Annotated in this window: 54 protein-coding genes and 1 pseudogene (1 of these 55 running past the window's edge); 22 read left to right on the plus strand and 33 right to left on the minus strand. The window is 72.7% G+C overall.

All coding sequences use genetic code 11. The features are described from left to right. Positions 1-275: 275 nt before the first annotated feature. Positions 276-1,031, minus strand: coding sequence for an SDR family oxidoreductase (locus IH45_RS0124220; RefSeq protein ID WP_030672189.1), 756 nt, complete (start codon positions 1,029-1,031; stop codon positions 276-278). A gap of 80 nt (positions 1,032-1,111) precedes the next feature. Between IH45_RS0124220 and IH45_RS0124225 the strand changes: the two genes are divergently transcribed. Together IH45_RS0124225 and IH45_RS0124230 are read left to right on the plus strand one after the other, a co-directional pair. Further along, a complete protein-coding gene (locus tag IH45_RS0124225; RefSeq protein WP_030672193.1) occupies positions 1,112-1,729 on the plus strand; it encodes a TetR/AcrR family transcriptional regulator in 618 nt (205 codons plus the stop codon). A 372-nt stretch (positions 1,730-2,101) separates the two neighbouring features. Then, positions 2,102-3,571, plus strand: coding sequence for a sensor histidine kinase (locus IH45_RS0124230; protein WP_030672196.1), 1,470 nt, complete (start codon positions 2,102-2,104; stop codon positions 3,569-3,571). Between the two features lie 413 nt (positions 3,572-3,984). Here IH45_RS0124230 and IH45_RS0124235 read toward each other — a convergent pair whose 3' ends face one another. Together IH45_RS0124235 and IH45_RS0124240 are read right to left on the minus strand one after the other, a co-directional pair. Further along, entirely contained in the window at positions 3,985-4,242 is a 258-nt protein-coding gene (locus tag IH45_RS0124235; RefSeq protein WP_003983230.1) for a WhiB family transcriptional regulator, read from the minus strand. A gap of 320 nt (positions 4,243-4,562) precedes the next feature. Further along, positions 4,563-5,531, minus strand: a complete 969-nt coding sequence (locus tag IH45_RS0124240) for a diacylglycerol/lipid kinase family protein (protein WP_030672198.1) — start codon at positions 5,529-5,531, stop codon at positions 4,563-4,565. 83 nt (positions 5,532-5,614) lie between these two features. Here IH45_RS0124240 and IH45_RS1000000145880 point away from each other — a divergent pair, with 83 nt between their 5' ends. Next, on the plus strand, positions 5,615-6,214 hold the full coding sequence (locus IH45_RS1000000145880) for a hypothetical protein (RefSeq protein WP_078897754.1): 600 nt from the start codon (positions 5,615-5,617) through the stop codon (positions 6,212-6,214). 183 nt (positions 6,215-6,397) lie between these two features. Here the strand turns inward: IH45_RS1000000145880 and IH45_RS0124250 are convergent, their stop codons facing one another. From IH45_RS0124250 to IH45_RS0124265, 4 genes are all read right to left on the minus strand, one after another. Further along, positions 6,398-7,333, minus strand: coding sequence for an RNA polymerase sigma factor SigF (locus IH45_RS0124250; RefSeq protein ID WP_003985354.1), 936 nt, complete (start codon positions 7,331-7,333; stop codon positions 6,398-6,400). Positions 7,334-7,376: 43 nt separating this feature from the next. After that, positions 7,377-7,790, minus strand: coding sequence for an ATP-binding protein (locus tag IH45_RS0124255; protein ID WP_003985353.1), 414 nt, complete (start codon positions 7,788-7,790; stop codon positions 7,377-7,379). Between the two features lie 269 nt (positions 7,791-8,059). Beyond that, positions 8,060-8,548 carry a GNAT family N-acetyltransferase gene (locus tag IH45_RS0124260; protein ID WP_030672203.1) on the minus strand — a complete coding sequence of 163 codons (489 nt, stop codon included), beginning with the start codon at positions 8,546-8,548 and terminating at the stop codon, positions 8,060-8,062. Between the two features lie 159 nt (positions 8,549-8,707). Next, on the minus strand, positions 8,708-8,968 hold the full coding sequence (locus IH45_RS0124265; protein ID WP_030672206.1) for a UBP-type zinc finger domain-containing protein: 261 nt from the start codon (positions 8,966-8,968) through the stop codon (positions 8,708-8,710). 104 nt (positions 8,969-9,072) lie between these two features. Between IH45_RS0124265 and IH45_RS0124270 the strand changes: the two genes are divergently transcribed. Beyond that, entirely contained in the window at positions 9,073-10,677 is a 1,605-nt protein-coding gene (locus IH45_RS0124270) for a Na+/H+ antiporter (RefSeq protein ID WP_030672210.1), read from the plus strand. Between the two features lie 65 nt (positions 10,678-10,742). Here IH45_RS0124270 and IH45_RS0124275 read toward each other — a convergent pair whose 3' ends face one another. The 3 genes from IH45_RS0124275 to IH45_RS0124285 form a co-directional block, all read right to left on the minus strand. Next, positions 10,743-11,663, minus strand: a complete 921-nt coding sequence (locus IH45_RS0124275; RefSeq protein ID WP_030672213.1) for a 1-aminocyclopropane-1-carboxylate deaminase/D-cysteine desulfhydrase — start codon at positions 11,661-11,663, stop codon at positions 10,743-10,745. 19 nt (positions 11,664-11,682) lie between these two features. Then, complete coding sequence (locus IH45_RS0124280) at positions 11,683-12,276, minus strand: peptidoglycan recognition protein family protein (protein ID WP_078897755.1); 594 nt, start codon at positions 12,274-12,276, stop codon at positions 11,683-11,685. A gap of 156 nt (positions 12,277-12,432) precedes the next feature. After that, positions 12,433-12,666 (minus strand): hypothetical protein, encoded by a 234-nt coding sequence (locus IH45_RS0124285; RefSeq protein ID WP_030672219.1) that lies wholly within the window; start codon positions 12,664-12,666, stop codon positions 12,433-12,435. A 105-nt stretch (positions 12,667-12,771) separates the two neighbouring features. Here IH45_RS0124285 and IH45_RS0124290 point away from each other — a divergent pair, with 105 nt between their 5' ends. The 3 genes from IH45_RS0124290 to IH45_RS0124300 all read left to right on the plus strand — a co-directional run bounded on the left by IH45_RS0124290 (position 12,772) and on the right by IH45_RS0124300 (position 14,739). Beyond that, positions 12,772-13,527, plus strand: a complete 756-nt coding sequence (locus IH45_RS0124290; protein WP_234440649.1) for a helix-turn-helix domain-containing protein — start codon at positions 12,772-12,774, stop codon at positions 13,525-13,527. Between the two features lie 10 nt (positions 13,528-13,537). Beyond that, complete coding sequence (locus IH45_RS0124295; protein ID WP_030672225.1) at positions 13,538-14,449, plus strand: glutaminase; 912 nt, start codon at positions 13,538-13,540, stop codon at positions 14,447-14,449. A gap of 65 nt (positions 14,450-14,514) precedes the next feature. Then, entirely contained in the window at positions 14,515-14,739 is a 225-nt protein-coding gene (locus IH45_RS0124300; RefSeq protein ID WP_030672228.1) for a hypothetical protein, read from the plus strand. 107 nt (positions 14,740-14,846) lie between these two features. On the opposite strand, the gene IH45_RS0124305 is transcribed toward IH45_RS0124300, so the two are convergent. From IH45_RS0124305 to IH45_RS0124320, 4 genes are all read right to left on the minus strand, one after another. Further along, positions 14,847-15,272 carry a VOC family protein gene (locus tag IH45_RS0124305; RefSeq protein ID WP_030672231.1) on the minus strand — a complete coding sequence of 142 codons (426 nt, stop codon included), beginning with the start codon at positions 15,270-15,272 and terminating at the stop codon, positions 14,847-14,849. An 88-nt stretch (positions 15,273-15,360) separates the two neighbouring features. After that, entirely contained in the window at positions 15,361-16,299 is a 939-nt protein-coding gene (locus IH45_RS0124310) for a beta-ketoacyl-ACP synthase III (RefSeq protein WP_030672234.1), read from the minus strand. 302 nt (positions 16,300-16,601) lie between these two features. Next, positions 16,602-18,881, minus strand: coding sequence for a heavy metal translocating P-type ATPase (locus tag IH45_RS0124315; protein ID WP_030672237.1), 2,280 nt, complete (start codon positions 18,879-18,881; stop codon positions 16,602-16,604). Between the two features lie 83 nt (positions 18,882-18,964). Further along, positions 18,965-19,963 carry a helix-turn-helix transcriptional regulator gene (locus tag IH45_RS0124320; RefSeq protein WP_030672240.1) on the minus strand — a complete coding sequence of 333 codons (999 nt, stop codon included), beginning with the start codon at positions 19,961-19,963 and terminating at the stop codon, positions 18,965-18,967. 172 nt (positions 19,964-20,135) lie between these two features. Between IH45_RS0124320 and IH45_RS0124325 the strand changes: the two genes are divergently transcribed. Then, on the plus strand, positions 20,136-21,653 hold the full coding sequence (locus tag IH45_RS0124325) for an MFS transporter (protein ID WP_032918222.1): 1,518 nt from the start codon (positions 20,136-20,138) through the stop codon (positions 21,651-21,653). A gap of 31 nt (positions 21,654-21,684) precedes the next feature. Here the strand turns inward: IH45_RS0124325 and IH45_RS0124330 are convergent, their stop codons facing one another. After that, entirely contained in the window at positions 21,685-22,269 is a 585-nt protein-coding gene (locus tag IH45_RS0124330; RefSeq protein WP_030672245.1) for a TetR/AcrR family transcriptional regulator, read from the minus strand. A gap of 90 nt (positions 22,270-22,359) precedes the next feature. Between IH45_RS0124330 and IH45_RS0124335 the strand changes: the two genes are divergently transcribed. Next, positions 22,360-23,733 carry an FAD-dependent monooxygenase gene (locus tag IH45_RS0124335; protein WP_030672248.1) on the plus strand — a complete coding sequence of 458 codons (1,374 nt, stop codon included), beginning with the start codon at positions 22,360-22,362 and terminating at the stop codon, positions 23,731-23,733. A 21-nt stretch (positions 23,734-23,754) separates the two neighbouring features. On the opposite strand, the gene IH45_RS0124340 is transcribed toward IH45_RS0124335, so the two are convergent. The 3 genes from IH45_RS0124340 to IH45_RS0124350 all read right to left on the minus strand — a co-directional run bounded on the left by IH45_RS0124340 (position 23,755) and on the right by IH45_RS0124350 (position 27,088). After that, on the minus strand, positions 23,755-24,885 hold the full coding sequence (locus IH45_RS0124340; protein ID WP_078897759.1) for a magnesium and cobalt transport protein CorA: 1,131 nt from the start codon (positions 24,883-24,885) through the stop codon (positions 23,755-23,757). Positions 24,886-25,011: 126 nt separating this feature from the next. After that, entirely contained in the window at positions 25,012-26,301 is a 1,290-nt protein-coding gene (locus IH45_RS0124345) for a CynX/NimT family MFS transporter (RefSeq protein WP_030672254.1), read from the minus strand. Positions 26,302-26,350: 49 nt separating this feature from the next. Continuing rightward, entirely contained in the window at positions 26,351-27,088 is a 738-nt protein-coding gene (locus IH45_RS0124350) for a FadR/GntR family transcriptional regulator (protein WP_030672257.1), read from the minus strand. Positions 27,089-27,304: 216 nt separating this feature from the next. Between IH45_RS0124350 and crcB the strand changes: the two genes are divergently transcribed. The 6 genes from crcB (at position 27,305) to IH45_RS0124380 (ending at position 30,594) form a co-directional block, all read left to right on the plus strand. Beyond that, positions 27,305-27,826 (plus strand): fluoride efflux transporter CrcB, encoded by a 522-nt coding sequence (gene crcB / locus IH45_RS0124355; protein ID WP_030672260.1) that lies wholly within the window; start codon positions 27,305-27,307, stop codon positions 27,824-27,826. Next, positions 27,823-28,203 carry a DUF190 domain-containing protein gene (locus tag IH45_RS0124360; RefSeq protein WP_030672263.1) on the plus strand — a complete coding sequence of 127 codons (381 nt, stop codon included), beginning with the start codon at positions 27,823-27,825 and terminating at the stop codon, positions 28,201-28,203. The genes crcB and IH45_RS0124360 overlap by 4 nt, the downstream gene beginning before the upstream one ends. Beyond that, positions 28,200-28,574 carry a fluoride efflux transporter FluC gene (locus IH45_RS0124365; RefSeq protein WP_030672265.1) on the plus strand — a complete coding sequence of 125 codons (375 nt, stop codon included), beginning with the start codon at positions 28,200-28,202 and terminating at the stop codon, positions 28,572-28,574. Before IH45_RS0124360 ends, IH45_RS0124365 begins: the two co-directional genes overlap by 4 nt. Positions 28,575-28,786: 212 nt before the next feature. Further along, entirely contained in the window at positions 28,787-29,161 is a 375-nt protein-coding gene (locus IH45_RS1000000145425; RefSeq protein ID WP_050515146.1) for an STAS domain-containing protein, read from the plus strand. Positions 29,162-29,281: 120 nt separating this feature from the next. Next, positions 29,282-30,022: a GAF and ANTAR domain-containing protein gene (locus IH45_RS0124375; protein WP_234440650.1), complete on the plus strand. Its 741-nt coding sequence runs from the start codon at positions 29,282-29,284 to the stop codon at positions 30,020-30,022. Between the two features lie 26 nt (positions 30,023-30,048). Beyond that, complete coding sequence (locus IH45_RS0124380) at positions 30,049-30,594, plus strand: GNAT family N-acetyltransferase (protein WP_050515147.1); 546 nt, start codon at positions 30,049-30,051, stop codon at positions 30,592-30,594. Positions 30,595-30,775: 181 nt separating this feature from the next. On the opposite strand, the gene snpA is transcribed toward IH45_RS0124380, so the two are convergent. Further along, on the minus strand, positions 30,776-31,417 hold the full coding sequence (snpA, locus tag IH45_RS0124385) for a snapalysin (RefSeq protein ID WP_030672275.1): 642 nt from the start codon (positions 31,415-31,417) through the stop codon (positions 30,776-30,778). 235 nt (positions 31,418-31,652) lie between these two features. On the opposite strand from snpA, the gene IH45_RS0124390 reads away from it, so the two are divergent. Beyond that, positions 31,653-32,597: a LysR family transcriptional regulator gene (locus IH45_RS0124390; protein ID WP_030672278.1), complete on the plus strand. Its 945-nt coding sequence runs from the start codon at positions 31,653-31,655 to the stop codon at positions 32,595-32,597. A gap of 31 nt (positions 32,598-32,628) precedes the next feature. Here IH45_RS0124390 and IH45_RS1000000148915 read toward each other — a convergent pair whose 3' ends face one another. Further along, positions 32,629-32,820 (minus strand): hypothetical protein, encoded by a 192-nt coding sequence (locus tag IH45_RS1000000148915; RefSeq protein WP_158813251.1) that lies wholly within the window; start codon positions 32,818-32,820, stop codon positions 32,629-32,631. Between the two features lie 113 nt (positions 32,821-32,933). Then, a complete protein-coding gene (locus tag IH45_RS0124400) occupies positions 32,934-36,098 on the minus strand; it encodes an AfsR/SARP family transcriptional regulator (RefSeq protein WP_030672281.1) in 3,165 nt (1,054 codons plus the stop codon). A gap of 162 nt (positions 36,099-36,260) precedes the next feature. Between IH45_RS0124400 and IH45_RS0124405 the strand changes: the two genes are divergently transcribed. Continuing rightward, entirely contained in the window at positions 36,261-38,774 is a 2,514-nt protein-coding gene (locus IH45_RS0124405; RefSeq protein WP_234440651.1) for an ATP-binding protein, read from the plus strand. On the opposite strand, the gene IH45_RS0124410 is transcribed toward IH45_RS0124405, so the two are convergent. From IH45_RS0124410 to sodN, 7 genes are all read right to left on the minus strand, one after another. Then, positions 38,693-39,277: a hypothetical protein gene (locus IH45_RS0124410; RefSeq protein WP_030672287.1), complete on the minus strand. Its 585-nt coding sequence runs from the start codon at positions 39,275-39,277 to the stop codon at positions 38,693-38,695. The two genes, IH45_RS0124405 and IH45_RS0124410, sit on opposite strands and share 82 nt — an antisense overlap. Then, a complete protein-coding gene (locus tag IH45_RS0124415) occupies positions 39,274-40,617 on the minus strand; it encodes a hypothetical protein (protein ID WP_030672291.1) in 1,344 nt (447 codons plus the stop codon). The genes IH45_RS0124410 and IH45_RS0124415 overlap by 4 nt, the downstream gene beginning before the upstream one ends. Positions 40,618-40,748: 131 nt before the next feature. Then, positions 40,749-41,480, minus strand: a complete 732-nt coding sequence (locus tag IH45_RS0124420; RefSeq protein WP_030672294.1) for an ANTAR domain-containing protein — start codon at positions 41,478-41,480, stop codon at positions 40,749-40,751. Positions 41,481-41,502: 22 nt separating this feature from the next. Continuing rightward, positions 41,503-42,360 carry a GAF and ANTAR domain-containing protein gene (locus IH45_RS0124425; RefSeq protein ID WP_030672297.1) on the minus strand — a complete coding sequence of 286 codons (858 nt, stop codon included), beginning with the start codon at positions 42,358-42,360 and terminating at the stop codon, positions 41,503-41,505. Between the two features lie 27 nt (positions 42,361-42,387). Beyond that, positions 42,388-44,256, minus strand: coding sequence for a CheR family methyltransferase (locus tag IH45_RS0124430; RefSeq protein WP_030672300.1), 1,869 nt, complete (start codon positions 44,254-44,256; stop codon positions 42,388-42,390). Further along, on the minus strand, positions 44,256-44,855 hold the full coding sequence (locus tag IH45_RS0124435; protein ID WP_030672303.1) for a chemotaxis protein CheB: 600 nt from the start codon (positions 44,853-44,855) through the stop codon (positions 44,256-44,258). The genes IH45_RS0124430 and IH45_RS0124435 overlap by 1 nt, the downstream gene beginning before the upstream one ends. A 196-nt stretch (positions 44,856-45,051) precedes the next feature. Next, positions 45,052-45,447, minus strand: a complete 396-nt coding sequence (gene sodN, locus IH45_RS0124440) for a superoxide dismutase, Ni (RefSeq protein ID WP_030650303.1) — start codon at positions 45,445-45,447, stop codon at positions 45,052-45,054. A 185-nt stretch (positions 45,448-45,632) separates the two neighbouring features. On the opposite strand from sodN, the gene sodX reads away from it, so the two are divergent. Then, on the plus strand, positions 45,633-46,097 hold the full coding sequence (gene sodX / locus IH45_RS0124445) for a nickel-type superoxide dismutase maturation protease (protein ID WP_030672306.1): 465 nt from the start codon (positions 45,633-45,635) through the stop codon (positions 46,095-46,097). Here the strand turns inward: sodX and IH45_RS0124450 are convergent. After that, positions 46,001-46,630 carry a CGNR zinc finger domain-containing protein gene (locus IH45_RS0124450; RefSeq protein WP_030672308.1) on the minus strand — a complete coding sequence of 210 codons (630 nt, stop codon included), beginning with the start codon at positions 46,628-46,630 and terminating at the stop codon, positions 46,001-46,003. The two genes, sodX and IH45_RS0124450, sit on opposite strands and share 97 nt — an antisense overlap. A gap of 79 nt (positions 46,631-46,709) precedes the next feature. On the opposite strand from IH45_RS0124450, the gene IH45_RS0124455 reads away from it, so the two are divergent. Next, a complete protein-coding gene (locus IH45_RS0124455) occupies positions 46,710-47,471 on the plus strand; it encodes a class I SAM-dependent methyltransferase (RefSeq protein ID WP_030672311.1) in 762 nt (253 codons plus the stop codon). Positions 47,472-47,578: 107 nt separating this feature from the next. Here IH45_RS0124455 and IH45_RS0124460 read toward each other — a convergent pair whose 3' ends face one another. The 3 genes from IH45_RS0124460 to IH45_RS0124470 form a co-directional block, all read right to left on the minus strand. Then, positions 47,579-48,331: an amino acid ABC transporter ATP-binding protein gene (locus IH45_RS0124460; protein ID WP_078897761.1), complete on the minus strand. Its 753-nt coding sequence runs from the start codon at positions 48,329-48,331 to the stop codon at positions 47,579-47,581. 17 nt (positions 48,332-48,348) lie between these two features. Then, a complete protein-coding gene (locus IH45_RS0124465; RefSeq protein ID WP_030672317.1) occupies positions 48,349-49,293 on the minus strand; it encodes an amino acid ABC transporter permease in 945 nt (314 codons plus the stop codon). 83 nt (positions 49,294-49,376) lie between these two features. After that, positions 49,377-50,348, minus strand: coding sequence for an ABC transporter substrate-binding protein (locus IH45_RS0124470; protein ID WP_030672320.1), 972 nt, complete (start codon positions 50,346-50,348; stop codon positions 49,377-49,379). A 643-nt stretch (positions 50,349-50,991) separates the two neighbouring features. Between IH45_RS0124470 and IH45_RS0124475 the strand changes: the two are divergent. The 3 genes and pseudogenes from IH45_RS0124475 to IH45_RS0124485 all read left to right on the plus strand — a co-directional run. Beyond that, positions 50,992-52,143, plus strand: a pseudogene (locus tag IH45_RS0124475) (NAD(P)-dependent malic enzyme); the annotation flags it as partial. 145 nt (positions 52,144-52,288) lie between these two features. Further along, positions 52,289-53,251: a zinc-binding dehydrogenase gene (locus IH45_RS0124480; RefSeq protein ID WP_030672327.1), complete on the plus strand. Its 963-nt coding sequence runs from the start codon at positions 52,289-52,291 to the stop codon at positions 53,249-53,251. A 27-nt stretch (positions 53,252-53,278) separates the two neighbouring features. Then, the gene (locus IH45_RS0124485; RefSeq protein WP_032918239.1) at positions 53,279-53,899 is read left to right on the plus strand and encodes a HutD/Ves family protein; all 621 of its coding nucleotides are present in this window, start codon (positions 53,279-53,281) and stop codon (positions 53,897-53,899) included. Here IH45_RS0124485 and IH45_RS0124490 read toward each other — a convergent pair. Further along, on the minus strand, positions 53,825-54,671 hold the 3' portion of the coding sequence (locus IH45_RS0124490; RefSeq protein ID WP_050515148.1) for a LysR family transcriptional regulator. It continues 128 nt past the right edge of the window; the window shows 847 of its 975 coding nt (coding positions 129-975); its start codon lies off the right edge, out of view — the gene reads right to left on this strand; it ends in the stop codon at positions 53,825-53,827. The two genes, IH45_RS0124485 and IH45_RS0124490, sit on opposite strands and share 75 nt — an antisense overlap.

Genomic DNA, 54,671 nt, shown 5'->3' on the forward strand with positions numbered 1-54,671 from the left:
TCACCTCGCAGCGACCCCCGCTCATGTCGCAGCAACGCCCCCTCACCTCGCAGCGCCCGCCGCTCAACCTCGCAGCGACGCCCCCACCTCGCAGCGCCCTCGGCTCAACCCCGCGGCAACGCCCTCACCTCGCAGCGCCCTCAGCTCAACCTCGCAGCGACGCCCCCACCCCGCAGTGCCCTCGGCTCAACCTCGCAGCGACGCCCGCTCACCTCGCAGCGCCCCCGGCTCAACCCCGCAGCAGCGCCCCCCACCCCTCAGCCACACCCCTCACCTCAAAGCAGCGCACCCCCGGTCGCATCAACCCACTGCCCCGTAACCCAGCGGCTGTCGTCCGAGGCCAGGAAGGCGGCGATGTCGCTGATGTCGCGGGGCTCGCCCACGCGGCCGAAGGGGGATATGTCCGAGGACGCCTGCCAGGCTTCGGAGTCGTTGCGGAGCCAGCTTGCGTTCATGTCGGTGTCGACCACGCCGGGGGCGACCGCGTTGACGGTGATGCCGCGGGGGGCCAGGGCCTTGGCGAGCGTTGAGGTGAAGGCGTCGATGGCGCCCTTGGTCATCGCGTAGGCGATCAGTTCGGGCATGGCGGCGCCGTGGGTGAGGCCCGTCGAGACGTTGATGACGCGGCCGCCGTCGCGCAGCCGCTCCAGGCCCAGCTGGGTGATGAAGAACGGGGCCTTCGTGTTGACCGCGAAGACGTGGTCGAAGTCTTCCTCCGTCGCGTGCTGGAGCGGTTCGCGCCGACCGGTCACGCCGGCGTTGTTCACCAGGATGTCCAGGCCGTCGGCCTGGGTGTCGAACGCCGACCACAGTGCGGCGGCGTCGCCCGGGACGCCCAGTTCGGCCTGGAGGGCGAAGGCCCGGCCGCCGGCCTCCTCGATCGCCGCCACCGTCTCCTTCGCGGCGGTCTCGTCGCGTCCGTAATGCACCGCGACCCGCGCGCCGTCCCGGCCCAGCCGCTCGGCGATCGCCCGGCCGATGCCCCTGCTGCCGCCCGTGACCAGCGCCGTCCTGCCCGTGAGCACGTCCATGACCGCGCCCCCCTTTCTGTATCGGTTGCTACAGAAAGACCGTAGCAGGCTTTCCGTAGCGGGCGCTATAGAATTCGAGGATGGCGACGAAACAGCGTGGGCGGCCCCGGTCCTTCGACCGGGAGACGGCTCTGGAGCAGGCGATGCGGGCCTTCTGGGAGCACGGCTACGAGGCGGTCTCCATCGCGGACCTGACCGATGCCATGGGCATCAGGGCGCCGAGCCTGTACGCGGCGTTCGGCGACAAGCGGACGCTCTTCGAGGAGGCGATCGAGGCGTATGTCCGGGACTTCGGCGCCTTCTCCGGCCGGGCCCTCGCCGAGGAGCCGACGGCGCGCCGGGCCGTGGCGCGGATGCTGCGCGAGGCGGCGGCCTTCCACACCCTGCCGGGCTATCCGCGTGGCTGCATGGTCATCACGGCCGCCACCAACTGCACGGCGCAGTCCGAGGACGTCATGCGCGGCCTCCAGGAGCGCCGCGCCGAGAACGTGGCGACGGTCGAGGCGCGGATACGGAGCGACATCGCGGCCGGTGAGCTGCCCGCCGACACCGACGCGCACGCACTCGCGACCTATAGCGGGGCCGTGCTCCAGGGCATGTCCCAGCAGGCCAGGGACGGTGCGGACCGTACGACGCTGGAGCGGGTGGCCGAGCTGGCGATGGCCGCCTGGCCCGCCGGGAAGGGCGAGGCCGCATAGGGGCCCAAACACCCGCGGGCCGCGGCGCCGGGACAGGACCCTCAACCTGTCCGGCACCGCAGCCCGGAGCTTCATCGGCCGGCCCGGCGGCGGCTTGCGCCCCACGTGCGGCAGGAACACACGCACGCCCGGAGGCCGGTCGATTTGAGGCCGTCGCGCAGTCAGGGCAGAGAGCGCTCGGGCCTCTATCCGCCCTCCTGTGCGGGGAGAGCGGAGGTTTCGGCGGTTCTTGGTGCGGTATCGCGGGCCTGGCGGCCGCCCTCGCGGGCTGCGATACCCAACTCATTGTGGACTAGACCATTTAGATCTGTCCATGCCCTTGCGAGGGCAACACCCCCACCGTACGCCGGTAGGCTCCAGGGCGTGCCCTCCATGAACGATCTCGTACGCCAGCACACCGCCCTCAGCGACTCCGACCTGGAATGGCTGCACCTGCTGGTGTCGGAGTGGCAGCTGCTCTCCGACCTCTCCTTCGCCGATCTCGTCCTGTGGGTCCCCACCCTCGACGGCACACGGTACGTGTCCGTCGCCCAGATGCGGCCCAACACCGGACCGACCTCCTATCAGGACGACATGGTCGGCCATCTCGTTCCGCGAGGCCGCCGGCCGATGCTCGACTCCGCCCTGGACGAGGGACGGATCGTACGCGAGGGCGACCCCGAGTGGCGCGAGGAGGTGCCCGTACGGGTCGAGTCGATCCCGGTGCGCCGGGAGGGCCGGGTACTGGGAGTGATCGCCCGGAACACCAATCTGCTGACCGTACGGACGCCGAGCCGACTGGAGCTCACCTACCTCCAGAGCGCCTCCGACCTTGCCCAGATGATCGCCGCAGGATCCTTTCCCTTCCCCGGGCAGCAGGTCGACATGGACGCCTCGCCGCGCGCCGGCGACGGGCTGATCAGGCTCGACGCGGACGGCGTCGTCCAGTACGCCAGCCCGAACGCGCTGTCCGCCTACCACCGCCTGGGCCTCGCCGCCGACCTCGTCGGCCACCACCTGGGCCGGACCACCGCCGAACTCGCGCCCGCGCGCGGCCCGGTGGACGAGGCGCTGGTGAAGCTGGCCAGCGGGTGGGCGCCGCGGGAGTTCGAGGTCGAGGGGGAGGACGGGGTGATCCAGCTGCGCGCCATCCCGCTCAAGCCCAAGGGCACGCACATCGGTTCGCTGGTCCTGCTGCGCGACGTCACCGAACTGCGGCGCCGTGAACGGGAGCTGATCACCAAGGACGCCACCATCCGGGAGATCCACCACCGGGTGAAGAACAACCTGCAGACCGTGGCCGCGCTGCTGCGCCTGCAGTCCCGGCGGATGGACTCCGAACAGGGGCGCGAGGCGCTCAACGAGGCGGTGCGCAGGGTCGGTTCGATCGCGATCGTGCACGAGACGCTGTCCCAGAACCTCGACGAGCGGGTGGAGTTCGACGAGATCGCGGACCGGGTGCTGGCGATGGTCGCGGAGATCGCGCCGGGCGCGGTGACCACCCGCCGCACCGGCCGCTTCGGGATACTCGACGCCGAGGTCGCCACCCCGCTCTCCATGGTCCTCACGGAGGTCCTGCAGAACGCCCTCGAACATGCCTTCGTCCCAGGGGACCAGGGGGCCGTCGAGGTCGGCGCGGTGCGCGGCGGCAGCCGCACGGAGCCCCGCCTGCTGGTCACCGTCCAGGACAACGGCCGCGGCCTGCCGGACGGGTTCGATCCGCACCGGGCCGGGAACCTCGGGCTGCAAATCGTACGCACGCTGGTGGAGGGCGAGTTGGGCGGAAAGTTCGACATGGTGCCCGGCGCCGAACGGGGCACTCAGGTGATTCTCGACATTCCCGTACGGGCGGAGAAGCACTGATGAAGCCGCCGCCCATCAAGTGAGCGGCGATCGGAAGGAATTCGGGAAGGAATACCGGAGAGAAGTCCGCGCCGACCACCCGGGTCGCCCAACTGCCGCACAGCAGATCGACGTAACGAAAGAGTGACGGCAATGGCGGCGAATGGACAACGGTGTGGCAGAGCTGTGCATTTCGCGTGGGAGGGGTGCGCGATGTGGGCCGGTGGTGGACAGGTCCGGACCTAGAGGCGAGGACCGTGGGTCCGGGGGTGCGGACGGACCGGCCGGTGGTGCGGACAGCAGTAAGCCCCGGACCCATCTGGTCCGGGGCTCAAAGCTCACATTGCGTGGGGGGCTCCCAGGCGCTCGGGGCGCTGGGGGAGCGGTGGGGGTACTGCGCGCTGCGGCTCGGGGGCCACGGGGGGCGTCTGCGGTCAGGCGCTGGCGTTGCGCGCCCGGTTGCGAGCTGCACGGCGCTTCATGGCGCGGCGCTCGTCCTCGCTGAGGCCACCCCAGACGCCGGAGTCCTGGCCGGACTCCAGCGCCCACTGCAGGCACTGCTCCATGACGGGGCAGCGGCGGCAGACGGCCTTGGCTTCCTCGATCTGCAGCAGCGCAGGACCGGTGTTGCCGATGGGGAAGAAGAGCTCGGGGTCTTCCTCGCGGCAAACGGCGCGGTGACGCCAGTCCATGGCTGCTCCATCTCCTCGTGTGACGGGATCGTTGCTTGTGAATGTGAACGCTTTCACGAATCCCTCCACAAGGGAAGGGCCGAACCCCAGTTGAGAACTGGTGCGGTCCTGAGAATGAGGAGGGGGATTCGGGCTCTCAAGGGGGCCGGAAGAAACGGCCGTCCCGATCGCCATGAAGAGAGTCGCAAACCTCGGCGGCGGATACAACCCCTTCCGGAAACTTTTTTTTGATTCCTTGGTGTCGCCTAGGTCACAGCCGTACTTCTAGGGGGTGGAAGTCAGCCTAAACGTTCGACTGAAAGGACTTTAGGCCCTACTGCTCACACAATCACACGCAGTGCACGGCGAACGCCTGTGAACGTCACGCTCGTACGGAGTCCCAGGTGGTCGCCGTCCATCTGAAAGGGCAGTGGAGCCTGGGAATGCAAGGTGAAGTCCGTCAAGTCATGGAGCGAGACCACATGCTTGCCACGGGGGCCGCGCTCCGGTGTTGACGCCAGGAGCTGGGTCGCGTAGCGCGTCACCGCGGTCGCGGAGAGTTTCGACAGGGCGAAGACGTCCAGGGCCGTGTCGAAGGACGCCGCGGGCGCCGGGTAGACCGGGCGGTTGCCCAGGTAGGTCCAGGGGGCGGTGTTGCAGATTATCGACATGACCAGGTGTTCCACCGGGTCCTCGCCCGGCCGCTCCAGGGTGATCGTGCCGTGCCGGCGGTTCGACTCGCCGACGTACTGCCGCAGCACCTGCCGCATGTAGAGCGAGTGCGTCGAACGCTTGCCGCGCTCCCGCTGCTGTTCGACCCGCCCGACCACTCCCGCGTCGAAGCCGAACCCCGCGCAGAAGGTGAACCAGCGGGCCGGTACGCCCTCGTCGTCAGTACCCGGGGTGCCTGCCGCCAGGCCCAGGCCCACCGTGCGCTCGCTGCCGTCACGCAGCGCGTCCAGGAGGGCACCGGTCGCCTCGACCACGTCGTTCGGCAGGCCCAGGGCGCGGGCGAAGACATTGGTGGAGCCGCCGGGGACGACGGCGAGGCGGGGCAGGGCGTCGGGGTCGGGGCCGTGCGTGAGCAGACCGTTGACGACCTCGTTGACCGTGCCGTCGCCGCCGAGCGCCACGACCAGCTCGATCTGACCGCCCTCCGCGGCCTGCCGGGCCAGGTCGCGGGCGTGCCCCCGGTACTGCGTCTCGGCGACCTCCAGCTTCAGATCGCTGGCCAGCGCGTGGGTGAGCACTTCACGCGTGCGCGCACTGGTGGTGGTAGCTGCGGGGTTGACCACGAGAAGTGCGCGCATGTGATGCAGGGTACCTACTTGCCGGTACCCGACCCCACTCCCTGCCCACCGTGGGGAGGGTGCCCCGGGGCTACCCTGCAGGGGTGAGCAGCAAGCAGAAGCGCCCCGCGCCCAAGGCGGCCCGGCCCACCCGGCCGGCCGGGGCGACGCGGGGCAGCAAGCCGGACGGAACGGACGTACGGGCCGGGGGCGCGAAGGGCGCCTCGTCCGCCGGGGGAGCCCGGACGGGCACCGGCGGCAAGAAGGCGGCGGCCGGGCCGGGCAAGGCCGCCGACGCCGCTGCCGGACCGAGCGGGCCCCGGCCCGGCCGGATCAGCGCCGCCGCGGTGCTCACCGCCGTCGAAGGCCTGGCACTGGCCGCGCTCGGCGTCTACATGCTCGTCGTGGGCCTGGCCGGCTCGCCCGACAGCCCCCGGCAGGCGGAGATGGGCGGCCTGACCGTGCTGGCGCTGGCGGCGCTGCCGCTGGTCGCGGCGCGCGGTCTGTGGCTGCGCCGCCGCTGGAGCCGCGGGCCCTCGCTGATCACCCAGATCGTGGCGTTCCCGGTGGCCTGGACGCTGGTGAACGGCGGCGGCGCACTGATCGCCGCCGGCATCGGCCTGGCGGTGGCCGCCATCGCGGTCCTCGCCCTGCTGGTGAACCCGACGGCCACGGAGGCGCTGGGGATCGCGCCGCGGGACTGAGCCAACGGGGTGCTCGTCCCTACCTCATCCGTACGGGGTACGAAGGCGTGAGCCGCGGCCGTACGGTCGGTGCGCGGTCGTACGGGCGGTACGTACGCCGCCGGGCTTCCGTCGGGCGGCCGACGTACGGCGCCCCGGGCTCCTGACGAGACCGGGGCGGTGGCCGACGACGGTGAAGCCCGCTCACTCCTCCACGAGGAGCTTGTCGCGGAGCTGGGCCAGGGTGCGGGCCAGCAGGCGGGAGACGTGCATCTGCGAGATGCCGACCTCCTGGGCGATCTGCGACTGGGTCATGTTGCCGAAGAAGCGCAGCAGGAGGATCTTCTTCTCGCGCGGCGGCAGGTCCTCCAGCAGCGGCTTGAGGGATTCGCGGTACTCGACGCCCTCCAGCGCCTCGTCCTCGGCGCCCAGGGTGTCGGCGACGGCCGGCGACTCGTCGTCGGTGTCCGGCACGTCCAGGGACAGGGTGCTGTACGCGTTCGCCGACTCCAGGCCCTCCAGGACCTCTTCCTCGGAGATCGCGAGGTGCTCGGCGAGCTCGTGGACCGTGGGGGCGCGGCCGTGGCGCTGGGAGAGCTCGGCGGTCGCGGTGGTCAGCGACAGCCGCAGCTCCTGGAGGCGGCGGGGCACGCGGACCGCCCAGCCCTTGTCGCGGAAGTGCCGCTTGATCTCGCCGACGACGGTGGGCGTGGCATACGTGGAGAACTCCACGCCGCGGTCCGGGTCGAAGCGGTCCACGGACTTGATCAGGCCGATGGTGGCGACCTGGGTCAGGTCGTCCAGCGGCTCGCCGCGGTTGCGGAAGCGCCGGGCCAGGTGCTCGACCAGCGGCAGGTGCATGCGCACGAGCGCGTTGCGCAGTTCGGCGCGCTCCGCCGAGCCGTCGGGCAGCTTGCGCAGCTCGTAGAACATCGCCCGCGCGCCGCTGCGGTCATGGGGGTCGTGAGGGTCATGAGGGTGGTGCGGGGTGTGCGGATCGCGCTCGTTCCGCCTGTGCTCGCTCTGGTCCATGTGGTCCGCCCGCTCTGCCTGCTCCGCGTCCAACCGGCCGCCGTGGTCATCCGCGCCCACCGGTTGCGGCCGGGCATGCTGCTCGGGGATGGCCACACCGGGCGCCATCCGCGTGCCGCGTTCAAGATCCTTCACGGGGCCCCCTGTTCGGTCATGACGGTCCGGGACCGGCGCCGCGCTCCTTGTACAGGCTGATCGTGACCGTCCGGTCCTCCGCGACGGTGGAGTCGACCTTGCCGGCCAGCGCGGAGAGCACCGTCCAGGCGAAGGTGTCGCGCTCGGGGGCGCGGCCGTCGGTCGTCGGGGCCGAGACGGTCACCTGGAGCGCGTCGTCGATCAGGCGGAAGACGCAGCTCAGTACGGAGCCCGGCACGGCCTGTTGCAGAAGAATCGCGCACGCTTCGTCCACGGCGATGCGCAGATCCTCGATCTCGTCGAGGGTGAAGTCCAAGCGGGCTGCGAGGCCGGCCGTGGCCGTACGCAGCACCGACAGGTAGGCACCCGCAGCGGGCAGCCGGACTTCCACGAAGTCCTGGGTCCCGGGCTCGCCTGCGATCTGGGACACCCTCACCTCCAAGGTGACACAAGCTGGTTGAGCTGATATTCGCGCCGGTCGCGGCCCCTCTCGTACGGAGAGGGGAACGCTCCGGCGCGGCACGTGGTTCGCCTGCGACGCTATCGCGATCTGCGGGGCGATGTCGCCCGGAAGAGGCAGGGCCGACCTCCGGCACGACGGCTGTACTCGCAGCGTCCCGCAGTCCTACGACTGTCACTCATTGTAAGCCTACGGGTACGGACAGTGGCTAGGGGTCTGCACTGCCAAATCGAAGCTGATTACGCTGCGTTGACGTTCGAGACGCCCGCAAGGTTGTGCAGTGCATCTCCAGTGAGCCGGAAGACGGTCCATCCGTCCATGGGTTCCGCGCCGATCGACCGGTAAAAACCGATGGACGGTTCGTTCCAATCCAGGACTGACCACTCGAAACGTTCGTAGCCGCGCTCCACGCATATCTCCGCGAGGGCCGCCAGCAGCGCCTTGCCGTGGCCGCCGCCGCGGGCTCCGGGGCGGACGTAGAGATCTTCGAGATAGACACCGTGCGTGCCCGTCCACGTGGAGAAGTTGCGGAACCACAGGGCGAAGCCGACCGGGGCCCCGGCGTCCTCGGCGATGAGCGCGAACGCCGCCGGATGCTCGCCGAAGAGCGCCTCGCGCAGCTGCGCCTCGGTGGCCCGCGCGGACTCCGGCTCGCGCTCGTACGCGGCCAGCTCGCGGATCATCGTGTGGATGACGGGTACGTCGTCGACCGTCGCGGTGCGGATCATGCCTGAAGGCTAGCGGGCGGCACCGACAATCGGCCGCGGGGCCCGGGAATCGGCCCGGAGACCGGCCGGGAGCCCCGTCCGGAGCCCCTTCCGGCATCCTTCCCGGACACCTCTTTGTCCGGCTTCCGGCGCCTTCGTCGGACGAGCATCCCGTCTTCGTCAGACGAGCATCTCGTCGACGAAGCACCACCGCCAGGACTCGCCCGGCTCGTACGAGCGCATCACCGCGTGGCCGGTCGCCTCGTAGTGGCCCGTGGCGTGCCGGTACGGCGAGGAGTCGCAGCAGCCGACGTGTCCGCACTCCAGGCACAGTCGCAGCTGTACGGGGTGGCTGCCGACCGCCAGGCACTCGGGGCAGGTGTCGGTCAGCGGGGCGGGCTCGGGGCGCGGCAGTTCGGGAACATGCGGGCACTCGCTCATGATTGCCAGGTTAGATCGCACCAGCGGGTACGGCACGGGTGGCCGCCGCGGTGACCGGGCGGCGCGGGCCGGCCCGGCGGGACGGGACAGGACGGACGAGGCCGATGGACGTGATGCCACTTCTGCTGCTGGTCGCGGGAAGCGCGGCGGTCGCCGGGGCCGCGCGGCGCACGCCCGTGCCCGTGCCGCTGCTGCTGGTCGCCGCCGGGCTGGCCGCCGCGTACATCCCCGGCGTACCGGACTACACCCTCGATCCGCACATCGTGCTGCCGCTGCTGCTGCCCCCGCTGCTGCACACCGCCGCGCTGGAGAGCTCCTACCTGGACCTGCGGGCCAACCTGCGGCCGGTGGCGCTGCTGTCCGTCGGCTACGTGCTCTTCGCGACGGTCGTCGTCGGGTACGTCGCGTACCTGATGATCCCGGACCTGCCGCTGGCGGCGGCGCTCGTGCTGGGCGCGGTGGTCGCGCCGCCGGACGCGGTCGCCGCCACCGCCATCGCCCGCAGGCTGGGCCTGCCGAGCCGGATCACGACGATCCTCCAGGGCGAGTCGCTGGTCAACGACGCCACCGCGATCACCGCGTACAAGGTGGCGGTGGCCGCGGCCGTCGGAGCGGGCGCGACCTGGACCGACGGCATCCGGGAGTTCGCGGTCGCCGCGCTGGGCGGCATCGGGGTCGGGGTGGTGCTGATGATCCCGCTGCACTGGCTGCGCTGCCGGCTGCGGGACGCGCCGCTGCTGGAGAACACCCTGTCGCTGCTCATCCCGTTCGTGGCCTACCAGGTGGCGGAGGAATTCGGGGCGTCCGGAGTGCTGGCGGTCGTGGTGGTCGCGCTCTACCTGGGGCACCGGTCGTGGCAGGTCGACTTCGAGACGCGGCTCCAGGAGGAGGCCGTGTGGAAGATGGTCTCCTTCGTGCTGGAGTCGTCGGTGTTCGCGCTGATCGGCCTGCAACTGCCGGTGGTGCTGCGCGGGCTGGGCGAGTTCGGCGGCGGGGAGGCGGTCTGGTACGCGGCCATAGTGTTCGTGGTGGTGGTGCTCGCGCGCTTCGTGTGGGTCTTCCCCGCGACGTTCGTGCCGCGGGTGCTGTCGGAACGCATCCGCACCCGCGAGCCCGGTACGAACTGGAAGGCACCCGTGATCGTCGGCTGGGCCGGGATGCGGGGCGTGGTCTCGCTGGCGATCGCGTTCTCCATCCCGATGACCGTCCACGGCTCCGACGAGGGCTTTCCGGCCCGCAACCTGGTGCTCTTCCTGACCTTCACGACGGTCATCGGCACGCTCGTCGTGCAGGGGCTGACGCTGCCGCCGCTGATCCGCGCGCTGCGGCTGCCGCAGCGGGACGTACGGGCCGAGACCCTGGCCGAGGCGCAGGCGCAGAACGAGGCGTCGCGGGCCGCCGAACAGCGGCTCGACGAGATGCTGGAGGACCCGCGCAACGCGCTCCCCGGCCCGCTGGCCGACCGGCTGCGCACCGTACTGGAACGGCGGCGCAATGCCGTGTGGGAGCGGCTAGGGACGGTCAACGAGGTGACGGGGGAGTCGGCGGACGACACGTACCGGCGGCTGGCGCGGGAAATGATCGACGCCGAGCGCAAGGTGTTCGTCCGGATGCGGGACGAGCGGCGGATCGACGACGAGATGATGCGGGTGCTGCTGAAGCGGCTGGACCTGGAGGAGGCGGCGGCGTACCGGGAGGGGGCCGACTAAGGGGCGGGGCTCGTCCGCGGTGCCGCACGGCCCCGCCGGGTGTGCCCCTCAGGGCGCGTCTGCTCTCAAGGCGCGCCCGTGATCACGGCGGTGACCGTCGTACCGGGGCGGAAGGCCCCTTCCCCGGTCAGGGTGGTCAGGCCCAGGAGGAGCTTCGCCACGTAAAGGCGCTCCACCGGGACGCCGTGGCGGGCCTCGAAGTCCGCGGCGAAAGCGTCCAGTTCGGGGGTGCGGCGGGCGTACCCGCCGCAGTGGAAGCGGGCGTCCAGGTCCCAGGTGCCGCGCCGGCCGCCGAAGGCCGCGTGCTGGAGGCGTTCGGTGTCCGCGGCGAGGAAGTGCGGGGCGCCGCCCTTGAGGACGGGGATGCCGAGGGCCCGCTGATCCGGCGCCAGGCCCGCGGCCAGGCCCGCCAGGGTGCCGCCGGTTCCGCAGGCGACGGCGGCGACGTCGGTCTCGCCGCGCAGCTCCCGGCCCAGCGCCGTACAGCCCTGGGCGGCGAGCGCGTTGCTGCCGCCCTCCGGGACCACGTAGTGCGGGCCGAAACGTTCGCGCAGCGCCTCGGCGACCTCCGGGTCGGCCTTGCGGCGGTACATGGCCCGGTCGACGAAGTGCAGCCGCATGCCGTCGGCGGCGCAGCGCTCCAGGGACGGGTTCAGCGGCTTGTCCGCCAGCTCCGCGCCCCGTATGACGCCGATCGTCGCGAAGCCCAGCAGACGGCCGGCCGCGGCGGTGGCCCGCAGGTGGTTCGAATAGGCGCCGCCGAACGTGAGCAGCGTGCGCTCCCCGGCCCCGGCGGCCGCCCGCAGGTTCGGCTCCAGCTTGCGCCACTTGTTGCCGGGCAGCTCGGGATCTATCAGATCGTCCCGTTTGAGGAGCAGCCGCACACCGCGGCGCGCGAACCGCTCGTCCTCGATCCGCTGGAGCGGGGACGGCAGCCGCGGCCGCAGTGCGGCGAGTCCGGGGGCGGGGGTGGTCACGCGACCCATTGTCGCGTGCCGGCGGGACCTACTTCAGCCGGGCGCCGACGCGGGCCCGCATGTCCTTCATCGTGAAACCCTTCGGGTCTATCTTGTCGGCGCGCCACTCCAGGTGGCCGATGACCGAGTACTCGTTCCAGCCATGGACGCGGCACAGCGCGGCGGCGGCCTTCTCGATGGCCTCCAGCTGGGCCTCGGGCCAGGGGTCCTTGCCGTCGCCCAGGTTCTCGCACTCGAAGCCGTAGAAGTGGATGTTGCCGTCGGCGTTGTACTGGTTGGTGGGGGGCAGCTGCTTCTTCTCGGCGATCACGGCGTTCAGGACGTCCCGGTCGCCGCTGCCCGCGTGGTTGGCGCGGCCGCAGCCGACCAGGTGGACCCGGCCGTCCTTGGTGATCACACCGTGGCACAGCGGGCCGGGCAGTGCCGGGCTGCCGTCGTAGCACAGCCGGACCGTCTCCTCGGTCCCGGACGTGACGGTGTGGTGGATCACCACACCGTGCACCGGTCCCCAGGCGCCGTGGCCTTCGCGGTTGTGCGTGCGCCACTCGCCGACCTCGACGACCTCCAGACCTTCGTCTCTGAGGGCTTTGAGGAAGGTGTCCGCGGACATGGGTGGGGCCATGGCCGACTCCGTTCGGTGCGCGGCGGCCGCCGACCGCGCACCGCCTCGTAAAACGCTTGTACTGGAACGTCAGGTCCCAGACCAGCCGTTCGTCGCGTGTACGAGCGGGTGAGCGAGCGGTTTCAGCCGCTTTCCACCACTTTTTCCCGTGCCTTTTCAGCCGCGCAGGAAGCCGTCGCCGTGGGTGGCGATATGGGCTTCCAGCGCGCTCAGCGCTTCCTGGGTGGCCTGATCGGAGCCGCTGCCGCGGCGCTCGGCGTAGTAGGCCGCGCCCAGCTTCTTCAGCAGGTCGTTGCCCGCCCGCTGCTGCTGGACCTCGTCGACCTTCTGCTTGCCCTGGTTCAGCGCGCTCTGAGCCTGCTCCTTGGCGCGGTCGAGAAAGCCTGCCATTGCTGCCTCCGTGGGGTCGGGGGAGGGGCGTACGGCCCGCCGTTCACGGGCTGTACCCGATCAACGGACCGGACGTTACCCGCGTTCCCGTGCCAGGCTGGGGAGGTGGGCACGGACGGGGACGATGGTGTGCGCCGGGGTGCGGACGGGGCGCGCGGTGAGTACCGCGAGCGGGTCTCGCGGCTGTCCGGCGCGGTCGTCTGGGCGAAGCGGACGCCCGACGGCGTACGGGAGGCGCCGCAGCGGGTGCTGCCCGACGGCTGCACGGACCTGCTGTGGATGGACGGCAGGCTGACCGTGGCCGGCCCGGACACCACCGCCCACATCCCGGCCGTCCGGCCCGGCTCGCTCGTCGTCGGACTGCGCTTCGCCCCTGGTCAGGGGCCCGCCGTCATCGGTGTGCCGGCGCACGTACTGCGTGACCGGCGGGTGCCGCTGGAGGAGCTGTGGCCCCGGGACCGGGTGGCGCGGCTGGCCGGGACGCTGGCCGGGAACCGATCACCCGGAAGAGTGCTGGAGGAGATCGCCGTGGACCGGCTGCGGGCGGCGGACGACCCGCCAGATCCGGCGCGCGGCATGATCGCCGCCGCGCTCGCCGGCGGTCGCTCGGTGGCGGAGGTCGCCCGGACTGTCGGTGTCGGCGAGCGGCAGCTGCACCGCCGGTGCCTGACGGCGTTCGGGTACGGGCCCAAGACGCTGGGCCGGGTGCTGCGCCTGGTGCGCGCGCTGGAGCTGGCCCGTGGCGGCATGCCGTACGCGGACGTGGCGGCCCGCGCCGGGTACGCGGACCAGGCGCACCTGGCGCGCGAGGTGAAGGCGCTGACAGGGGTCCCGCTGGGGGCGCTGGTGGCCTCGGGTTAGCGTGTCCGTCATGGACTACCAGGCCGTTCTTGAGGAGGTAGCGGCCTTTGCGAGGCCGTATGTCGGACATGGGCAGGTTGCCGACTACATACCGGCGCTGGAAAAGGTGCCGATGGGCCGCTTCGGCATGGCGGTCGCCGACATCAACGGCGAGGTCCACGGGGTGGGGGACTGGGAGGTCCCGTTCTCCGTACAGTCCATATCCAAGGCGTTCTCACTGGCGCTGGTCATGGCCAACGACAACGACGACATCTGGAAGAGGGTCGGCCGTGAGCCGTCGGGCACCCCGTTCAATTCGCTCGTGCAACTGGAGTGGGAGAACGGCGTCCCGCGCAACCCCTTCATCAACGCGGGCGCGCTGGTCGTCACCGACCGCCTCCAGACGCTGACCGGCGACGCCAGCACCACGATGCTGCACTTCCTGCGCGAGGAGAGCGGCAACCCGGACCTCGCCTTCGACCAGGCCGTGGCCGACTCCGAGGCCGACCACGGCGACCGCAACGCGGCGCTCGCGCACTTCATGGCGAGCTTCGGCAACCTGGAGAACCCGGTCCCCAGCGTCATCGAGCACTACTTCTGGCAGTGCTCGATCGAGATGAGCTGCCGCGACCTGGCGGCGGCCGGCGGGTTCCTGGCCCGGCACGGGCTGCGCGCGGACGGCAGCCGCCTGCTGGAGGCGCGCGAGGCCAAGCGGATCAACGCGGTGATGCTGACCTGCGGCACGTACGACGCGGCCGGGGAGTTCGCCTACCGGGTCGGGCTGCCCGCCAAGAGCGGCGTCGGCGGCGGCATCGTGGCGGTCGTGCCGGGGCGCTGCACGCTGTGCGTGTGGAGTCCCGGGCTGGACAGCCGGGGCAACTCGGTGGCGGGCGCGGCGGCGCTGGACCACTTCACCACGCTGACCGGCTGGTCGGTGTTCTGAGCGGGCCGCCGGGTGGCGGCCGGCCCCCTCGCGGGCGCATCGTGGGGGCGAGGAGGTGTGGCGCCATGGAGCACGAGATGCGCGCGGAGTACGCGGACGGCGGCTCGCCGCGGGAGCCGGACGCCCCGGTCAGGATCTGGCACATGGTGCGGTTGGACGGCACCCGGTCCATGTGCGGACGTGAACTGCAACCGGATGCGGCGGTGCAGTCCGCGGACGTGTGGGGTACGTCCGCGGCCGAACCGTTCTGCCACTCGTGCGGGGCGTTGTACCTGCGGGAAGTGCCGTAGCGGCGGGAGCCAGGACGGTACGGAGGCGCCGCGCACCACGCGTGCACCACGGCGCCCCGCCCCGTAGGCCTACGCCCGCCCCGTACGTCCAAGCCTGCTCCGCACGCCTACGCCCGCGCCGCGAACAGATCCACCCCGTGCCCGTCCGGATCCCGGACCACCGCGTACCGCTGCCCCCAGTCCGCGTCCCACGGAGCCTTCTCCCCGGCGTACCCGGCGCCGGTCAGCTCCGCGTAGACCTTGTCGACCTCTGCCGGGTCCGCGCACTCGAACGCCAGGCCCGTCGCGGCGCCGCCGGCCGGCGGCGTCCACCCGGGGTCGATGGAGCGCGCGGTCTCGTACGTGTCCCACATCAGGCGCAGCCCGCCGGGGAGCGTCGCCTCGGCGTGCGGGGCGGTGTCGGCCTCCGCCGGGACCGTCAGGCCCAGGCGGCGGTAGAAGGCGAGCGAGGCCGCCATGTCGGCGACGACCATGCCGATCGCGGCGAGGTGCGGGGTGATGGTGCCGGTCGTGGGCTGCGTTTCGTTGCTCATGCGGTGAGCGTAGGCAGCGCGCCCGGGCCGGGTCTTGAAGAAATCGGACGCGGCCGGAAGGCGGCGCGGTCACGTTCCGGGAGCCCCCTCAAGGGCACCGGATCACCTGCCCCGCATACGACAGGTTGCCGCCGAACCCGAAGAGCAGCACCGGGGCGCCGGACGGGACCTCCCGCCGCTCCACCAGCTTGGACAGGGCCAGCGGCACGGACGCGGCCGAGGTGTTGCCGGACTCGACGACATCGCGCGCGATCACCGCGTTGACCGCGCCGATGCGCTCCGCCAGCGGCTCGATCAGCCGCAGGTTGGCCTGGTGCAGCACGACCCCGGCCAGGTCCGCCGGCGCGATGCCGGAGCGTTCGCACACCTGGCGGGCGATGGCCGGCAGGCGGGTGGTGGCCCAGCGGTAGACGGCCTGGCCCTGCTGGGCGAAGCGGGGCGGGCTGCCCTCGATACGGACGGCGTCGCCCATCTCGGGGACCGAGCCCCACAGCACCGGGCCGATCTCCGGTTCCGGCGCTGCCGTGACGACCGCGGCGCCCGCCCCGTCCCCGACGAGTACGCAGGTGGAACGGTCCGTCCAGTCCACCACGTCGGTGAACTTCTCGGCCCCGACGACCAGCGCGTTGACCGCCGACCCGGCCCGTATGGCGTGGTCGGCGGTGGCCAGCGCGTGGGTGAAACCGGCGCAGACGACGTTGATGTCCATGGCGGCGGGCGACGGCAGGCCGAGCCGGGCGGCGACCCGGGCTGCGGTGTTCGGGCTGCGGTCGACGGCCGTGCAGGTGGCCACCAGGACGAGGTCGATGTCCTGGGCCGTCAGGCCGCTCGCGGCCAGCGCCTTGGCCGCAGCGGCGGCGGCCATCGCGTCCACGGTCTCGTCGGGGGCCGCGACGTGCCGGGTGCGGATGCCGACGCGGCTGCTGATCCACGCGTCGTCGGTGTCGACGAGCTTCGCGAGATCGTCGTTGGTCAGTACCCGGGAGGGCTGGTAGTGGCCGAGGGCCAGGACGCGTGCGCCCGTCATGGAGTCCCCTGTGCGTGTGCGGACGGTATCCGTTCAGTGTTGGGGGCACGGCTCCCGGGCGGCGTTGCGTGATACGCCAATCTTCGGGGGTGTCTTCTGGAGGGAATGTCACGTACCGCTCGGGGCGGGCGCTTCCGGCGGCCCCGTACGGTGACGTGATTCCGCGCACGCCACCGGCATCCCGCGCAGGTCACCGGCCCCGTACGCCACCGGCCCCGTACGCCGCCGGCCCGGTACGCCACCGGCCCGGTCCCGCCGGCGATGTGCCGTCGGAACCGGGCCGGAGGCCGGGGCGTCCCCGCTCAGCCGAGCGGCTTGAAGCGCCGCAGCCGGAGGCTGTTGGCCACCACGAAGACCGAGGAGAAGGCCATCGCGGCCCCGGCGATCATCGGGTTGAGCATCCCGGCCGCGGCCAGCGGCAGCGCGGCGACGTTGTAGCCGAAGGCCCAGAAGAGGTTGGCCTTGATGGTGCCGAGGGTGCGGCGGGCGAGGCGGATGGCGTCCGCGGCGGCGCGCAGGTCGCCCCGTACCAGCGTCAGGTCGCCGACCTCGATGGCGGCGTCCGTGCCGGTGCCCATCGCCAGCCCCAGATCGGCCTGGGCCAGCGCCGCCGCGTCGTTGACGCCGTCGCCGACCATGGCCACCGACTTCCCCTCCGCCTGGAGGGCCTTGACCACCGAGACCTTGTCCTCGGGCAGCACGTCGGCGATCACATGCTCCGCCTCTATGCCGACCTCGGCGGCCACCGAGCGGGCGACGGCCGCGTTGTCGCCGGTCAGCAGCACCGGGGTGAGTCCGAGGGCGCGCAGCCGGCGGATCGCCTCGGCGCTGGTGGGCTTGACCGCGTCGGCGACGACGAGCACGGCCCGCGCCTCTCCGTCCCAGGCCACGGCGACCGCCGTGTGCCCGGCGTCCTCGGCGGCGGTCTTCGCGTCGGCCAGCGCGGCGGGCAGCTCGATCGCCCACTCGGAGAGGAGCGACGTACGGCCGACGAGGACGGCGTGGCCCTCGACGACGCCCTGGACACCGCGGCCGGGTACGTTCGCGAAGTCCTCGGGGACCGGCAGCTCACCCGTACGCTCGGCCGCCGCGGTGGCGATGGCACGGGCGATGGGGTGCTCGGAGGAGTGCTCCAGGGCACCGGCCAGGCGCAGCGCCCCGTCCTCGGACACGCCGTCGGCGAGGTGGACGCCGGTGAGCGTCATCGCGCCGGTGGTGACGGTGCCGGTCTTGTCCAGGACGACGGTGTCCACGCGGCGGGTGGTCTCCAGGACCTCCGGCCCCTTGATCAGGATGCCCAGCTGGGCGCCGCGGCCGGTGCCGACCATGAGCGCGGTCGGGGTGGCCAGGCCCAGCGCGCAGGGGCAGGCGATGATCAGTACGGCGACGGCGGCGGTGAACGCGGCGACCGCGCCCGCGCCCGTGACGAGCCAGTAGCCCAGCGTCCCGAGGGCCAGCGTGATGACGACCGGGACGAAGACCGCGGAGATCCGGTCGGCCAGCCGCTGGGCGGCGGCCTTGCCGTTCTGCGCGTCCTCGACCAGCCGCGCCATCCGGGCCAGCTGGGTGTCCGCGCCGACCCGGGTGGCCTCGACGACGATCCGGCCGCCCGCGTTGACGGTGGCGCCGGTGACCTGGTCGCCGGGGGCGACCTCGACGGGCACCGACTCGCCGGTGAGCATCGAGGCGTCGACCGCGGAGGAGCCGTCCACGACCGTGCCGTCGGTGGCGATCTTCTCTCCCGGGCGGACCACGAAGCGGTCGCCCACGGCCAGCTCGGCGACCGGTACGCGGACCTCGCGCCCGTCCCGCAGCACCGCGACGTCCTTGGCGCCCAGCTCCAGCAGCGCCTTCAGCGCGGCCCCGGCCCGGCGCTTGGAGCGGGCCTCGAAATAGCGCCCGGCCAGGATGAAGGCGGTGACGCCGGCCGCGGCCTCCAGGTAGATGTTGCCGCTGCCGTCGCTGCGCGCGATGGTCAGCTCGAACGGGTGGGTCATACCGGGCATCCCGGCGTCGCCGAAGAACAGCGCCCACAGGGACCAGCCGAGCGCGGCCAGGGTGCCCATGGAGATCAGGGTGTCCATCGTGGCGGCGCCGTGCCGCAGGTTGGTCCAGGCGGCCTTGTGGAACGGCCAGGCGCCGTACGCCACGACGGGCGCCGCCAGCGTCAGCGACAGCCACTGCCAGTTGGTGAACTGGAGCGCCGGGACCATCGCCATCAGGATCACCGGTACGGCCAGGACCACCGAGACGGTCAGCCGCTGCCGCAGCGGGGCGAGGGCGTCGGCGCCCGGCTCCGGAGGCGGGGCCGCCGCCCCGGGCTCGGACGGCGGCGGGGCGGGGGCCGGCGGTTCCGGTACGGCGGCGGTGTAGCCGGTCCTCTCGACGGTGGCGATCAGGTCCGCGACGCCGATGCCCGCGCTTTCCTCGTAGGTGACCTGTGCCTTCTCCGTCGCGTAGTTGACGGTGGCGGTGACGCCGTCCATCCGGTTGAGCTTCTTCTCGACGCGGGCGGCGCAGGAGGCGCAGGTCATGCCGCCGATCTCCAGCTCGATGCGGTGTCCGTCGACGGTGGTGGTCATGGCTGCTCCTTCGGGGGCGGGGGGACAGCGGGGCACCGCTGTCGTCCACTGCCTGGACTGTATACCCCTAGGGGGTATGTGCGCTACCCCTCCCGGGTATGGGGTGCCGTCGCCGCGCCCTCCCCCTCGGTCGCCCGCAGCACCCGCCCGCCCAGCTGCCGCAGATGTGCCACCAGCTCCGCCGGTTCGTGCACCGTGAACTCGTGGCCCAGCATCGCCAGCCGGTACGCCGTCCACTCCAGGGGGTCGGGCCGGGTGCGCAGGCGGCAGGAGCCCTCGTCGAGCGGCTCCACCTCGGCCGCCGCGTTCCCCATCAGGGCGGCGACCTCCTCGGCGGGCGCGTACACCGTGGCCACCGCGGTGACACCGGCCGCCGCCAGGCTCCGCAGCTGCCCCTTCACGTACGCCGCGGCGTCCTCGGCGGGCAGGGCGCGCGGCGGCGTCCGTACCCCCGTGGGGTAGGGGTCGGACAGCCGGTCGACCCGGAAGATCCGCCAGTCCTCGCGCTCGTTGTCGTACGCCACCAGGTACCAGCGGCGCCCGGCCGCGACCAGCCGGTGCGGCTCGGCCAGCCGCTTGGAGCGGACGCCGTCGCCCGCCCGGTAGGAGAACCGCACCCGCTCCTGGTTGGCGATCGCCGCGGCCAGCGCGGTCAGATGGGCCGGATCGACGGTCGGGCCGTCCCCGGAGGGCATCGGTACGGTGGCGGTGCCGAGCGTGCCGACCCGCCGCCGCAGCCGGGACGGCAGCACCTGCTCCAGCTTGGCGAGGGCGCGTACGGACGCCTCCTCGATGCCGTCGACGGTGTGCCCGGCCGCCGAGCGCAGGCCGACGGCGATGGCCACCGCCTCTTCGTCGTCCAGCAGCAGCGGGGGCAGCGCGGTGCCCGCGGCGAGCCGGTAGCCGCCCTCCGCGCCCATCGTGGCGTGCACCGGATAGCCGAGTTCGCGCAGCCGCTCGATGTCACGGCGGATGGTGCGCGTGGTGACCCTCAGGCGCCCGGCGAGTTCGCTGCCGGGCCATTCGCGGGGGGTCTGGAGCAGGGACAGCAGATTCAGCAGACGGGCCGAGGTTTCACTCATGCCCTGCATGATGGCCGACGAAGTAGGACCGGGTCTGTCCTAGAGGGACCCTAGTGTTCTGGTGTGCAGCAACCGCGGTACCCGAAGGGTGCCCCGCCGCATCTGCCGCATCTGCCGTCCGCCGCCCAGCCGCGGACACCCCGGAAACCCCCAGGCCCCAGGAGACAGCGCCATGCCCACCCCGCCCACGCCCGCCCCCGGCCCGACCGGCCGCAGACGCTGGATCGCGCTGGCCGTCGTCCTGACCGCCGCCTTCATGGACCTGGTGGACGCGACCATCGTCAACATCGCCATCCCCAGCATCCAGCGGGACACCGGCGCGTCGTTCGGCGCGATCCAGTGGATCACCGCCGGCTATGCGCTCGCCTTCGCCGTCGGCCTGATCACCGGCGGCCGGCTCGGCGACATCCACGGGCGCCGCCGCCTCTTCCTGCTCGGCATGGGCGGCTTCACCGCCGCCTCCGCGCTCTGCGGGCTCGCCGCCGACCCGCAGATGCTGATCGCGGCCCGGGTCCTCCAGGGGGCGATGGCCGCGCTGATGGTGCCGCAGGTGCTGGCGATCATCCATGTGACCTTTCCCCCGCACGAGCGCGGCAAGGTCTTCGGGATGTTCGGCGCCGTCGTCGGCCTGGGCGCGGTGTGCGGCCCGCTGATCGGCGCGCTGCTGACGCAGTGGGACCTCCTCGGCCTCCAGTGGCGGCCGATCTTCCTGATCAACCTGCCGGTCGGCGTCGCCGGCATCCTCCTCGGCCGCCGCTTCATCGCCGAGTCCCGCGCCCCCAAGGCGCTGCGCCTGGACCTCGTCGGCATGGTCCTGGCCGCGCTCGCCCTCCTGATGGTGCTCTATCCGCTCACCCAGGGCCGCGAACTGGGCTGGCCCGTCTGGGGCTTCGTGTCGATGGCCGCCAGTCCGCTCGTCTTCACCGTCTTCGTACGGTACGAGCGCGCCAAGGCCCGCAAGGACGGCTCGCCGCTCGTCGAACTCTCCCTGTTCAAGCTCCGCACGTTCGCCGCGGGCACCGGCGTCCAGCTCACCTTCGGCGCGCTCTCCGGCCTGTTCTTCCTGGTCTGGACGCTGTGCATGCAGCTCGGCCTGGGCTGGGGCCCGCTGCACGCCGGGCTGACCGGAATCCCGTTCTCGCTGGCCTGCTCGGCGGCGGCCGGCATCTCCGTACAGAAGCTGGTGCCGCGCTTCGGGCGCAAGGTGCTGCAGGCCGGGGCGCTGATCATGCTGGCCGGTGCGCTGCTCTACATAGCGGAGGCCGGACGGTACGGCACGGAGCTGACGTCCTGGCAGATGGTGCCCGCGATGCTGCTGATGGGCGGCGGCATGGGCCTGATCGTCGCCCCGATCACCGACGCGGCCATCTCCGAGGTCCCGGCCGAGCACTCCGGATCGGCGTCCGGCATCTTCAACACCACCAGCCAGCTGGGCATGGCGCTCGGCCTCGGGCTGTCCTCGGTCGCCTTCTTCGGCGTCCTCGACGACGCGGCGGGCGGGGACCCGCGGGCCGCGGTCATCGATGCCACGGTCACCTCGCTGTGGTGGGTGGCGGCCGGGCTGGCGGTCATCTTCCTGCTGCTGTTCCTGCTGCCGGGGAAAGCCCGTACGGGCGGGGGAGCGGACCGGTCCGCCGCCCCCGCGGACGAGCACCACGTCCCCGATGCGGACCGCGCCCTGGTCCACTGACAGGAGTGACCGGACTGCCCGCCGCGGCGCGCTACGCCCGTGGCGGGTAGTCCCTGCCGTTCAGCGCGCGGTAGATGAACCGGGTGGCCACCTCGACGGCCTCCGCCTCGGGCAGCTCGGGCAGCAGCTGCGTGGGGGCTTCCATCATCGCGCTCATCAGCGTCAGCGTGGTTTCGACGGACGCCGGCAGGTTTTGTACGTGCGCCAGGTGGTCGGCCAGGTCTTCGAGCTGCGCGCGGCGGAACTGTTCGAGGGTGCGCGCGAAGTCCTCGCTGACCAGCGCCGCCTGGCGCAGCGCGAGCATGGTCGGCGCGTGCTCCCGGTGCACGCGCCAGTAGGCGGCCACGTGGTAGCGGATCGCCTCCGGGTCGGTGAAGTCCGACTTGTGCTCATCGGTGACCGCGTAGCGGTCGCTCGCCGCGGCCAGCTCGTCCAGCAGCGCCTTGAGCAGCTCTTCCTTGCCCGCGAAGTGGTTGTAGAAGGAGCCCGCCGCCCGCCCGGCCTCCGCCGTGATGTCGGTGACCTTCGTGTTCAGGTAGCCGCGGGTCGCGAACAGGCGCTTGGCCGCCTCGATCAGCGCCGCCCTCGTCTCGCTCGCCTGCTCCGCGCGCTTCACGTGTCCTCCCGCTTCCTTGACAGCGCACGCTAGCAGCCCTCACGATGAATCTAAGTTCAGTGAATCGAGTTTCAGTGAGAGGGGTTCGTCATGCGGGTACTCGTCGTGGGCGGGGGACCGACCGGACTGACGCTGGGCATCGAGCTGGCCCGGCGCGGCGTCGGGGTACGGGTCGTCGACAAGGCGACCGCGTACTTCGACGGTTCGCGCGGGGACGGCATCCAGCCGCGCACGCTGGAGGTCTTCGACGACCTCGGCGTGCTGGACGCCGTACGGGCGGCCGGGGCGCTGCCGGGACCGCTCCGCGTACACCTCGACGGCCGTTTCGTGGGCGAGCACTGGATGGCCGAGCCGCGCGACCCCCGCCCGGACGTCCCGTACCCGAACGGCTGGGTGCTGGGCCAGTCGCAGACCGAGGGGATCCTGCGGGACCGGCTGGGGGAGTTCGGCGTACGCGTCGAGCTGGGCACCGAACTGACCGGCCTGGCGCAGGACGCGGACGGTGTGACCGCGCGGTTCGCCGACGGGGAGGAGGACCGGTTCGACTACCTGGTGGGGGCCGACGGCGGCGCCAGCCGCGTCCGCAAGGCGATCGGCGTGGCGTTCCCAGGCGTCACCGACGAGTCCTTCCGGGTGCTGGTCGGCGACGTGAGCGCGCCGGGCCTCGACCCCGCGACCGGCCACTGGTTCGCCGCCGAGGGCGAGATGATGAAGGGCGTCGCGCTGACCCCGCTGCCGGGCACCGGGCGCTTCCAGCTGATCACGCCGCTCGGGGACGGCGACGACGCCTCACTGGAGACGATGCAGGCCGCGCTCGACCGGTTCGCGTCCGGGGTGCGCCTGACCGGACACGGCTGGTCGACGGTGTGGCGGCCGAACGTACGGCTCGCCGAGCGGTACCGCGTGGGGCGGGTCTTCCTGGCCGGTGACGCCGCGCACGTCCACCCGCCGACCGGCGGGCAGGGCATGAACACGGGCGTGCAGGACGCGTACAACCTGGGCTGGAAGCTGGCCGCGGAGACCGCGCTCGACACCTACGAGACCGAGCGGCGGGCGGTCGCGGCGCGGGTGCTCGGCGTGAGCACCGACCTGCTGGACAAGTACGTGGCGGGCCACCCGGACGCGCACAAGCGCGGCGAAGAGGGCTTCGGCCTCGACATCACCTACCGCGCCCCGGACGCCACCGGCCTTCTCGTCACCGGCGACCGCGCCCCGGACGCCCCGCTGCTCGACGCGGACGGCAAGAGCGTCCGCCTCTTCGACCTCTTCCGCGGCCCGCACTTCACCCGGCTGGCCTTCGGGACACCCGCTCCGGACGAGGAGCACGCGTACGCGGTGCTGCGCCCCGGCGACGCGCCCGGCCACGGGCGGTACGTCACCGACGCCGAGGGCCACGCCTTCGCGGCCTACGCGGCGGAGCCGGGCGACACCTTCCTGATCCGCCCGGACGGCCATCTCGGCTGAGCGGCGGCGTCCCCGGGGGTCCTACAGCCACCCGTTGCGCTTGAACCCCCGGTGGATGAGGAAGCACAGCGTGAGCGTGACGGCCATGACCAGCGGATAGCCGAACGTCCAGTGTTTCTCCGGCATGTGCTCGAAGTTCATGCCGTAGATCCCGCACACCATGGTCGGCACGGCGAGGATCGCCACCCAGGCGCTGATCCGCCGCATGTCCTCGTTCTGCGCCACGGTCACCTGCGCGAGGTGCGCCTGGAGTATGGAGTTGAGCAGTTCGTCGAAGGCCGTGATCTGCTCGGTCACCCGCTCCAGGTGGTCCGACACGTCCCGGAAGTACGTGGTGATGTGCGGGTCCACCAGCGCCATCGGCCGGGTGGCCAGCGCGTGCAGCGGGCCGCCCAGCGGCGCCACCGCCCGCTTCAGCTCCAGCAGTTCGCGCTTGAGCTGGTAGATCCGGCCCGCGCCGGTGCCGGAGCCCTTGGCCCCACCGCGGCGTTCCCCGCTTCCCGTACGGCGCGGGCTCTCGGCGAAGACCTCGCTCTCGACGTCGTCGATGTCGTCCTGCACGGCGGCGGCGACGTCCAGATAGTCGTCCACGACCAGGTCGGCGATGGCGTGCAGCACCGCCGACGGGCCGACGGCCAGCTGCTCCGGCTCGGACTCCAGCTGCTCGCGCAGCGGGCCGAGCGAGCCGTGGCCGCCGTGCCGGACCGTGATCACGAAGTCGGCGCCGGTGAAGACCATGATCTCGCCGGTGTCCACCACCTCGCTGGTCTCGGTGAGCCGGTCGTGCTCCACGTAGCAGACCGTCTTGAACACCGTGAACAGCGAGCTGTCGTAGCGCTCCAGCTTCGGCCGCTGGTGCGCGTGCACCGCGTCCTCGACGGCGAGCGGGTGCAGCCCGAACAGCTCGGCGATGCCGGCGAACTCCTGCTCCGACGGCTCGTGCAGGCCGATCCACACGAAGCCGTCCTTCGACTCCCGGACCCGGCGGACCGCGTCCTCGGCCGGGTGGTCGCCGGGCTGGCGCACGCCCTTCTCGTAGACCGCGCAGTTCACCACGGCGGTGCCCAGCGGCGAGCGCGCCGGGTGGCTGAGGTCGACACCGCGGCGCCGCTGCTGCGGCAGCCGGACCGCTTTACGGAGGTTGCTGATCACCGACACGGGACCCAGTATGGCCCGCCCGTCCGGGGGAACGGGAGGCGCGGCGCTACCCGCGCGCCCCGACCCGTACGTACACAAACCCGGCTGTGTACGGAGTTCAGTGCCCGTTGTGTACGGAGTTCAGCGGCCCGCGACGTGCCGGGGCCGGGCCGCGCCCAGCCCCATCGCCACCTGCGGGACCAGCAGGGCCAGCAGCACGGTCACCGGCACCGTCCAGCCGCCCGAGGCGTCGTGCACGGCGCCCAGCACCGCGGGCCCGGTGGCCGCCAGGATGTAGCCGAAGCACTGGGCCATGCTGGACAGCTGCGCGGTGTGCCGGATGTCCGGGGCGCGCTGCACGATGAACAGCAGGGCCAGGCTGATGGCCGCGCCCTGGCCCAGGCCCAGCAGCGTCATCCACACGTACGCGCCGCCGGCCGGCGCGGCCAGCATCCCGGCGAACCCGGCCGCGCAGAGCACCGCGCCGAGCGTGGACAGTACGCCCGCCGGCAGCCGCCGCCCGACGATCACCGGTGCCAGGAACGAGCCCGCGATGCCCAGCAACGAGGAGAACGACAGCATCCAGCCCGCGTCGCCCGCGCTCATCCCGGCGTCGGTGAGCATGGTCGGCAGCCAGGCCGCCGCCGCGTAGTAGCTGAGCGACTGCAGGCCCATGTACGCGGTGACCTGCCAGGCCAGCGGGGAGCGCCACAGGCCGCGCACCGGGTGGGCGGCCTCGCGGGCGGTGGCCGCGGCGGTACGCGTACGGCTGCGGGTCTGCGGCAGCCACACCACCAGCGCGACGACCGCCAGCGAACCCCAGCACGCCAGCGTGGCCTGCCAGCTCAGCCCGGCCGCGCGCTGCACCGGCACGGTGACCCCGGCCGCCAGCGCCGCGCCGCCGAACAGCGACATGGAGTACAGCCCGGTCATCAGCCCGGACCGGGCCGCGAAATCGCGCTTGATCAGGCCCGGCAGCAGGACGTTGGCGACGGCTATGCCCGCGCCGATGACGATCGTCCCGGCGAACAGCGCGACCACCGAGTCCAGCAGCCGCAGCGCGGTGCCCGCGCAGATCAGCGCCATGGTGCCGAGCAGCGAGCGCTCCATGCCGAAGCGGCGGCCGAGGCGCGGCGCGACCGGCGCCAGCAGGCCGAAGCAGAGCAGCGGCAGCGCGGTCAGCAGGCTGGTGGCCGCGGCGGACATCCCGCTCTCGTCGCGGATGGTGTTGGCCAGCGGGGACACGGCGACCAGGGCGGGGCGCAGGTTGAGCGCGAGGAGGACGACGCCGGCGCCCAGGTAGAGGGCGCGGCGTCCGGCGGCGCCCGGCGGCGGGGTGGGCGGGGCGGTGTCCCCGGCGGGCGCGTCCGGCCGCGCGGCGCCGCCGGTGCCGGGCGCGCTCAAGGTGGCGGCCGGTCCGTCGTCTTGCATGGTCTCTTCTCCTGGCTTGCTTCACGTGCCGGGGCGTCCGCCACCGGCTTCACGTATGGGGCGCGTCCGCCGTCGGATCGCCGCCGCCGTCCTCGGGCCGCGCCTCGCGGAGCGCGTCCATGGCCTCGGTCAGGTGCTCCAGCGCGGCGCGTTCGGCGGCGTCCGGGTCCCGGGCCTCGATGGCGTCGACGATGGCGGTGTGCGCGTCGAACTGGTGGCGTACGGAATCGGGCAGCGGCCGGCGGACGACGGCTTGGAGGGTGCCGCGCAGCGCGTCGCTGAAGTGCTCGTACAGCTCCGCGAGCACGCTGTTGTGCGCGGCCGCCGCGACGGTCCGGTGGAAGTGCACGTCCGCGTCGATGAACGCGCCGACGTCGCTGTTCGACCAGGCCCGGTCCCGCTCGGCGAGCGCGGACCGCAGGGCGGCCAGGTCCTCGCCGGTGCGGCGCAGCGCCGCGTAGCGGGCCGCGTCGCGCTCCAGCGAGGCGCGGACCTCGTACGCCTCCAGGTCGGCGGCCCGGCGCAGCCTGCGCTGCACCGCGGCCCCGAAGTCGCTGCTGGCCCGTACGTACGTGCCGTCGCCCTGGCGCGGCTCCAGCATCCCGGTGTGCACCAGGGCGCGCACCGCCTCGCGGACGGTGTTGCGGCCCACGTCCAGCGTCTCGACCAGGACCGGCTCGGCGGGGATTTTCGCGCCGACCTCCCACTCGCCCTCGGCGATCAGCCGTTCCATCTGCTCGATGACCAGGTCCACCAGGCTGGTGCGGGCGGTGCTGCGCAGCGGCATGAACGCCGTCCTCCCTCTCGATTCCACCGGTGATGGGAACATCCCATGTTTGGCGGTGTCAAACGCCCGGAGTTAGCCTGAAGGCGCCGGTGATCAGCGGATCACCGCCCGGCGGTGGGGCCCGCCGGACCCGAACCGCGGTCGCCGGAGACCGCCGACGGTCCCTGCTTGCAGAGCGGAACGCAGCCACGCACGCACCGCGCGAGTAGGAGACGCATGAGCACCGGAGCCCCCCGCCCCCTGACGGCCGGCACCACCTCCGCCCCGGCCGTACCGCACACCGCCGAACCGCCCCGGGAACGCCCGCGCCCCGTGCCGCCCTGGCAGGGCCAGTGGCCGGTCGTCGGCGCCGTCGCGCTCGGCGGCGGCATCGGCGCGGCCGCCCGGTACGGCGCCGGCCTCCTGTGGCCCACCGCCCCCGGCACCTTCCCCGTCACCACCCTGCTGATCAACATCACCGGTTGCGCCCTCATGGGCGTCCTGATGGCACTGATCAGCGAACGGGGCGCCCCGCACCAGCTGCTGCGCCCCTTCCTCGGCACCGGCGTCCTCGGCGGCTTCACGACCTTCTCCACGTACGCCGTGGACACCGAGCACCTGCTGACCACCGGCCGGGCGGCCCTCGCCCTGGCCTACCTCGCGGCCACCCTGCTCGGCGCGCTGGCGGCGGCGTGGGCCGCGCTGACGGGCACCCGCCGCGTACTGACCCGGCACGGACGAGAAGGGCGACAAGCATGAGCGGGACCACCGGCGCTGCGCTGCGCCTGACCGTCCACCTGGGCGAGTGCGACACCTGGCACCACAAGCCGCTGTACGCGGAGATCGTGCACCGCGCCCGCGCCGCCGGTCTCGCGGGCGCCAGTGTCTTCCGCGGCATCGAGGGCTTCGGCGCCTCCTCCGTCGTGCACACCCAGCGCCTGCTCTCGCTCAGCGAGGACCTGCCCGTGGCGGTGGTCGTCGTGGACACCGAGGAGCGGGTACGCGGCTTCCTGCCGCAACTGGACGAGCTGGTCACCGGGGGGCTGGTGACCCTCGAACCCTGTGAGGTGATCCGGTACGGGGCCCGTCCGGGCGCGGACGGCGACGGCCCGGCGGACGGGGGAGCCGCCCGGTGAACTGGCTCCTCGTCGTGGCCGGCGCGATGGCCGGGGCGCCGCTGCGGTTCCTGACCGACCGCTTCGTGCAGGCCCGGCACGACACGGTGTTCCCCTGGGGGACGTTCGCGGTCAACGTCGCCGGCTCGCTGGTGCTGGGCCTGGTCACCGGGGCGGTGGCGGCGGGCGCCGGCTCCTCGCGGCTGCTCCTCCTCGTCGGCACCGGCCTGTGCGGCGCGCTGACGACGTACTCGACCTTCTCGTACGAGACGCTCCGGCTGGCCGCCGACGGCGCGCGGTGGCCCGCGGCGGCCAACGCGGCCGCGAGCGTGGCCGCCGCCCTCGGCGCGGTGTTCGCCGGTGTGGGACTCGCCCACGTCCTCTGGGCCTGAGCGGTACGCGCGGGACCGGGCGCGCCGGGTGGGCTCGCCCGTGCGACGCCGCACCCGCACGGGTGAACGAATGGGGCCGAGTTTCGAACGGAACCTTTCTTCACCGTCGCCCGACGCCGGGCCGGAATACGCTGATGGCGCGGTGCCCCGGACCCCGGTTCGCACGAATACCAGTCAGTACGTGCATGTGTGAATTCAGGGGCGGGAGCGCTATGGACCTCCACCGTATGGACCTCCACCACCGGACCGGCGCCGGCCGGGTCAAAGTAGTGCGGCCCGAAGGCGAGCTGGACCTCATGACGGCGCCACGCTTCCGGGACCTGCTGCGGCGGGGCCACCGCCGCTCCACCGGCCCGCCCCGTCTGATCGTCGACCTCGGCGCGGTGACCTTCATGGACTGCTCCGCGCTGCGGGAGCTGTGCGACGCGCAGGCCTGGGCCGTGGAACAGGGCGGCTGGCTCCGCGTCGTGCACGCGCAGCGCGGCATCGCCACCCTGCTCCGCGCGACCCGGCTGACCGGCCGCTTCCCCCGCTACGCCACCGTGCGGGACGCGCGCTGCGACCAAATGGCGAACTGCGCCCCGTGAACCGCGGGTTGCCCTGGGTCTCCCCCCGAGTGGTTTGCCCGGGGCATAGTAGCCATGCGACCGCTACCCGAAGACGATGTACGGGCCACCACCGGCCGACGACGGAGAGGGATGGTTTCCATGGCCCGGGATGAACGCCTGGCGACGGCTCGGGGGGACCTGCCAGGGGGAGTCGTCGGCGACTTCGACACCGTCGACCTGCTGCGCCGGCTCTCCGCCCACTGCGCCGACCTGGTCGGCGCCGACGCGTCCGCCGTGCTCCTCGCCGACGCCCAGGACCGGCTGCACGTGATGGCGGCCTCCGCCGACACCGCCCGCCTGCTGGAACCGGCCGCCCACGGCGAGCGGTCCCCGTACGACGACTGCTACCGCAACGGCGCTGCCGAGACCGGCATCGTCCTCACCGACCCGCGCACCGCCGCACGGTGGCCGCGGTTCACCGCCCGCGCGCGCGAGCGCGGATACCTGACGGCGCACGCCGTACCGATGCGGCTGCGCTCCCGCTCCGTCGGCGTCGTCGTCCTCTTCTGCTCGGGCACCGAACCCCTCGGCGAGCAGTGTGAGGCGTTCGCCCGTTCCCTGGCCGACCTGCTGGCCGTCGCCGTCATACAGCAGCGCAGTCTGGAGCGCAGCCACGTCGAACGCACACAGTTGCAGAACGCGCTCAGCTCCCGCATCGTCATCGAACAGGCCAAGGGCATCCTCGCCGAGCGCTGGGGGACGAGCGTGGACGAGGCGTTCGAGAGCTTCCGGTCCTACGCGCGCGCCCACCGCCGCCGGCTGCCCGACCTGGCCCGCGAGGTCGTCGACGGCACGCTCGACAGCGGCCTCGTGGAGGAGTACTTCCTCAACCGAAGGTGATTTCTGGGACCTTGTGGGAGGACCGGATGGCAGAAGTCTTCTTGCGGCGCCTGACCAGGTGGCAGGCCGAGGCACAGCGCGAGGCCATGGCCGACCTGTACGTCGAGGCGTACCGCGAGCCCTCGGGCGAGGAGTTCCGCGAACGGGGGGCCTTTCTGCGTCGGTTCGCCGAGCACGTCCAGCGCCCCGGCTTCGAGATGGTGATCGCCAGCGACCCGGCGCTGGTGGGCTGCGCCTACGGCTTCCCCGCCGAGCGGGACGCCCGGTGGTGGCAGGAGATCAACGGGCGGGTCCCCCATGAGCTGGAGGAACTGACCGCCTCCGGGCGGGTGTTCGTCGTCGCCGAGCTGATGGTGCTGCCCGCGCACCGGCGCGGCCACGTCGCCACCCGGCTCCAGGAGTCACTGCTCCTGCGGAGTACCGCCACCTTGGTGGTCACCTTCGTCGACACCGCCAACGGCGCGGCGCGCTCCGCGGTACGCGCCTGGGGGTGGCGGCTGGCGGGGCAGCTGCGCCGCTCCGACGACGGAGAGCCCGAACTGGAGGCGTGGAGCCGGGGACCGGCGCACTGAGACACGGCGCAACGGTACGAAGCGCGCCCGGCGCGCGGCGCGGAACGCGTACGCGCGCGGCAGGGCTCCGAGGAACCCGCCGCGCGCGTAGGTGTTGTCGCTCCACGGTGCTCGCGCACCGTAATTTCCCGGGTCCGTGGCGTGGTCACGCCTTACCGGACCTGCCGGGGGAGGACGCCGGTCAGAAGCGTACGCCCTTGAGGCCGTTGGCCCAGAGCTGGTCCACCTTGGCCCGCTCGGTCCGGTCCGGCTGGGAGTTCGTGCAGGACGGGCCGGGGCCGCCGCCGGACATCAGCTCGCTGCACGGGCCCTCGTAGTGGTCCGGCAGGCCCAGCACGTGGCCGGTCTCGTGGGTGGTCACCCGGACCGAGTCGTATTCCTGGTTCTGCTGGTAGTCCAGGAAGACGAAGCCCTTGCCGTGGCCGTCGGTGCTGGCGTACGAGCCGCGGGCGTCGTTGCCCTCGCGGTACTGGAAGTCGCCGCCGCTGCCTTCCTGGAGCTTGACGTTCTGCACCGCGCCGTTCCAGATCTGGGCGCTCTTGGCTATCTGGCTCTGGAACGTCGGCGCCGCGCTCGCGTCGTAGGTGACGGTGACGGTCTTCAGATTCGGGTGCGCGGCCCGCTTGGCCTTGACCGACTTCATGACGGCCTCGAAGAACGCCTTGGTGTCGGCCTTCTCGGCGGCCGAGCCGGCGTAGGCGGCGGTGACCCGGTGGGTCTGGGGGGCGGAGGCGGCGGTCGCCGTCGCCGGGGCCGCCGCGGCCAGCGTGGCGGCGAGACCGAGGCCGAGCACTGCCGACAGAGCCGTCTTGGGAGATCTCATGTGGGGGGACTCCTTATCGTCCGTGGGGCCGTACGGCCGCCGTGTGGGGCGGCGGCCGGGGCCCTGCGGATGAACTCGTGGTGCGGCAGAGTCTGTTCGAGACCCACGGGGGGTGCGGAGATCACAGATGGCGATAGCACCAGGTGATACCCCTGGCGGAAAGAGCCCTCGGCCTGGCCGGAGAGTCTGGTGTGACGTGCGCAAACGTCGTTATGCTCCGGCCGTGGAGCTCGAAGTGAGGCACCTTCGTGCGCTGTGCGCCATCGCGGACGCCGGCAGCGTACGCAAGGCGGCCCGGCAGCTGGGCATGACCCAGCCCTCCCTGACGGCACAGCTCCGCCGCATCGAGAACGCCCTGGGTGGCCAGTTGTTCTTCCGCGAGCGGACCGGCAGCAGGCCGACGCCGCTGGGGCACTCCGTGCTGAGCCGGGCCCGGCCGATAGTGGCCGACATGCGGGCGCTGGTCGACGAGATCGCCTCGACCTCGCTGCGGGCGGGCTCCCGGCTGCGCATCGGCAGCACCAGCAGCCGGGCCGTGGCGGGCTGGCTGCGGCGGCTGCGGGCCAGGCTGCCCGACACCGACACCACCATCCGCATCGACGTGTCCGCCAACGCGCTGCTCCAGATGGTGGCGATGGGCCAGCTCGACGTGGCCTTCGTCCACGAGGTGGAGGGGGCGCCGCTGCGCCGCCCCGACGGGCTGGTCGAGCGGGAACTGCTCGCGCGCGAACCGCAGTTCGTCGCGCTGCCCGCGGACCACCCGGCGGCCCGCCGCCCGGTGGTCGAACTCGCCGACCTGGCCGGTGACCAGTGGATGGTCGACCCGTCGGTGGACGGCGAGTGGACCGGGCTGCGCCGGGTCTTCGCGGCGGCGGGCCTGGACCCCCGGGTGGTGCACGGGGACTATCTCACCGCGGCCGACCTGGTCGCGGCGGGCGAGGTGGTCACCCCCTGCCAGCCGACCTCCCGCCCCCGGTACGGCATGGCCGTCCGCCCCCTGCGCGGCGACCCGCTGGCCGTCCGCCTCTTCATGGCCCACCGCCCCGGCGCCGCCCCGGCCGCCCCCGCCGACGCCCTCTTCGCCGACCTCACCGCCTCGTACATGGAGGTGGCCTGGGAGAGCACGGCGTACCGGGAGTGGCTGGTGCGGAATGAGGGGCCGTTGGCCATCGGGAGGTGAGGGGGCGGCGCGCCCGCCCCCGCCTCCCTCCTCAGGAGGGCATGCACACCTCGTTCTTCGGCTGCGCGAACCGCCGGGTGGCTTCCTCGGGGGTCATGACGACGTGGAACGGCAGGCCGTCGGGGAACGCGGCGGGTCCGACATCCCGGCCGGTACGGGAGTCGGCGCGCGGTACGGCGTGTTCGGATATGTGCGCGATCACCGGCGGTTCGGAAATGGGCAAGTCGGATCGACTTTCTGGTTTCTGTTACTGACCTTGTTCTGTGAGGGCGTCAGCCAACAGTCACCGGGCCGATCCTGTCAAACTCGGTCCACCAGACAAGACTTCGCGAACATCTATTCGCGTAGATCGACTCCCGCCACCTCGCTCACCCGTTCCTCCAGCCGCCGAAATTCGAACACGTCCAGCCTTTCGAACAACTCCAGTGCGCGCCGCCACAACGCACCGGCCTTTTCCCCGTCCCCGTTCGCCAGGTAGAGCTCCGCGAGCGCGTCGCACGCGCGGGCCTCCTCCTCGGGAGAGCCGGTCTGGCGGGCGACACCCAGTGCCAGTTCCAGGCGGCCGGCGGACAGCTCCAGCAGGCCCAGACGGTGCCCGGTGACGCCCAGGCCGCGCAGCGCCTGCGCCTCCTCCAGGCCCGCGCCGATGGACCGCGCCAGTTCCAGAGCATTCTCGTAATGCTGTCCCGCCGCCGTGAATTCTCCCGAATCGCGCAGCGAATCACCCATATTGACGAGGGTGATGGTCTCGTTCCTGCGGTCGCCCAGCTGCTGGAAGGATCGCAGTGCTTCCGCGTAGAGCCCCAGGGCCGCGCCGAGTTCCTGCGGCATGCGGAACGTGGACGCGAGATTGATTCGCGCCATCGCCTGTTCCGAACGGCTGCCGGATTCCGCCGCGGTCGCGAGTGCCTGGGCGAAAGAGGCCCGCGCGGCCTCCCTTTCCCCGGTGTGCAGCTGCGTGTCCCCCAGATTGTTCAGCGACTGGGTCTCGCCCCGTTTGTCGCCGGTCTCCCGGAACATGGCCATCGCCTGCCGGAAGTGCCCCATCGCCGCGGCGGGATCCCCCAGATGCAGACGCGCGATCCCGAGATTGTTGGTGCTGCGCGCCTGGTTCCAGCGGTCGCCGGACCGCATCCGCAGCTCCACCGCCGCGCTCTGCACCGCGAGCATCGAGCGGTACTCGCCCCGGTGCCAGTGCAGCACCCCCAGTTTCTGCAGCGCCTCCGCCTCCGCCTCGGTGTCGCCCACCGCGCGGGCCAGCTCCAGCGCCCGCCGCCCGGCCGCCTCCGCCTGCGGATAGCGGGCGGCGTGTGCGTGCGTGGTGCTCAGGTCGGTCTGCGCCCGGGCCTCCGCGCGCCGGTCGCGGCTCTGCTGCCAGTACAGCGCCGCGTGCCGGTGGATGCGCTCGGCCTCGTCCCAGTGGCCCTCGGTGTCGAGGAAGGCGGCGAGGACATGGCCGAACCAGGCCGCGCGGTCCGGGGCCCCGTGCGTACGGGCGTGCTGCTCGGCGGCGAACAGCGCCTGATGCTCCGCCGCCAGCCACTCCTTGGCCTCCTGCGGCCCGCTCCACGAAGGCAGCGGCCCGGGGTCGGGCGGGTGTGGCACGTCCAGGCGCGAGCGGCGCGGGTTGACCAGCCGGTCCGCCCGGTCCGCCGCGCAGAGGTAGAACGCGGACAGCCGGTGCAGGGCTGCCTCGCGCACCTCCGGCGGGTCCGCGGCGGCCAGCGTGAGCGCGTACTCGGCGATCAGGTCGTGGTACTGGTAGCGGTCCGCCTCGGGCTCCTGGACGAGGTGCGCGTCCAGCAGCGCCTCGACGGTCCGCTCCGCCGCGTCCAGCGGCAGCCCGGTCAGCGCGGCGGCCGCGTGCGGGCCGAACTGCGGGCCCGGGTGCAGGGCCAGCAGCCGGAAGACGGTGCGCTGCCCGTCGTCGAGCGTGCAGTACGACATCTCGAAGACGCGGGCGATGTCGCGGTACGGGTCGCGTATCTCGCCGAGGCGGCCGGGCCCCCGGGAGAGCCGCTGGAGGAGGTGGGCGGTGGTCCAGGAGGGGCGGGAGACCAGCCGCCCCGCCGCCAGTTCGAGCGCCAGCGGCAGGCGCCCGCACAGCCGTACCACGGTGGCCACCTCGGAAGGGTCGCCCGCGCGGTCGTCGCCGACCAGCCGGACGAAGAGCGTGGCCGCGTCCTGCGGCGGCAGCACGTCCAGGAAGACCGGGCGCACCCCGGGCACTCCCGCCATCCGACGCCGGCTGGTGATGATCGTCAACGACCGGGAGCCGACCGGGAGCAGCGGCCTGACCTGGTCGGGCCCGGCCGCGTCGTCCAGGACGACCACGGCGCGCCGGCTGCTCAGCAGGGCACGCCACAGGGAGGTCAGCGCGTCCAGGTCGCGGGGGATGCCGCCGGCCGGGACGCCGAGCACGCGCAGCAGCGCGGCCAGGGCGGCCTCCGGGGTGAGCGGTGGGCGGCCGGGTGCGTGGGCGCACAGGTCGAGGTAGATCCGGCCGTCGGGGTAGCGCTGCGCCAGCCGGTGGGCCAGGTGTACGGCGAGCAGCGACTTGCCGACGCCCGCCATGCCGGAGATGGCCTGGAGCGCGATCACCGCGCCGTCCCGTACGGGCGAGGTCAGCACGCGCAGCTCGTCCTCGCGGCCGACCAGTTCGCCGTGGCTGGGCAGGTTGTCGGGTACCGGTGGCGCACCCGGGCCCGGAGCCGCGGCGGCGGGCGGCGGCGCGCCGCGCGGCAGCAGCCGGTCGGCCGGAGCGCCGTCCAGGATGTGCCGGTGGATCCGGGCCAGCGCCGCGCCCGGCGCGGTACCCAGCTCGGTGGCCAGCCGCCGCCGCGTCGTCTCGTACGCGCGCAGGGCGTCCGCCTGCCGCCCGCAGCCGTAGTTCGCGATCATCAGCTGGGCCACCAGGTCCTCGTCGGTGGGGTGCTGTTCCCACAGCGCGGCCAGCTCCGCGGTGAGTTCGGCGAACCGGCCCCGGCGCAGCCCGATGGCGACCCGGCGCAGCGCCGCGGCGAGGCGGTGCTCGGCCAGCCGGGCCCGTACGCCCTCGGCCCACAGCCCGTACAGACCGCACAGCGGTTCACCCCGCCACAACGCCTCCGCCTCCTCGAAGACGGCCAGCGCACCGGAGTCGTCCCCGTCGTCCGCCAGCGCGCGGGCCCGGTCGGCCAGGTCCCGGAAGCGGTGGCAGTCCACCCGGCCGGGCGGCACGTCGAGGGTGTAGGCGTGTGCCTGCTGGGTGAGCGCGGCGCTCCCGTTGCCCGCGCGCAGCCTGCGGCGCAGGCGGGCGGCGTACGAGTGGAGGCCGGCGCGGGCCTTGGCGGGCGGGTGGTCGTCCCACAGGCGCGCGATGAGCGTGTCGAGCGGCACGGGACGGCCCGCGTCCACCGACAGCGCGGCCAGCAGGGCCCGTTCCTTGAGCGATCCCAGGGGGTCGGGGCGGCCGTTCAGCCGGATGTCCACGGGGCCCAGAACCCGGATGTCGACGTGCACGAGCGAACCTTCTCTCCGGTACGCCCCGCTCACTTACGGCTCAGAATGGCACGTCGTCACCCGCGCTCACCAGAGACCGTTCCTTGATCCTGCGGGGTGGCCGGAATATGCCGGTCGAAGGAGCCCCCGGCTGTTTCCTCATGATTTCCCCATGACTCCCCCATGACGCGGGTAGACCTTCCCCAGCGGTCGGTCACCGGTTTCCGGGGACGTGGGTCGGGGACCGCGCGGGTGGGGGAGGCGGTGGCCGGGGTGCCGATGTCGGTGACGGAAGTGACGGCGGTGCTGGCTGATGCGGCACGCCGCCCCGCGGAATGGCGGACGGTGATCGCCGAACTCGGCGCGGCACTTCCCGCGTCGGGAATTGCCGCCGCGGATCTGATCGCCCGCGCCGCCGCGGCGCCGGACGATCAAGTTGCCGTACGCGAACTGGCCGCGCTGGCCGCCGAACTCGCCAGGGAAAGCCCCTCCCTCGCACAATTCCTGGCGGCTTTACGGCACCGCGTGACCGACGCCGCCGACGGGGCACCCGATGCCAGGCGCACGGCCAACGTCATCAAGGACTCCACCGCCGTCACCGGCCACGTCATCCAGGCAGGCGCCATCCACGGCGCCATCCACCTCCCGCCGGCCGCCGCGCCGCGCCCCGTACCGCGCCAACTCCTCGGCACCCCGCCGCACTTCACCGACCGCGCCGCCGACCTCGCGGCGCTCGACGCCCTGCGCGGGAGCCACTTCGCGGCCGGCCCGCTGCTCATCGCCGTCACCGGCCCCGCCGGAGTCGGCAAGACCACCCTGGTGTCGCACTGGCTGCGAGGCCTGACCGAGCACTACCCCGACGGCCAGCTCTACGCGGACCTCGGCGGCCACGCGCCCGGCGGCCCGGTGCGGCCGGGCGAGGTCCTGGGGGCGTTCCTCCGCGCCCTCGGGACTGCGCAGGTCCCGGCGGAGACCGCCGAACAGGCGGCGCTGTGGCGGACGCTGACCGCCGGGCTGCGCATCGCGGTCATGCTCGACAACGCGGTCAGCGCCGCCCAGGTCCGCACGCTGCTGCCCGGCGCGGCCGGCAGCCTGGTGGCCGTGGCCGGGCGCAGCCGCCTGACCGGGCTGGGCGTGGACGGCGCGGTCTTCCACCAGCTCGGCACCCTCGATACGGGCGCCGCGGTGGAACTGCTCGGCCGCCGGGTCGGCGGCGGGCGGGTCGACCGGGAGCCGGCCGCCGCCCGCGAACTGGTCCACCTGTGCGCCGGGCTGCCGTTGGCCGTCTGCGTGGCGGCGGCCCGGATGGCCGTCCGCCCCCGGCAGACCGTCGCCGCCCTGGCCGGTGCGATGACGCAGGAGACCGGGCGCCTGGAGGTGCTGCAACTGGGCGGCGAGCGCGCGGTGCGCTCGGCGCTGGAGGAGTCGTACCGCTGCCTGCCGCCCGCCACGGCCGGCGCGTACCGCCTGCTCGCCCTGCCCCCGCTGACCGTCCTGACCGGCCCGCTCGTGGCGGCGGCCTGCGCGGTCCCGCCGTCCGGGGCCGAACGCCTCCTGGACGACCTGACCGAGGCCCACCTGCTGGAGGACCTGGGCCCGGACGACGCCACGGGCGCCGCCCGCTTCCGCTTCCACGACCTCGTACGGCTGCACGCGGCCCAGTGCGCGGAACGGGAGGAGACCGCCGCCGTACGGGACCGGACCGTGCGGCGGGCCCTGGAGTGGTACCTGGCCACCGCCACGGCCGCCCGCGCGCTCCTGTCACCCGCCCACCGCCGCCTCGACCGCACCTACGTCTTCCGCGCCCAGCCACTGGCCTTCGCCGACGCCGGTACCGCGCTGCGCTGGCTCGACTCCGAGCGCGGCCGGCTGATGGCCGCCGTCCGCACCGCCGCCGACCGCGCGTGGCACTCCGTCACCTGGCAGCTCGTCGACTCCCTCCAGCCGCTCTTCCTGCGGCTGCGCCCGTACGACCTGTGGATCGAGGCCCACCGGATCGGCCTGGAGGCCGCCCGGCGCGCCGGGCACCCGCAGGGCGTGAGCCGGATGCTGACCACCGGCGGCAGCGGCCTGTACAACGCCGGACAGCTGGACGAGGCGGTCGCCTGGTTCACCGAAGCCCTGCACGACGCGCGGGACAGGGCGGACCGGCAGGCCGAGGCGCAGGCGCTGCACGGCCTGGCCCAGAGCCACCGGCTGGCCGGCCGCCTGTCGCTGGCGGAGCCCCTGTTCACCGAGGCCCTGTCCCTGCGCGAAGCCATCGGCCACCACCGCGGGGCGGCCCTCACCCGCCTGTGCCTGGGCGACATCGCCCTTGCCACCGGCCGCGCGCGGCTGGCCCGTACCCTGCTCACCCGGGCGCGCGCCGACCTGCTGGCCGTACCCGACCCGTACGACGCGGCGCGGGCCCTGGCCCATCTCGGCCGGACCCACGCCCACGAGGCCATAGGGGACCACCCCACCGCCGAACGGCTGCTGGCCCAGGCGCTGGAGGAGTTCCGCGCCACCGGATCGCTCCACTGGCAGGCGCGGGTCCTGGAGATGCTGGGCCAGACCGCCGAGGACCGGGGTGACGCCGCAACGGCCCGTGACCGCTACGACGCCTCCCTGGACCGCTACGCCTCCCTCAGCCCGAGCGACGCCCGGCGCCTGGAGGAACGCATCCGGAACCTGGCGCCACCGCCCGCGGCGCCCTGACCCGGCCCGTACCGCGCATCGAGGAACCGCACCGAGCGCAGCGCCTCCACGGGCAGCCCCTCCGCCAGCCAGCCGTGCAGCAGCGACGCGAGCAGCCGCAGCTCCCGCGGACCGGCCGGCGCGGGCCCGGTCGCGGTCACCGCCAGCCGGGTGCCGTCGCGGACCACCGCCTCGGCCGTACGGGCCGTGCGCCGCCGGACGACGACGAGGCAGCCGGGGTGGCGCCGCAGCGTCAGTACGGCCGGTTCGGCGCCGCCGCCGTGCAACGCGTCGGCACACGAGCGCCGTCGTTCGTCCGGGCAGCGGTCCAGATCGACGGCCAAGTGCTCGTCGGAACCGGCACCGGAACCGGCCCCGTCGTACGTCCCCGCCGGGTCACCGATCACCACTACGTGCGTACCCGACGGCGTGTCCACCAGCGCCACCGCCACCGGCCGGACCACCGCGGCCGGAAGCACCGCGACGGCGGTCGGCGCGACCCCCGGCAGGCGGGCCGCGGTCATGCGGGCACCTCCGCGTCCCCGGCTCCGCCGTGCCCGCCCGCGCCCGCCGGGTCCAGCGGCGCGGGCATCGGCAGCGGCGGCGTCACCGGCGGGCAGGCCGGCTGGCCCAGGCCGAGCACGCGGTACATCAGACGGCGGAAGTTGCGATGGCAGTGGCCGGGCTCGGAGGTGATGCGCGCGGCGATCCGCGCGTAGTCCTCGGCCCTGTACTCCTCGGCCGCGTAGCGCAGTTGGGCCTCCAGCGGGTGGGCCGGGGACAGCGCCGGAGCGGTCAGCGCCAGCTCGACGCCGGGCGAGGCCGGATCGGCGTCCTCGTGCGGGAAGCGGCTGAGCAGGATGGGCGCGCCGGACATCGCCCCGTACAGCGTCACCGACCCGTAGTCGCCGATGATCCAGTCGGCGGCGATCAGCGGCGGGCGCCAGTCCGCGTCCGGCGGCAGCACGTGCAGCCCCGCCCGCCGGCACCCGGCGAGCCAGGCGCGCAGCTGCCAGTGCCCGTACCGCGACCACACGTTGGGGTGGACCAGCAGCGCCGTACGGTAGGTGTCGCGCGGCAGTTCCGCCAGCAGCCGGGGCAGCAGCGCGTCCAGCCGGTTGAAGGCCGAGCGCCGCCCCCAGGTGGACGTCACCAGTACCAGCTTCCGGCCGCGCCGCAGGCCCAGTGCCGTACGGTAGCGGCGGCGCAGCGGCAGGCTCGCCCGGATCCGGTCGTGGCAGGGGTCGCCCACCACCTCGGCGGCCGGCAGCGCCTCCGGGCACCAGCGCGCCAGCTCCGCCAGGTCGTCGCGGTGGGCCAGCGCCACCGCACGGGGCACCACCCGGCCGCCCCACATCAGATACCGCCGGCCCGTGATGCCGCCGGGGCCGCGGCTGCCGGGCCGCACCCCGTCGGCCACCCGGGCCAGGGACAGGTGCCCGGCGCCGTGCGAGATCCGGATCAGCGGCGCCCGTACCTGCTCGATGCCCTGCGACCCGGCGGCCAGCGCCAGGTCGAACCCGGTGCGTACGGCCGTCTCCCAGGGGACGACGGTGGCCCCCAGGGCACGCAGCAGCCGCCGCGCGCCCGCGTCGAAGGCGTGCGGCGGAACGGTGAAGGTCACCTCGACCCGCAGGTCGCACTCCAGCAGCGGCAGCAGATCCAGCAGCCGCCTGCCGTACACCTCGGTGTGCACGATCACCAGCACCCGCTTGGTGCCGGAGACCGTCGGCCACTGGTCCGGGTCGCGCCGTACGGCGCCCTGCGGCGCCGGGCCGGTGCCTGCCGGAACGGGCCGGTCCGCGGGCCGCTCCTGATCGGGCGCCACCCGGCCGGCCGTGGCCGTGAAGTCCGTGACGGACATACCAACTCCCCCATGCTCGCGTCGGGTCCTCGGTCGGATCCCGTACGCGGGGGGTGCTGCCCGGCCATCGCGGCGCACTTCTTGCACGGGCCTTGACGAACCCTTGCAGAGCAGGCCGGCCGCGTGGTCCGTTACTCGCGCGGCCGCCCCGGGTCGAGCCGGCCCTCGACGACCTCGCGGGCGACCTCCGTCAGCAGCCGCTGGTGGGAGCGGGCGTAGCCGCGCAGCACGGTGAACGCGGCGTCGGGGGAGAGGGCGTGCCGCGCGGTCAGCGCGCCCTTGGCCTGCTCGATGACGACGCGGTTGGCCAGGGCGTGCTCCAGCTGGGCGGCGAGCACCCGGCCCGCCTCGACCTCGTGCTCGCGCAGCAGTGTCACCGCGGCGAAGTCCGCCAGCGACTGGCCCAGCGCCATGAGGTCACCGGTCAGCGGGGTCTGCCGGGAGGCCAGCAGGATCAGGGAGCCGACCGGTCCGAGGTGGCCCCTTATCGGCAGCGCCGCGACGCGCGTGCAGCCCAGCCGGAGCGCGCGCGGCGCGTAGCGCGGCCAGCGCTGCCGGGCCGTCGTCCCGTTCAGGGGCGTGTCCCCGAGCGTGCGGCCGGAGCGGCGGCAGGCGTGGCCCGGGCCCTCCTGCCAGGCGATCGCGTCCTGTTCGAGGCGGCGTACGCCGGCCTCGGAGGCCGCCACTTGGGGGGCGTCCCGGGAGCCGGGGGCGAAGGTGACCGCGGTCGCCCGGACCGCGAGCAGTTCCCGGCTGCGCTCGGTGAGCCGGGCGAGCAGGGTGGGAACGCCGGGTGGCCCCGGCGCGCCGCCGCCCGCCAGCTCCACGAACACGGACGCGAGGTGATGCGGAGCTGTGGTCATGGGTTGAGGTCCCCTCGTGGGTTCAGCTGCCCTGGGCGAGTTTCAGCGTGCCGTCGATGATCCGCCGCGCGACGGCTTCCGGCGTCTGCCCGTCGGTGAATGCCCGTGCTTTGATCAGCGCGAGTGCGTCCTGGACCCGGCAGCGGGCCTGGACGGAGAGCATGCCGGCGGCCTGCTGGACGCAGTCGCGGTGGTCGGCGCCGTCGTACAGTTCCGGGTCGGCGTCGGGACCGAGGAGCACCGTGCGGGTGAGGGCGTCGGCGATGACGGTGAGCGTGTCGGCGGTGCCCGGACCCGCACCCGGGTCGAAGACCGCGAGCGCGCCGATGCAGCTGCCTTCCGTGCGCAGCGGGGCGGTGAGCACCTCGCGGATGCCCAGCGAGGTCAGCGCGGGCCCGTAGGCGGGCCAGCGGCGCTCGATGGCCCGCCCGCTCGCCGCGACCGGGCGGCCGCTCACCGACGCGTCGTGGGCCGGCCCTTCGCCGAGCACGAACTCCAGGTCCTGCGCGGCCCGGGAGGGCTCGTCGGACGAGGCGACGGACAGCTGGCCGTGGTCGGCGTTCATCAGCGTGAGGGCCGCGCTGGGGGTCCCGCACGCCTCCGCCACGCCCGTCATGAAGCGCGGCCGGCTGGTCTCGTCGCCGGCCCAGGCGGTCATCCGCTCGGCGTACGCTTCCTGGAGACGCGCGGAGGACAGGTGGCACTCGGCGGAGCGGCGGTAGGCGTCCGCCAGATGCTGGTGCAGTTCCCCGCCGACCGAGGCGGCCAGGATCTCCTGTTGCTCGGCGCACGCGGCGGCGTACTCGGCACGCTGCCGGGCCCTGGCCGCACGACGGCGCGCCAGCTCCGCCTGGACGTCCCTGCCTGAGCCCCGAACCATGTCCACAGCGTACGCTCCCGGTGGCGCTCAGTCGTTGGTGTCGCCCCGGTCGGCCTCCAGCAACAGGACCACGCCGCCGTTGTGCCGGTCGAACGGCGAACAGAGCACGTTGCAGGTGATGGCCCGCCCGATCCGGTTGACGGCCGAGATCCGGGAGGGGGACGTGCGCTTGCCCGACTCCAGGCACTTCTCGACGGCCGGGCGCAGCATCTCGGTGGGCAGCCCGAAGTCCAGCGAGAAGAACGGCTCGTCGATCACCTCGTCCGGGCGCAGGCCCCACATGTCCACCGCGCCGCGGTTCCAGCTCTTGACCTTCAGGTCCTTGTCGAGGACGACCACGCCCGCGGCGATGCTGGTGACGACCCCTTCGAGGAAGGCGCGGGCCTCGTCCAGCTCCTCGGTGCGGGTGCGCATCTCCTCGTTCATCGTCTCCAGTTCCTCGTTGCCCGACTGGAGTTCTTCGTTGGTGGTCTCCAGTTCCTCGTTGGTCGACTGGAGTTCTTCGTTGGTGGTCTCCAGCTCCTCGATGCTCGACTGGAGTTCCTCGTTGGTGGTCTCCAGTTCCTCGTTCGTGGACTGGAGCTCTTCGTACGCCGTCTCCAGGTCTTCGCGCACGCGCTTGTTCTCGGCCTTGAGCTGGGTGGACACGGTGACGTCGCTGAAGGTGATGTTGGTGGCGGCCAGCAGCCCGTTGGCTCCCATGAGCGGCTGGATGAGGATGTCGAAGTACTGGACCTCCTCGCCGACCCGCCGCTCGGCGCCGTTGACGCGCAGTGTGCGGCGCTCGTGCGTGGCCTGCTCGATCAGCGAGCGCAGCTCGACGGGCCGGTAGGAGATCTCCAGGTCCTGGAAGGGCCGGCCGATGTCGTTGGACGTGAGCCCGAACTGGGCGCGGGCCTGGCTGTTGATGAGCACCGCGGTGCCCTCGCCGTCCACCGCGATGGCCGGGGCCGGGTTGGCGTCGAGGATCAGGTCGCGCAGCTGCCGGCTGCGGGCCGCGGTGGTCAGCTTCTCGCTGCCCAGCCCCACCCGGATCTTCGCGGGCGCGGAGTGGTACGGCGGGCCGGCGTCCCCGGGGCGCCGTCGGAACGCGCGCTGGCGCATGCTCAGCACCTCGAACCGGTCCGCGTCGTTGAGCAGCATCTCCGCCTTCCCGAGGAAGAGGAAGCCGCGCTCGCGCAGCGCGAAGTGGAACCGGTCGATGATCTGCCGCTGCGCCTCGACGTTGAAGTACATCAGCGCGTTGCGGCAGACCAGCAGGTCCAGCCGGGAGATCGGGGCGTCGCGGGTGATGTCGTGCCGCCCGAAGATCACCCGGCGGCGCAGATCGGTGCGGAAGTTGAAGCGGGTGCCGTTCTGCTCGAAGTAGGTCTCGCGCAGCTCCGGGGACAGCGGCTCCAGCGACTTGGACGTGTACAGGCCGGAGCGGGCGTCGCGCAGCGCTTCCTCGTCCACGTCGGTGGCGTAGATCTTGACCCGGTTCAGGGCCTCGTCGACGCCCATCGCCTCGGCGAACATGATGGCGAGGGAGTATGCCTCCTCGCCGCTGGAGCAGCCCGCGCTCCACACCCGGATCTCCTCGTCGGTCCCGGTGTCCGCCAGCAGTTCGGGCACCACCTCGCGCTGGAGGAAGGTCCAGGCGTCGGGGTCCCGGAAGAAGGACGTCACGTTGATCAGAATGGTGTTGAAGAGCGCGTTGAATTCATCGGCGTTCGTCTCCAGGCGATCCCGGTAATCCGCGTAGGTGTCGGCGTCGACATCGGACATCCGCTTGCGGATGCGCCGGCCGAGCGACGAGCGCTTGTAACCGGTGAAGTCGAAGCCGCGGGCGTCCCTCAGAAAACCGAGCAACTCCTCCAGTTCCTCATCCGCCTCGACGTCCCGAGCTTCACCCATTACTGCCTCTTGGTCTCGACAAGACCGCGGATGACCGCGGCGATCTCTTCCAGGGGCAGCACGAAGTCCACCGATCCCGTACCCACCGCTGCCTCTGGCATTCCCTTGAATTCAGCTGTACGGGGATCCTCGGAGATCACCGTGCCGCCGCGTGACTTGATGGCGTCCACGCCCATGGCGCCATCGCTGCCGGTCCCGGTCAGCACACAGCCGATCGCCTGCGCCCCGTACGCCCCGGCGACCGACTCGAAGAGCAGGTCGGCGGAGGGGCGCAGGAAGTGGACCAGCTCGCTGCCGGAGAGCGTCAGCGTACCTCCGGGCCCGACCAGGAGGTGCCGGTCGGGGGGAGCGATGTAGACGGTGCCGGAGCGGGCGCGCTCGTCCGCTTCGGCCAGCTTGACCCGCATCTCGGTGCGCCGGGCCAGGACCTCGGCGATGACCGTGCGGTGCCGTGGGTCGAGGTGCTGGACCACCAGGACCGGAACGGGGAAGTCCGCCCCGAGCGTGCCGAGGACCGCGGTCAGGGCCTTGATCCCGCCCGCGGACGAGGCGACGGCCAGGACCTCGTAGTGGTCCGCCGGGCAGCGGTCTGTCGTCACGTTCCGAGCCTATCGAAAGGCGGACCGACCGGCGGGTACGCGGATGCGCCACCGCGTGGGAACCGCCGCACACGGCCGCACCCGGCCCGCGGGGCGCCGGGAGGGCGCCGCGCGGACCGGGTGCGGTGACGCGAAGGGGGCCGGGGCGGGCGCGGTCCCGGTGACGGACGCGCGGCCGGACCGGCCCGCGGGCGGGTCAGCCCTGCTTCGTCTCCCAGAAGATCTTGTCGATCTGGGCGATGTGGTCCAGGGCCTTCTGGCCGGTGGCCGGGTCGTTCGAGCCCTTGGCGGCGCTCAGCGCCTTGAGGGTGTCGTTGACCAGCTGGTGCAGCTCCGGGTACTTCTCGAAGTGCGGGGGCTTGAAGTAGTCGCTCCACAGCACCGAGACGTGGTGCTTGGCCAGCTCCGCGCGCTGTTCCTTGATGACGACGGCGCGGGTGCGGTAGTCCGCGTCCTCGTTGGCCTGGTACTTCTCCTGGATGGCCTTGACCGACTCGGCCTCGATACGGGCCTGGGCCGGGTCGTAGACGCCGCAGGGCAGGTCGCAGTGGGCGCTGACCTTCACCTTGGGGGCGAACAGGCGGGAAAGCATGTTCAGTCCTTCCTCGTGATCGTCTTCTCAGGTGCGAGATTACTCGCCCGGGGAAGCCTTTTCTCGGGTGCCCCGGGGGTCTTAGGGCAAAAGGCCGGTGTGAGGCTGGGACTGATGGAGGATGGGACCGGGAGCGGACGACCGGGCCGTGGCGGTCACCGGGCCCGGACCGGGAGGTGTGGCGGATGCCGGAGCGGCTGGAAGAACGCGGGCCGGAGCAGGGGGAGGAGCAGGCACGGGAGCGCAGGGGATGGCTGCGGGCCTTCGGCCTGGCCGAGGTCTACAACCCGTCGATGGTGCCGACGCTGCGGCCCGGCGACCAGCTGGTGGTCCAGTACGGGGCGGTGGTACGGCCGGGTGACGTGGTCGTGCTGCGCCACCCGTTCCGGCAGGACCTGCTGATCGTCAAACGGGCCGTGGAACGGCGCGGGGACGGCTGGTGGGTCCAGGGCGACAACCCGTTCGTGGAGAACGACAGCCGGGAGTTCGGCGTGGTGCCCGACGAGCTGGTGGTCGCCCGCGCCTGGGTGCGGGTGCGGCCGCCGCGCGGGTTTCAGCGCTCGCTGTCGGGCGTGCTGTCCTGGGTGGTCTCCGCGGTCCGGCCGGTACGGGCCGAGCGCTCGCCGTCCTGGCGCTTGCGGGCCCGGTAGGCGGCGACGTTGGCGCGGGTCGCGCAGCGGTCGGAGCAGTAGCGCCGGGAGCGGTTGGTCGAGGTGTCGAGGTAGGCGTTGCGGCACGGGCGTGCCTGGCAGATGCCGAGCCGGTCCACGCCCAGGTCGGTGAGCTGGATGGCCAGGCCCATGGACGCGGTGGCGGTGTAGCCGGCGGTGGCGTTGGCCGCGTGGTCGGCGATGTGCATGTGCCACTTGGGGCGCCCGTCCTCGTCGCGGAACTCGTGCCCGGAGATCTGCGGGCTGACCGGGAACTCCATCATCAGCGCGTTCAGCAGGTCCACGGCCCGCACCTCGTCGCCCTCGTCCGCGGCCTCGAAGACGGCGCGCAGCCGCGCCCGTACCGCGCGCAGGCGGGTCACGTCGCTCTCGGTCGCCCGGCGGGCCATCTGCTGGGACGGTCCGAACAGCTCGCGCACCGCCTCCACCGAGGTCAGGGTGTCGCCGCCGCGCTCGGGCTGTTCGGTGTTGACCAGGCGAACGGCGTAGTCCGAGTAATAGGCCAGTTCCACTTGTAGTCCTTACGCGCGCGCTCTAGTGTTCGTAATAGGTGTTGTTGCTACGAGGGTATTACGGCCTGGAGGTAACGCTATGACCGAGACCGCCGTCGGTGCTGACTGGCAGGGTTGGCAGGACAGTTGGGACCGCCAGCAGGAGTGGTACATGCCGGACCGCGAGGAGCGGTTCCGCGTGATGCTGGACATGGTCGAGGCGCTGGTGGGCACGGAGCCCCGGGTGCTGGACCTCGCGTGCGGTACGGGCAGTATCTCCGACCGGCTGCTCAAGCGGTTCCCCAAGGCCGTCAGTGTCGGCGTGGACCTCGACCCGGCGCTGCTGGCCATCGCCGAGGGTTACTTCGCCGGCGACGACCGGGTGACGTTCGTCCGCGCGGACCTCAAGGACCCCCGCTGGACCGAAGCCCTGCCCCACGATTCGTACGACGCCGTACTCACCGCCACCGCCCTGCACTGGATGCACACCGGCCCGCTGCGCGGACTGTACGGGCAGCTCGGCGGCCTGGTCCGGGAGGGCGGCGTCTTCATGAACGCCGACCACATGCCCGACGGCGACACCCCGCGCATCGACGCGGCCGAGCGCGCCTTCCGGCACGCGCGCCAGGAGCGGGCCAAGGAGGCGGGCGCGCTCGACTGGCGTGACTGGTGGGACAAGGCCGCCGCCGACCCGGTGCTCGCCGCGCCGACCGCCGAGCGCTTCGCGATCTACGGCGAGCACGCCGACGGCGACACCCCTTCGGTCGCCTGGCACTGCGAGGTGCTGCGCGAGTCCGGCTTCGGCGAGGCGCGCGCGGTGTGGCGCTCGCCCATGGACGCGCTGGTCCTCGGGCTGAAGTAGGCCCCGCCCGGCGGGCCGCGCCCACGAAGGGCGGTACGTACGAAGGCGCCGGCCGCGCCCGTACGTACCGCCCGTCACGTATGTCTCCGTGCCGTTCCCCGGCGGTGTCAGAGCACCTTGGACAGGAACGACTTGGTGCGCTCGTGCTGCGGCTTGGCCAGCACGTCGCGCGGGTGGCCGGACTCGACGACCACGCCGTCGTCCATGAAGACCAGGGAGTCCCCGACCTCGCGCGCGAAGCCCATCTCGTGGGTGACGACCACCATCGTCATACCGTCTGCCGCCAGGTCCTTCATGACGTCCAGCACGTCACCGACCAGCTCCGGGTCGAGCGCCGAGGTCGGCTCGTCGAAGAGCATCAGCTTCGGCTCCATGGCCAGCGCGCGGGCGATCGCGACGCGCTGCTGCTGGCCGCCGGAGAGCTGCGAGGGGTAGTTGCCCGCCTTGTCCTTGAGGCCCACCCGGTCCAGCAGCTTCAGAGCGCGCTCCCGGGCGGACGCCTTGGCCTCGCCCTTCACCTGGACCGGCGCCTCCATGATGTTCTCCAGCGCCGTCATGTGCGGGAAGAGGTTGAAGCGCTGGAAGACCATGCCGATGTCGCGGCGGCGCGCGGCGACCTCGCGGTCGCGCAGCTCGTAGAGCTTGCCGTTGGCCTCCCGGTAGCCGACCAGCTCGCCGTCGACCGACAGCCGGCCGGCGTTGATCTTCTCCAGGTGGTTGATGCAGCGCAGGAACGTCGACTTGCCGGAGCCGGACGGGCCGATCAGGCAGAACACCTCACGGGGCGCGACCTCCAGGTCGATGCCCTTGAGGATGTGGGCCGCGCCGAAGGACTTGTGGACGCCCTCGGCCTTGACCATGGGGGTGGACTTGCTGGTCATGCGGCACCTCCGGCCGACGAACGGTTGACGCCGCCGAACCGGGCCCGCAGCCGCTGGATCGGCGTGGGCGGCAGCTGGCGGCTGGCGCCGCGGGCGTAGTACCGCTCCAGGTAGTACTGGCCGATGCTGAGCACCGAGGTGGCGATCAGGTACCAGACCGCGGCCAGGACGAGCATCTCCACCACGGGACCGGCGTCGCGGCCCACGTTCTGCGCCGACTGCAGCAGGTCGTAGTACTGCACGGCGATGACCAGCGAGGAGGTCTTGAGCATGTTGATGACCTCGTTGCCGGTCGGCGGCACGATCACGCGCATCGCCTGCGGCACGATGATCCGGCGCAGCGTCTTGCCGTGGCTCATGCCCAGCGCGTGCGCGGCCTCCGTCTGGCCCTCGTCCACGGCCAGCAGACCGCCGCGGCAGATCTCCGCCATGTACGCGGCCTCGTTGAGCCCCAGGCCCAGCAGCGCGCACAGGAACGGGGTCATGAAGTCCGACCACTCGTCCTTGTAGATCGGCATGATGTCGATGTACTGGAAGACCAGGCCCAGGTTGAACCACAGGAACAGCTGGACGTAGACCGGCGTGCCGCGGAAGAACCAGATGTAGAACCACGCGACCGTCGAGGTCACCGGGTTCTTCGACTGCCGCATCACGGCCAGGATCACACCCAGCACGATGCCGATCACCATCGACAGCACCGTGATCAGCAGGGTGTTGCGCAGACCCCGGAGGATGTCCGCGTTGAACATGTAGTCGGGTATCGCGCCCCAGTTGACCTTGCCGGCGGCGAAGGCCCGCACGAGCAGGGCGAGCAGGGCGATGACGATCAGCGCCGCGACCCAGCGCCCGTAATGGCGGACGGGGATGGCCTTGATCGGCTCGGGCGCGGGCGGCGGGGCGTCCGCCGGCGGCTGGGCCGGCTTGTCGACGTCAACGGACACGGGTGTTGCCTTTCAGCGTTCGGCGGGAGGGACGGGCCGTGCGCGGGCGGAGCGGGCACACGGCCGGGCGGGGCTCGGCGCGCTCAGCTGCCGCCGTTGAGCTTGACTTCCTTGACCGCGGCGTCGGAGACGTTCCACTTCTTGAGCACCTGGGCGTAGCTGCCGTTCTTCACGATGGCCTCCATGGCCGCCTTGAGCGCGTCGCGCAGCTGCTGCCGGTCCTTGGGCACCGCGATGCCGTACGGAGCGGCCTTGACCGGCGAGCCGACCAGTTCGAAGTCCTTGCCGCCACCGGAGGCCTTGACCGCCCACGCGGCGACCGGGTAGTCGCTGGAGACCGCGTCCACGCCGCCGGTGCGCAGCCGGGTCTGCGCCTCGGTGTCGTTGTCGAAGGCCTCGATGGAGATCGGGCCCGTGCCGGACTCCTCGCACTTCTTCGTCTGCTCCTTGGCCAGGTCGTGCGAGACTGTGCCGCGCTGCACCGCGATCTTCTTGCCGCACAGGGCTTCCCAGCCGTCGATGCCCTGGGTCTTGCCCTTCTGGGTGTAGATCGAGACGCCGACGTCGAGGTAGTCGATGAAGTCGACGCCGTCGCTGACCTTCTTGCCGGTGGTGCTGTCCACGCCCTGCTGGCGGTCCTTGGTGTCCGTCATCGCCGACATGGCGATGTCGTAGCGCTTGGACTTCATGCCGCCCATGAGGGTGTCGAAGGTGGCGTTGTTGAAGTTCAGCTTGACGCCCAGCACCTTGCCCATGGCGTCCGCGAGGTCCGGGTCGATGCCGGTGACCTCGCCGTTGGTGCGGAATTCCACCGGCTTGTACGAGATGTCCGAGCCGACCTGGATCATCGCCTTGTCCTGCACGTCCTTGGGCAGCAGCTTGAACAGCGGCGCGTCCGGGTTGCGGTTCTTGGCCGCCTCGCGCTTCGCGATGGCCGCGTCGGTCTGGTCGCCGCAGGCGCTGAGCAGCAGCAGCGAGGCGGCGACCGCGGCCGCCGCGGCCGCGGCCGACCGAGACCTGCCGGCGGCCGGGCGACGGGTGGGGCTTGCGGTCATGCTGATCCTCCTGCGGATGAGGGAGAAGCCGACTGGCAGGGGCCGGGCACACACCTTCGGGCGTCGCGACCTCGTTTGGTGACGGAATCTTGCCATCCGGACACCGCTATCCGGACTGTCGTACAGGTCAAAATCGGATAACGGACGTAAGCGGAGTGGCGCATGCCAGGTGCCCCAAGGGTGACCTGCGCACGAAGGGGCGCGCGGCGGCGGCCGGTGCGGGCCCGCGTCTCGCAGTGCGGACAGCGCATGGGGAACTTCCAGCGGTTTACGCTGTTCACGGCTATTGCCGGAGTTGTAAGCCGGGGGTAACGAATCCGACTCGTCGGGGCCCGCACCCGTCCGGTAGAAAGGTGCGTTACACCCCTCATCCGGGGCTCAGGGCGCGTGTGCGGCGCGCCCGGCGTCCGTACCTCCCCCCGCGGGACGGCCATCCGTCGCGCAGGGCACGGACGCGGTGCCCGCCCACCCCGACCAGGGAGTGGTCACCCTCAACTGACAGACGAATAAAGGGGTTGAACCAGTGACAGCCAAGACCGCCCAGTCCCACAGCGGCGGCAACACGCAGACGAACGCCGGCACCGGCCAGGACGCCAAGGGCGCGCCCGGGTCCGGACCGGACGGCGGCGACGAGCGGCAGTGCCAGGACCCGGCCTTCCTCCTGCACCGCGGCGGCAAGATGGAGATCCGGGCGACGGTGCCGGTGCGCGACCGCGAGGACCTCTCCCTCGCGTACACGCCCGGCGTCGCCAAGGTGTGCAGCGCGATCGCCGAGGAACCCGAGCTGGTGCACGACTACACCTGGAAGTCCCAGGTCGTGGCCGTGGTCACGGACGGCACCGCGGTGCTCGGCCTCGGTGACATCGGCCCCGAGGCGTCCCTGCCGGTGATGGAGGGCAAGGCGATCCTCTTCAAGCAGTTCGGCGGCGTGGACGCGGTGCCGATCGCGCTCGCGACGACCGACACCGACGAGATCGTCGACACCGTGGTGCGGATGGCGCCGTCCTTCGGCGGCGTCAACCTGGAGGACATCTCGGCGCCGCGCTGCTTCGAGATCGAGCGCCGGCTCCAGGAGCGCCTGGACATCCCGGTCTTCCACGACGATCAGCACGGCACCGCCGTGGTCACGCTGGCCGCGCTGCGCAACGCCGCCCAGCTGACGAACCGTTCACTCGGCCAGCTGCGCGCCGTCATCTCCGGCGCGGGCGCGGCCGGGTTCGCCATCGCCAAGATCCTCGTCGAGGCGGGCATCGGTGACGTCGCGGTCTGCGACCGCAAGGGCGTCGTCACCGCCGACCGCGACGAGCACATGACCGACGTCAAGCGCGAGCTGGCCTCCTTCACCAACAAGGCGGGTCTGTCCGGGTCGCTGGAGACCGCGCTGGACGGCGCGGACGTCTTCATCGGCGTCTCCGGTGGCACGGTGCCGGAGGAGGCCGTCTCCAAGATGGCCAAGGACGCGCTGATCTTCGCGATGGCCAACCCGAACCCGGAGATCCACCCGGACGTCGCGCACAAGTACGCCGCGGTGGTCGCCACCGGCCGCAGCGACTACCCGAACCAGATCAACAACGTCCTGGCGTTCCCCGGCATCTTCGCCGGCGCGCTCCAGGTGCGGGCCACCCGCATCACGGAGGGCATGAAGCTGGCCGCCGCCGAGGCGCTGGCCTCCGTGGTCGCCGACGACCTGAGCGCCGAGTGCGTCATCCCGTCGCCGTTCGACGAGCGGGTCGCCCCGGCGGTGACCTCGGCGGTCGCCGCGGCCGCCCGGGCGGAGGGCGTCGCGCGCCGCTGAGCCGAGGCCGATGCCACCGGAAGGGTCCCGCCGCCGTGCGGGGCCCTTCCCTCGTTGTGCGGGGCCCTTCCGTCGTTGTGCGGCGCGGCGCGTGTCACACCCCGGCCCGGTACCGCCCGGCCCCCGCGCGCCCTACGTTGGGATCATGTTTGCTGCCTACGCCGCCCGCATCGACCGGGACCAGCCGCTGAGCGGCCTCGAACTGGGGGAGCGCCCGGCCCCCGAGGCGCGTCCCGGCTGGACGACCGTCAACGTCAAGGCCGCCTCCCTCAACCACCACGACCTGTGGTCGCTGCGCGGCGTGGGGCTCGGGGAGGAGGCGCTGCCCATGATCCTCGGCTGTGACGCGGCCGGCATCGACGCGGACGGCAACGAGGTCGTCGTCCACTCGGTCATCGGCCAGAGCGGGCACGGCGTCGGCCCCGACGAGCCGCGCTCCATCCTCACCGAGCGCTACCAGGGCACCTTCGCCGAGCAGGTCGCCGTCCCCGCCTGGAACGTGCTGCCCAAGCCGAAGGAGCTGTCCTTCGCCGAGGCCGCGTGCCTGCCGACGGCCTGGCTGACCGCGTACCGCATGCTGTTCACCAACGCCGGGGTGCGGCCCGGGGACAGCGTGCTCGTCCAGGGCGCGGGCGGCGGCGTGGCCACCGCGGCGATCGTGCTGGGCGCGGCGGCCGGGCTGCGGGTCTTCGCCACCAGCCGCAGCGAGGACAAGCGCAAGCGCGCCGTCGAACTGGGTGCCGAGGCCGCCCTGCCCACCGGCGAGCGGCTGCCGCAGCGGGTGGACGCCGTGATCGAGACGGTCGGCGCGGCCACCTGGTCGCACTCGGTGAAGTCCCTCAAGCCCGGCGGCGCCCTCGTCATCTCGGGCGCCACCAGCGGCTTCAACCCCGAGCGCACGGAGCTGAACCGGATCTTCTTCCTGGAGCTGAAGGTCGTCGGCTCGACCATGGGCAGCAAGGACGAACTGGCCTCGCTGCTGAACTTCTGCGCGGCCAAGGGCGTGCGGCCCGTCATCGACACGACGCTGCCGCTGGACCGGGCGCGCGAGGGGTTCGCGAAGCTGGCCGAGGGCGAGATGTTCGGCAAGGTCGTCCTGACGGTCTGAGGCGCGCGGGAGCGGGGAGGGGTGCGGGTGCGGGTGCTGCGCGCGGCCGGCCGTACGGCGTCGGCCTGGAGCAACGGCGGCGGCGTGACGCGGGAGATCGCCGCCGCGCCGCCCGGCGCGGGCTGGGACGCCTTCGACTGGCGGGTGAGCCTGGCCGAGGTGGGCCGGGACGGCCCGTACTCCGCGCTGCCCGGCGTCGACCGCGTCCTGACGGTGGCCGAGGGCGCCGGACTGGAACTGACCGTCGACGGCACCCGCCACCTCCTGCCGGGCCACTGCCCGTTCGCCTTCCCCGGCGACGCGCCGACCGACTGCCGCCTCCTGGACGGGCCGGTGGTCAACTTCAACGTGATGCTGCGGCGCCAGCGTTCGACGGCGACCGTGGAGCTGACCCGCGACCGGTACGCCGCCGAACCGCGCCCGGCCACCGCCCCGCGGGAGCCGGCCGAGGAGCGCACGCGGCTGATCGTCGCGCTGTCCGGCCGTACGACACTGGACGGGTACGCGCCCGCCGCGCCCCCGGTGTCGCTGGAACACCACGACGCCGCCCTCCTGCGCGCCGACGCGGGTGTCTCACTGCGCACGGACGGCGTCGCGGCCATCGTCACCCTGACGGTACGGACGGCGGCCGGCGCCTGTACGGACTGAGGCGGTGGCCGGTGCCGCGCCCGTGACCGGGGCGTCCGCCGCGCCGCCGCCCAGGGTGCGCCGTGCGTGGTCGGCGAAGGCGGCGGTGGCGGGGTGCGTGGCCGTACGGGGCCGGGCCAGCAGGACCGTGAGCGGCCCGGCGTCGGTGATCGGCAGGTACCGGACGCCCGGATGCGGATGGCTGTGCCCGGTGGCCTCGGCCGTCACCCCGGCCGCCTCGCCGGTCGCGATCGCCGTCAGCCACTCGTCCACGTTGGCGACCTCGAAGGTGCGGTGCGGCCGCCGCCCGGCGGGCCATAGCTCGGTGCTCGTGGTGCACGCCGTGGCGCACAGCGCGATGGTGTGGTGCGTCAGATCGGCCAGCCCGACGGCGTCGGCGCCGGCCAGCGGGTCGCTCTCGCACAGCGCGGCCATCCGCCGTTCCTGGTACAGCGCGACGGTGCGCAGCGCACAGTCGTCCGCCGGGAGGGTGCGCAGGAAGGCGAGATCGACGGAGCCACGGCGCAGCTCGGCCTCGGGGTCGGCGAGCCGGTGCACCTCCACCGGCGCGTCGGGGCGCGTCCGCCGCCACTCGCGCAGCAACGGCACCGTGTGCCGGCCGAGCGCGGCCCAGACGAAACCGACCCGCAACGGCCGGGGCCCGGCCGTCGCCTCCGCGAGCGCGTCGTCCAGCTGGATGAGGATGCGGTGGGCGTGCTCGTACAGCCGCCGTCCGGCCGGGGTGAGCCGCAGCCGGCGGGTGGTCCGCTCGACCAGCGAGGTGCCCAGCCGG

The sequence above is a fragment of the Streptomyces rimosus subsp. rimosus genome, assembly GCF_000720725.1.
In the GTDB taxonomy this organism is placed as follows: domain Bacteria; phylum Actinomycetota; class Actinomycetes; order Streptomycetales; family Streptomycetaceae; genus Streptomyces; species Streptomyces rimosus_A.

Coding starts and splice junctions, on each gene's coding strand:
- IH45_RS0124375 (WP_234440650.1), top strand. CDS start 29,282: ATGGCCCGGGATGAACGCCTGGCGACGGCTCGGGGGGACCTGCCAGGG.
- IH45_RS0124300 (WP_030672228.1), top strand. CDS start 14,515: ATGGAGCACGAGATGCGCGCGGAGTACGCGGACGGCGGCTCGCCGCGG.
- IH45_RS0124415 (WP_030672291.1), bottom strand. CDS start 40,617: ATGTCCGTCACGGACTTCACGGCCACGGCCGGCCGGGTGGCGCCCGAT.
- IH45_RS0124345 (WP_030672254.1), bottom strand. CDS start 26,301: ATGCAAGACGACGGACCGGCCGCCACCTTGAGCGCGCCCGGCACCGGC.
- IH45_RS0124285 (WP_030672219.1), bottom strand. CDS start 12,666: ATGGCAGGCTTTCTCGACCGCGCCAAGGAGCAGGCTCAGAGCGCGCTG.
- IH45_RS0124310 (WP_030672234.1), bottom strand. CDS start 16,299: ATGACGGGCGCACGCGTCCTGGCCCTCGGCCACTACCAGCCCTCCCGG.
- IH45_RS0124455 (WP_030672311.1), top strand. CDS start 46,710: ATGACCGAGACCGCCGTCGGTGCTGACTGGCAGGGTTGGCAGGACAGT.
- IH45_RS1000000145425 (WP_050515146.1), top strand. CDS start 28,787: ATGGACCTCCACCGTATGGACCTCCACCACCGGACCGGCGCCGGCCGG.
- IH45_RS0124250 (WP_003985354.1), bottom strand. CDS start 7,333: ATGGCGCCCGGTGTGGCCATCCCCGAGCAGCATGCCCGGCCGCAACCG.
- IH45_RS0124480 (WP_030672327.1), top strand. CDS start 52,289: ATGTTTGCTGCCTACGCCGCCCGCATCGACCGGGACCAGCCGCTGAGC.
- IH45_RS0124405 (WP_234440651.1), top strand. CDS start 36,261: ATGACGCGGGTAGACCTTCCCCAGCGGTCGGTCACCGGTTTCCGGGGA.
- IH45_RS0124230 (WP_030672196.1), top strand. CDS start 2,102: ATGAACGATCTCGTACGCCAGCACACCGCCCTCAGCGACTCCGACCTG.
- IH45_RS0124360 (WP_030672263.1), top strand. CDS start 27,823: ATGAGCGGGACCACCGGCGCTGCGCTGCGCCTGACCGTCCACCTGGGC.
- IH45_RS0124235 (WP_003983230.1), bottom strand. CDS start 4,242: ATGGACTGGCGTCACCGCGCCGTTTGCCGCGAGGAAGACCCCGAGCTC.
- IH45_RS0124295 (WP_030672225.1), top strand. CDS start 13,538: ATGGACTACCAGGCCGTTCTTGAGGAGGTAGCGGCCTTTGCGAGGCCG.
- IH45_RS0124240 (WP_030672198.1), bottom strand. CDS start 5,531: ATGCGCGCACTTCTCGTGGTCAACCCCGCAGCTACCACCACCAGTGCG.
- IH45_RS0124265 (WP_030672206.1), bottom strand. CDS start 8,968: ATGAGCGAGTGCCCGCATGTTCCCGAACTGCCGCGCCCCGAGCCCGCC.
- IH45_RS0124420 (WP_030672294.1), bottom strand. CDS start 41,480: ATGACCACAGCTCCGCATCACCTCGCGTCCGTGTTCGTGGAGCTGGCG.
- IH45_RS0124320 (WP_030672240.1), bottom strand. CDS start 19,963: ATGAGTGAAACCTCGGCCCGTCTGCTGAATCTGCTGTCCCTGCTCCAG.
- IH45_RS0124270 (WP_030672210.1), top strand. CDS start 9,073: ATGGACGTGATGCCACTTCTGCTGCTGGTCGCGGGAAGCGCGGCGGTC.
- IH45_RS0124335 (WP_030672248.1), top strand. CDS start 22,360: ATGCGGGTACTCGTCGTGGGCGGGGGACCGACCGGACTGACGCTGGGC.
- IH45_RS0124350 (WP_030672257.1), bottom strand. CDS start 27,088: ATGCCGCTGCGCAGCACCGCCCGCACCAGCCTGGTGGACCTGGTCATC.
- IH45_RS0124325 (WP_032918222.1), top strand. CDS start 20,136: ATGCCCACCCCGCCCACGCCCGCCCCCGGCCCGACCGGCCGCAGACGC.
- IH45_RS0124275 (WP_030672213.1), bottom strand. CDS start 11,663: ATGGGTCGCGTGACCACCCCCGCCCCCGGACTCGCCGCACTGCGGCCG.
- IH45_RS0124410 (WP_030672287.1), bottom strand. CDS start 39,277: ATGACCGCGGCCCGCCTGCCGGGGGTCGCGCCGACCGCCGTCGCGGTG.
- IH45_RS0124315 (WP_030672237.1), bottom strand. CDS start 18,881: ATGACCACCACCGTCGACGGACACCGCATCGAGCTGGAGATCGGCGGC.
- IH45_RS0124280 (WP_078897755.1), bottom strand. CDS start 12,276: ATGGCCCCACCCATGTCCGCGGACACCTTCCTCAAAGCCCTCAGAGAC.
- IH45_RS0124460 (WP_078897761.1), bottom strand. CDS start 48,331: ATGGTCAAGGCCGAGGGCGTCCACAAGTCCTTCGGCGCGGCCCACATC.
- IH45_RS0124470 (WP_030672320.1), bottom strand. CDS start 50,348: ATGACCGCAAGCCCCACCCGTCGCCCGGCCGCCGGCAGGTCTCGGTCG.
- IH45_RS0124225 (WP_030672193.1), top strand. CDS start 1,112: ATGGCGACGAAACAGCGTGGGCGGCCCCGGTCCTTCGACCGGGAGACG.
- IH45_RS0124425 (WP_030672297.1), bottom strand. CDS start 42,360: ATGGTTCGGGGCTCAGGCAGGGACGTCCAGGCGGAGCTGGCGCGCCGT.
- sodN (WP_030650303.1), bottom strand. CDS start 45,447: ATGCTTTCCCGCCTGTTCGCCCCCAAGGTGAAGGTCAGCGCCCACTGC.
- crcB (WP_030672260.1), top strand. CDS start 27,305: ATGAGCACCGGAGCCCCCCGCCCCCTGACGGCCGGCACCACCTCCGCC.
- IH45_RS0124430 (WP_030672300.1), bottom strand. CDS start 44,256: ATGGGTGAAGCTCGGGACGTCGAGGCGGATGAGGAACTGGAGGAGTTG.
- snpA (WP_030672275.1), bottom strand. CDS start 31,417: ATGAGATCTCCCAAGACGGCTCTGTCGGCAGTGCTCGGCCTCGGTCTC.
- IH45_RS0124220 (WP_030672189.1), bottom strand. CDS start 1,031: ATGGACGTGCTCACGGGCAGGACGGCGCTGGTCACGGGCGGCAGCAGG.
- IH45_RS0124305 (WP_030672231.1), bottom strand. CDS start 15,272: ATGAGCAACGAAACGCAGCCCACGACCGGCACCATCACCCCGCACCTC.
- IH45_RS0124380 (WP_050515147.1), top strand. CDS start 30,049: ATGGCAGAAGTCTTCTTGCGGCGCCTGACCAGGTGGCAGGCCGAGGCA.
- sodX (WP_030672306.1), top strand. CDS start 45,633: ATGCCGGAGCGGCTGGAAGAACGCGGGCCGGAGCAGGGGGAGGAGCAG.
- IH45_RS0124260 (WP_030672203.1), bottom strand. CDS start 8,548: ATGATCCGCACCGCGACGGTCGACGACGTACCCGTCATCCACACGATG.